General features: G+C 66.9%; 64 protein-coding genes, 4 tRNA genes and 3 pseudogenes (1 of these 71 only partly in view). 10 read left to right on the top strand and 61 right to left on the bottom strand.

All coding sequences use genetic code 11. The annotated features are described in order from the left end of the window. Positions 1–325: pseudogene (gene rplM, locus VFA08_07740) on the bottom strand (50S ribosomal protein L13); it reaches 116 nt to the left of the window's first position. Between the two features lie 154 nt (positions 326–479). Here rplM and VFA08_07735 point away from each other — a divergent pair. Continuing rightward, positions 480–1,736 carry an acyltransferase gene (locus VFA08_07735; GenBank protein ID HYZ13480.1) on the top strand — a complete coding sequence of 419 codons (1,257 nt, stop codon included), beginning with the start codon at positions 480–482 and terminating at the stop codon, positions 1,734–1,736. Positions 1,737–1,794: 58 nt separating this feature from the next. Here the strand turns inward: VFA08_07735 and VFA08_07730 are convergent, their stop codons facing one another. From VFA08_07730 to rpsL, 37 genes and pseudogenes are all read right to left on the bottom strand, one after another. Beyond that, the gene (locus tag VFA08_07730) at positions 1,795–2,787 is read right to left on the bottom strand and encodes an aldo/keto reductase (GenBank protein ID HYZ13479.1); all 993 of its coding nucleotides are present in this window, start codon (positions 2,785–2,787) and stop codon (positions 1,795–1,797) included. Further along, positions 2,787–3,569: a tRNA pseudouridine(38-40) synthase TruA gene (gene truA / locus VFA08_07725; protein ID HYZ13478.1), complete on the bottom strand. Its 783-nt coding sequence runs from the start codon at positions 3,567–3,569 to the stop codon at positions 2,787–2,789. Before truA ends, VFA08_07730 begins: the two co-directional genes overlap by 1 nt. Positions 3,570–3,592: 23 nt before the next feature. Beyond that, a pseudogene (gene rplQ, locus VFA08_07720) lies at positions 3,593–3,943 on the bottom strand (50S ribosomal protein L17). A gap of 2 nt (positions 3,944–3,945) precedes the next feature. After that, positions 3,946–4,875, bottom strand: coding sequence for a DNA-directed RNA polymerase subunit alpha (locus VFA08_07715; GenBank protein ID HYZ13477.1), 930 nt, complete (start codon positions 4,873–4,875; stop codon positions 3,946–3,948). A gap of 114 nt (positions 4,876–4,989) precedes the next feature. Continuing rightward, entirely contained in the window at positions 4,990–5,382 is a 393-nt protein-coding gene (gene rpsK / locus VFA08_07710; protein HYZ13476.1) for a 30S ribosomal protein S11, read from the bottom strand. Positions 5,383–5,396: 14 nt separating this feature from the next. Then, positions 5,397–5,780 (bottom strand): 30S ribosomal protein S13, encoded by a 384-nt coding sequence (gene rpsM, locus VFA08_07705; GenBank protein HYZ13475.1) that lies wholly within the window; start codon positions 5,778–5,780, stop codon positions 5,397–5,399. A 22-nt stretch (positions 5,781–5,802) separates the two neighbouring features. After that, positions 5,803–5,916, bottom strand: coding sequence for a 50S ribosomal protein L36 (rpmJ, locus tag VFA08_07700; GenBank protein ID HYZ13474.1), 114 nt, complete (start codon positions 5,914–5,916; stop codon positions 5,803–5,805). Between the two features lie 13 nt (positions 5,917–5,929). Then, complete coding sequence (gene infA, locus VFA08_07695; protein ID HYZ13473.1) at positions 5,930–6,148, bottom strand: translation initiation factor IF-1; 219 nt, start codon at positions 6,146–6,148, stop codon at positions 5,930–5,932. Positions 6,149–6,309: 161 nt separating this feature from the next. Further along, complete coding sequence (locus VFA08_07690) at positions 6,310–6,933, bottom strand: DivIVA domain-containing protein (GenBank protein ID HYZ13472.1); 624 nt, start codon at positions 6,931–6,933, stop codon at positions 6,310–6,312. Then, the gene (gene map / locus VFA08_07685; GenBank protein HYZ13471.1) at positions 6,930–7,685 is read right to left on the bottom strand and encodes a type I methionyl aminopeptidase; all 756 of its coding nucleotides are present in this window, start codon (positions 7,683–7,685) and stop codon (positions 6,930–6,932) included. The genes VFA08_07690 and map overlap by 4 nt, the downstream gene beginning before the upstream one ends. A gap of 22 nt (positions 7,686–7,707) precedes the next feature. Continuing rightward, positions 7,708–8,370 carry an adenylate kinase gene (locus VFA08_07680; GenBank protein ID HYZ13470.1) on the bottom strand — a complete coding sequence of 221 codons (663 nt, stop codon included), beginning with the start codon at positions 8,368–8,370 and terminating at the stop codon, positions 7,708–7,710. Positions 8,371–8,374: 4 nt separating this feature from the next. After that, on the bottom strand, positions 8,375–9,667 hold the full coding sequence (gene secY / locus VFA08_07675) for a preprotein translocase subunit SecY (GenBank protein HYZ13469.1): 1,293 nt from the start codon (positions 9,665–9,667) through the stop codon (positions 8,375–8,377). A 12-nt stretch (positions 9,668–9,679) separates the two neighbouring features. Beyond that, entirely contained in the window at positions 9,680–10,123 is a 444-nt protein-coding gene (gene rplO, locus VFA08_07670; protein HYZ13468.1) for a 50S ribosomal protein L15, read from the bottom strand. Beyond that, a complete protein-coding gene (gene rpmD / locus VFA08_07665) occupies positions 10,120–10,347 on the bottom strand; it encodes a 50S ribosomal protein L30 (protein HYZ13467.1) in 228 nt (75 codons plus the stop codon). The genes rplO and rpmD overlap by 4 nt, the downstream gene beginning before the upstream one ends. After that, a pseudogene (gene rpsE / locus VFA08_07660) lies at positions 10,344–10,955 on the bottom strand (30S ribosomal protein S5). Before rpsE ends, rpmD begins: the two are co-directional and overlap by 4 nt. Before the next feature lie 26 nt (positions 10,956–10,981). Next, positions 10,982–11,335 (bottom strand): 50S ribosomal protein L18, encoded by a 354-nt coding sequence (gene rplR / locus VFA08_07655; GenBank protein ID HYZ13466.1) that lies wholly within the window; start codon positions 11,333–11,335, stop codon positions 10,982–10,984. A gap of 19 nt (positions 11,336–11,354) precedes the next feature. Next, entirely contained in the window at positions 11,355–11,903 is a 549-nt protein-coding gene (gene rplF / locus VFA08_07650) for a 50S ribosomal protein L6 (GenBank protein HYZ13465.1), read from the bottom strand. A 13-nt stretch (positions 11,904–11,916) separates the two neighbouring features. After that, positions 11,917–12,327, bottom strand: a complete 411-nt coding sequence (gene rpsH / locus VFA08_07645) for a 30S ribosomal protein S8 (GenBank protein ID HYZ13464.1) — start codon at positions 12,325–12,327, stop codon at positions 11,917–11,919. Further along, positions 12,324–12,509 (bottom strand): type Z 30S ribosomal protein S14, encoded by a 186-nt coding sequence (locus VFA08_07640; GenBank protein HYZ13463.1) that lies wholly within the window; start codon positions 12,507–12,509, stop codon positions 12,324–12,326. Before VFA08_07640 ends, rpsH begins: the two co-directional genes overlap by 4 nt. 14 nt (positions 12,510–12,523) lie before the next feature. Continuing rightward, positions 12,524–13,108, bottom strand: coding sequence for a 50S ribosomal protein L5 (rplE, locus tag VFA08_07635; GenBank protein ID HYZ13462.1), 585 nt, complete (start codon positions 13,106–13,108; stop codon positions 12,524–12,526). After that, positions 13,105–13,443, bottom strand: a complete 339-nt coding sequence (gene rplX / locus VFA08_07630; protein HYZ13461.1) for a 50S ribosomal protein L24 — start codon at positions 13,441–13,443, stop codon at positions 13,105–13,107. The genes rplE and rplX overlap by 4 nt, the downstream gene beginning before the upstream one ends. 2 nt (positions 13,444–13,445) lie before the next feature. Beyond that, entirely contained in the window at positions 13,446–13,817 is a 372-nt protein-coding gene (gene rplN / locus VFA08_07625) for a 50S ribosomal protein L14 (protein HYZ13460.1), read from the bottom strand. A 14-nt stretch (positions 13,818–13,831) separates the two neighbouring features. Beyond that, a complete protein-coding gene (gene rpsQ / locus VFA08_07620; GenBank protein ID HYZ13459.1) occupies positions 13,832–14,107 on the bottom strand; it encodes a 30S ribosomal protein S17 in 276 nt (91 codons plus the stop codon). Positions 14,108–14,124: 17 nt separating this feature from the next. Continuing rightward, positions 14,125–14,349 (bottom strand): 50S ribosomal protein L29, encoded by a 225-nt coding sequence (rpmC, locus tag VFA08_07615; protein ID HYZ13458.1) that lies wholly within the window; start codon positions 14,347–14,349, stop codon positions 14,125–14,127. After that, positions 14,349–14,768 carry a 50S ribosomal protein L16 gene (rplP, locus tag VFA08_07610; GenBank protein HYZ13457.1) on the bottom strand — a complete coding sequence of 140 codons (420 nt, stop codon included), beginning with the start codon at positions 14,766–14,768 and terminating at the stop codon, positions 14,349–14,351. Before rplP ends, rpmC begins: the two co-directional genes overlap by 1 nt. After that, positions 14,768–15,688, bottom strand: a complete 921-nt coding sequence (rpsC, locus tag VFA08_07605) for a 30S ribosomal protein S3 (protein ID HYZ13456.1) — start codon at positions 15,686–15,688, stop codon at positions 14,768–14,770. The genes rplP and rpsC overlap by 1 nt, the downstream gene beginning before the upstream one ends. After that, positions 15,689–16,033 carry a 50S ribosomal protein L22 gene (gene rplV, locus VFA08_07600; GenBank protein ID HYZ13455.1) on the bottom strand — a complete coding sequence of 115 codons (345 nt, stop codon included), beginning with the start codon at positions 16,031–16,033 and terminating at the stop codon, positions 15,689–15,691. 14 nt (positions 16,034–16,047) lie between these two features. Continuing rightward, positions 16,048–16,329: a 30S ribosomal protein S19 gene (gene rpsS, locus VFA08_07595; protein ID HYZ13454.1), complete on the bottom strand. Its 282-nt coding sequence runs from the start codon at positions 16,327–16,329 to the stop codon at positions 16,048–16,050. Further along, positions 16,326–17,159, bottom strand: coding sequence for a 50S ribosomal protein L2 (rplB, locus tag VFA08_07590; GenBank protein HYZ13453.1), 834 nt, complete (start codon positions 17,157–17,159; stop codon positions 16,326–16,328). The genes rpsS and rplB overlap by 4 nt, the downstream gene beginning before the upstream one ends. Before the next feature lie 4 nt (positions 17,160–17,163). Next, on the bottom strand, positions 17,164–17,454 hold the full coding sequence (rplW, locus tag VFA08_07585) for a 50S ribosomal protein L23 (GenBank protein ID HYZ13452.1): 291 nt from the start codon (positions 17,452–17,454) through the stop codon (positions 17,164–17,166). Beyond that, positions 17,451–18,125 carry a 50S ribosomal protein L4 gene (gene rplD, locus VFA08_07580; protein ID HYZ13451.1) on the bottom strand — a complete coding sequence of 225 codons (675 nt, stop codon included), beginning with the start codon at positions 18,123–18,125 and terminating at the stop codon, positions 17,451–17,453. The genes rplW and rplD overlap by 4 nt, the downstream gene beginning before the upstream one ends. Then, entirely contained in the window at positions 18,125–18,778 is a 654-nt protein-coding gene (gene rplC, locus VFA08_07575; GenBank protein ID HYZ13450.1) for a 50S ribosomal protein L3, read from the bottom strand. Before rplC ends, rplD begins: the two co-directional genes overlap by 1 nt. Before the next feature lie 16 nt (positions 18,779–18,794). Continuing rightward, positions 18,795–19,103, bottom strand: coding sequence for a 30S ribosomal protein S10 (gene rpsJ / locus VFA08_07570; GenBank protein HYZ13449.1), 309 nt, complete (start codon positions 19,101–19,103; stop codon positions 18,795–18,797). A gap of 28 nt (positions 19,104–19,131) precedes the next feature. Continuing rightward, entirely contained in the window at positions 19,132–20,316 is a 1,185-nt protein-coding gene (gene tuf / locus VFA08_07565) for an elongation factor Tu (protein HYZ13448.1), read from the bottom strand. A 15-nt stretch (positions 20,317–20,331) separates the two neighbouring features. Further along, entirely contained in the window at positions 20,332–22,368 is a 2,037-nt protein-coding gene (fusA, locus tag VFA08_07560) for an elongation factor G (protein ID HYZ13447.1), read from the bottom strand. 161 nt (positions 22,369–22,529) lie between these two features. Beyond that, positions 22,530–23,000, bottom strand: coding sequence for a 30S ribosomal protein S7 (gene rpsG, locus VFA08_07555; GenBank protein HYZ13446.1), 471 nt, complete (start codon positions 22,998–23,000; stop codon positions 22,530–22,532). A 7-nt stretch (positions 23,001–23,007) separates the two neighbouring features. After that, positions 23,008–23,382, bottom strand: coding sequence for a 30S ribosomal protein S12 (gene rpsL / locus VFA08_07550; GenBank protein HYZ13445.1), 375 nt, complete (start codon positions 23,380–23,382; stop codon positions 23,008–23,010). Positions 23,383–23,904: 522 nt separating this feature from the next. Here rpsL and VFA08_07545 point away from each other — a divergent pair. Further along, the gene (locus VFA08_07545; GenBank protein HYZ13444.1) at positions 23,905–24,363 is read left to right on the top strand and encodes a MarR family winged helix-turn-helix transcriptional regulator; all 459 of its coding nucleotides are present in this window, start codon (positions 23,905–23,907) and stop codon (positions 24,361–24,363) included. An 81-nt stretch (positions 24,364–24,444) separates the two neighbouring features. On the opposite strand, the gene VFA08_07540 is transcribed toward VFA08_07545, so the two are convergent. The 11 genes from VFA08_07540 to VFA08_07490 all read right to left on the bottom strand — a co-directional run bounded on the left by VFA08_07540 (position 24,445) and on the right by VFA08_07490 (position 38,999). Next, positions 24,445–28,377 carry a DNA-directed RNA polymerase subunit beta' gene (locus VFA08_07540; GenBank protein HYZ13443.1) on the bottom strand — a complete coding sequence of 1,311 codons (3,933 nt, stop codon included), beginning with the start codon at positions 28,375–28,377 and terminating at the stop codon, positions 24,445–24,447. A 79-nt stretch (positions 28,378–28,456) separates the two neighbouring features. Further along, a complete protein-coding gene (locus VFA08_07535; protein ID HYZ13442.1) occupies positions 28,457–31,909 on the bottom strand; it encodes a DNA-directed RNA polymerase subunit beta in 3,453 nt (1,150 codons plus the stop codon). Positions 31,910–32,118: 209 nt separating this feature from the next. Continuing rightward, on the bottom strand, positions 32,119–32,517 hold the full coding sequence (locus VFA08_07530; protein HYZ13441.1) for a helix-turn-helix transcriptional regulator: 399 nt from the start codon (positions 32,515–32,517) through the stop codon (positions 32,119–32,121). 114 nt (positions 32,518–32,631) lie between these two features. Beyond that, positions 32,632–33,021: a 50S ribosomal protein L7/L12 gene (gene rplL, locus VFA08_07525; GenBank protein HYZ13440.1), complete on the bottom strand. Its 390-nt coding sequence runs from the start codon at positions 33,019–33,021 to the stop codon at positions 32,632–32,634. A gap of 16 nt (positions 33,022–33,037) precedes the next feature. Beyond that, complete coding sequence (rplJ, locus tag VFA08_07520) at positions 33,038–33,799, bottom strand: 50S ribosomal protein L10 (GenBank protein ID HYZ13439.1); 762 nt, start codon at positions 33,797–33,799, stop codon at positions 33,038–33,040. Between the two features lie 191 nt (positions 33,800–33,990). Beyond that, positions 33,991–36,183, bottom strand: coding sequence for a DUF6541 family protein (locus tag VFA08_07515; GenBank protein HYZ13438.1), 2,193 nt, complete (start codon positions 36,181–36,183; stop codon positions 33,991–33,993). A 71-nt stretch (positions 36,184–36,254) separates the two neighbouring features. Next, the gene (gene rplA, locus VFA08_07510) at positions 36,255–36,983 is read right to left on the bottom strand and encodes a 50S ribosomal protein L1 (protein HYZ13437.1); all 729 of its coding nucleotides are present in this window, start codon (positions 36,981–36,983) and stop codon (positions 36,255–36,257) included. After that, complete coding sequence (rplK, locus tag VFA08_07505; GenBank protein ID HYZ13436.1) at positions 36,980–37,408, bottom strand: 50S ribosomal protein L11; 429 nt, start codon at positions 37,406–37,408, stop codon at positions 36,980–36,982. Before rplK ends, rplA begins: the two co-directional genes overlap by 4 nt. Before the next feature lie 115 nt (positions 37,409–37,523). After that, the gene (gene nusG / locus VFA08_07500; GenBank protein HYZ13435.1) at positions 37,524–38,567 is read right to left on the bottom strand and encodes a transcription termination/antitermination protein NusG; all 1,044 of its coding nucleotides are present in this window, start codon (positions 38,565–38,567) and stop codon (positions 37,524–37,526) included. 55 nt (positions 38,568–38,622) lie between these two features. Beyond that, a complete protein-coding gene (gene secE / locus VFA08_07495; GenBank protein HYZ13434.1) occupies positions 38,623–38,913 on the bottom strand; it encodes a preprotein translocase subunit SecE in 291 nt (96 codons plus the stop codon). Between the two features lie 12 nt (positions 38,914–38,925). Next, positions 38,926–38,999, bottom strand: a tRNA-Trp gene (locus tag VFA08_07490). 164 nt (positions 39,000–39,163) lie between these two features. Here VFA08_07490 and VFA08_07485 point away from each other — a divergent pair. Beyond that, positions 39,164–40,714 carry a hypothetical protein gene (locus VFA08_07485; GenBank protein HYZ13433.1) on the top strand — a complete coding sequence of 517 codons (1,551 nt, stop codon included), beginning with the start codon at positions 39,164–39,166 and terminating at the stop codon, positions 40,712–40,714. Between the two features lie 3 nt (positions 40,715–40,717). Here the strand turns inward: VFA08_07485 and VFA08_07480 are convergent, their stop codons facing one another. Both VFA08_07480 and VFA08_07475 read right to left on the bottom strand, forming a co-directional pair. Then, entirely contained in the window at positions 40,718–41,134 is a 417-nt protein-coding gene (locus VFA08_07480; protein ID HYZ13432.1) for a MaoC/PaaZ C-terminal domain-containing protein, read from the bottom strand. Positions 41,135–41,136: 2 nt separating this feature from the next. Continuing rightward, on the bottom strand, positions 41,137–41,535 hold the full coding sequence (locus tag VFA08_07475) for a MaoC family dehydratase N-terminal domain-containing protein (protein HYZ13431.1): 399 nt from the start codon (positions 41,533–41,535) through the stop codon (positions 41,137–41,139). Positions 41,536–41,733: 198 nt separating this feature from the next. On the opposite strand from VFA08_07475, the gene VFA08_07470 reads away from it, so the two are divergent. Next, positions 41,734–42,516: a response regulator transcription factor gene (locus VFA08_07470; GenBank protein ID HYZ13430.1), complete on the top strand. Its 783-nt coding sequence runs from the start codon at positions 41,734–41,736 to the stop codon at positions 42,514–42,516. A gap of 25 nt (positions 42,517–42,541) precedes the next feature. Here the strand turns inward: VFA08_07470 and rpmG are convergent, their stop codons facing one another. The 6 genes from rpmG to VFA08_07440 form a co-directional block, all read right to left on the bottom strand. After that, positions 42,542–42,709: a 50S ribosomal protein L33 gene (gene rpmG, locus VFA08_07465; GenBank protein HYZ13429.1), complete on the bottom strand. Its 168-nt coding sequence runs from the start codon at positions 42,707–42,709 to the stop codon at positions 42,542–42,544. 7 nt (positions 42,710–42,716) lie between these two features. Then, positions 42,717–43,901 carry an elongation factor Tu gene (gene tuf / locus VFA08_07460; GenBank protein ID HYZ13428.1) on the bottom strand — a complete coding sequence of 395 codons (1,185 nt, stop codon included), beginning with the start codon at positions 43,899–43,901 and terminating at the stop codon, positions 42,717–42,719. A gap of 37 nt (positions 43,902–43,938) precedes the next feature. Next, positions 43,939–44,010, bottom strand: a tRNA-Met gene (locus VFA08_07455). A gap of 66 nt (positions 44,011–44,076) precedes the next feature. Then, a complete protein-coding gene (locus VFA08_07450) occupies positions 44,077–44,451 on the bottom strand; it encodes an STAS domain-containing protein (protein ID HYZ13427.1) in 375 nt (124 codons plus the stop codon). 14 nt (positions 44,452–44,465) lie between these two features. Beyond that, entirely contained in the window at positions 44,466–46,970 is a 2,505-nt protein-coding gene (locus VFA08_07445) for a SpoIIE family protein phosphatase (protein ID HYZ13426.1), read from the bottom strand. A 123-nt stretch (positions 46,971–47,093) separates the two neighbouring features. Beyond that, positions 47,094–47,166 (bottom strand) — tRNA-Thr (locus VFA08_07440). A 23-nt stretch (positions 47,167–47,189) separates the two neighbouring features. Between VFA08_07440 and VFA08_07435 the strand changes: the two genes are divergently transcribed. The 3 genes from VFA08_07435 to VFA08_07425 are packed head-to-tail and all read left to right on the top strand — an operon-like array spanning position 47,190 to position 48,727. Beyond that, complete coding sequence (locus tag VFA08_07435) at positions 47,190–47,678, top strand: DUF192 domain-containing protein (protein HYZ13425.1); 489 nt, start codon at positions 47,190–47,192, stop codon at positions 47,676–47,678. Further along, the gene (locus VFA08_07430) at positions 47,675–47,986 is read left to right on the top strand and encodes a hypothetical protein (protein HYZ13424.1); all 312 of its coding nucleotides are present in this window, start codon (positions 47,675–47,677) and stop codon (positions 47,984–47,986) included. Before VFA08_07435 ends, VFA08_07430 begins: the two co-directional genes overlap by 4 nt. Before the next feature lie 15 nt (positions 47,987–48,001). Continuing rightward, entirely contained in the window at positions 48,002–48,727 is a 726-nt protein-coding gene (locus VFA08_07425; GenBank protein HYZ13423.1) for a DUF1698 domain-containing protein, read from the top strand. 49 nt (positions 48,728–48,776) lie between these two features. Here the strand turns inward: VFA08_07425 and VFA08_07420 are convergent. Further along, positions 48,777–48,858 (bottom strand) — tRNA-Tyr (locus VFA08_07420). 100 nt (positions 48,859–48,958) lie between these two features. On the opposite strand from VFA08_07420, the gene VFA08_07415 reads away from it, so the two are divergent. From VFA08_07415 to VFA08_07405, 3 genes are all read left to right on the top strand, one after another. Continuing rightward, complete coding sequence (locus VFA08_07415) at positions 48,959–49,456, top strand: YajQ family cyclic di-GMP-binding protein (protein HYZ13422.1); 498 nt, start codon at positions 48,959–48,961, stop codon at positions 49,454–49,456. 70 nt (positions 49,457–49,526) lie between these two features. Then, complete coding sequence (locus VFA08_07410) at positions 49,527–50,909, top strand: aspartate aminotransferase family protein (GenBank protein ID HYZ13421.1); 1,383 nt, start codon at positions 49,527–49,529, stop codon at positions 50,907–50,909. Between the two features lie 7 nt (positions 50,910–50,916). Next, entirely contained in the window at positions 50,917–51,585 is a 669-nt protein-coding gene (locus tag VFA08_07405; protein ID HYZ13420.1) for an HAD family hydrolase, read from the top strand. A gap of 11 nt (positions 51,586–51,596) precedes the next feature. On the opposite strand, the gene VFA08_07400 is transcribed toward VFA08_07405, so the two are convergent. The 3 genes from VFA08_07400 to VFA08_07390 form a co-directional block, all read right to left on the bottom strand. After that, a complete protein-coding gene (locus tag VFA08_07400) occupies positions 51,597–52,457 on the bottom strand; it encodes a zinc metalloprotease HtpX (protein ID HYZ13419.1) in 861 nt (286 codons plus the stop codon). Positions 52,458–52,599: 142 nt separating this feature from the next. After that, the gene (locus VFA08_07395) at positions 52,600–54,066 is read right to left on the bottom strand and encodes an NADH-quinone oxidoreductase subunit N (GenBank protein HYZ13418.1); all 1,467 of its coding nucleotides are present in this window, start codon (positions 54,064–54,066) and stop codon (positions 52,600–52,602) included. 41 nt (positions 54,067–54,107) lie between these two features. After that, positions 54,108–54,879: proton-conducting transporter membrane subunit (locus tag VFA08_07390; protein HYZ13417.1), on the bottom strand; the 772-nt coding region annotated here is incomplete at its 5' end.

The raw sequence follows: 54,879 nt of genomic DNA, 5'->3' as shown, positions 1-54,879 counted from the left end.
GCATGCCGCGAACGGCCTTCTCGACGGCGAACGCCGGGCGCTGGGCGAGCAGTCGCTCGTACGGCGTCTCCGTGAGACCGCCGGGATGGCCCGAGTGGTGGTAGGCGACCTTCTTGCTCTCCTTGCCGCCCGTCAGCCGGACTCCCTTCGCGTTCACGACGATGACGTGATCGCCGGTGTCGGCGTGCGGGGCGAAGATCGGCTTGTGCTTGCCCCGGAGGACCGCCGCGACCTCCGTGGCGAGGCGGCCGAGCACGGCCCCGCTGGCGTCGATGACGTACCAGCGGCGCTGGATGTCGCGCGGCCGTGGCGAATAGGTCTTCATCAAGGAGACGCCGGCCGGGAGATCCGACCGACGGCCCATGCTACCTGCGGTTTCGTGACGGCGTCAAAGCCGAACGGGATGACTCGGTGGGTCCCCGGTTCTCTGCGCGCGGTCGTTGACCGCAGCCGTGTCCCGGCGTACGACCCTCCACGGCATGGGGAGTGTCAACGAGCTCGCGGCGGCGACACCGAAGTCCCGCGATCGGTACGTGGACTTCCTGCGCGCGGTATCGATCGCCGCCGTCGTGTTCGGCCACTGGTTCATCGGCGTGATCCACCTGGGGAGCGGCCTTGTCTACCTAACGAGCGCCGTCGGCCTGTCGAGCGGGCTCTGGCTCGGCACGTGGCTTTTCCAGGTGATGCCGATCTTCTTCTTCGTCGGTGGGTTCTCGAACCTCACGGCGTATGAGTCGTTCCGCCGGCGCGGCGAGACGACCGGGACGTTCGTTCGGATCCGCCTCGAGCGCTTGCTCCGCCCCTCTTTGCTGTTCCTCGGTGTGTGGACAGTCGTTCAGGTGGGTCTTCATCTTGCCGACGTCGGCACGCCGGCGGGTCCGGTGCTGTGGGCCGATACGACCCTCCTTCGCGGCGTGTTCCCTCCCGCGCAGACATTGCCGTTCGGTCCCCTGTGGTTCCTCGGGGTCTACCTCCTCATCGTGACCGCCGCTCCCGTGCTGATCGCGCTCCATCGGCGGTTCGGCATCTGGGTGCCGATGGTCATGATCGTCCTCGTCGTCTTGGTCGATGTTGTGGGCTTCGGGTTCGGCGTCCGACGGTTCAGGTACGTCAACATCGTCCCGGTCCTGCTGTTCCCGCACCAGCTCGGCTTCTTCTACGCGGGCGGGCGACTCGCCGAACGCACGCGACTGCACGTGGCCATGGTCGTCGCCGGGCTCGGCGGTCTCGTGCTGATGACGAACTCGTGGGCGTTCGAACTGTTTGGGGAGGCGCGGTTCGAATGGTTCCCCGGGATCGGTCACTACCCAAAGAGCCTGCTCGGAACCGACGTCGAGAAGATCTCGAACGCCTACCCGCCGACGGTCTGCTTCTTGCTCGGCGCGATCTGGGTGATCGGCGCGGCGATGCTGCTGCGACGCCCGCTGTCGCTGTGGCTCGAGCGCTCTCGCCCCTGGAAGGCCACGATCTTCACGAACGGCGTGATCATGACGCTCTTCCTCTGGCACATGACGGCGTACCTGATCGTCATCCTCGCGCTGTGGCCGTTGGGCGTTGGCCGACAGCAGGACACGACGGTCGCGTGGTGGCTCGAGCGGCCGATCTGGATCCTCGTGCCCGGAGCGGTTCTCGCCATCATCGTCCTGCTCGTCGGCAGGTTCGAGCGACCTCCCGCCCGCTCGATTGTCGGTCGCCGTGCATCCGTAACCGCGGAGCCAACGAAAAACAAGAACTGATCAGCCGCACCCTCCTCCCCGTCAGAGCCCGGCGCGGGGCACGCGCCGCCGTGCACCGTCACGACCAGGCAAGCCTGGAGCGCCGCTCCCAGTACAGGTCCGGTGCCTCAGTGATCGCGCCGAGCTCAGCGAGATCGGCGTCGGACAGCTCGACGTCATGCGCTTCGAGATTGCTGCTCACCTGCGCCTCGTTCACGGCACCCGAGAGAACGACGTCGGCCCACGGCTGGGCGAGGACGGATCCGAGCGCAACGGCGTCCGGACCGACGCCGTGATGTTCGGCGACGGCGTCGACTACCCGCTTATGTGATCCCGTTCCGCGCGGGCCGAGGCGCCCGTTCGCCATCGCTTCCTTGACCAGGATCCCCCAGCCTGCGTCGTGCGCGTCGGCCAGCGCCGGTCCCGCCGACGTCTCCAGCAGGTTCCAAGTCGCTTGCACCGCAACGAACGGCGCGGCGCCGGATCCGCCGACCTCGAGCGCTCGGCGGATCGTCTCGGCTTGGCGTGGGCCGCTCGTCGTGATGCCGATGACGAGTCCGTGTTCCTCGTGGAGGCTCGTCAGCTCGTCGAGAACCTCTGAGTCGTCGAGGACGGCGCTCTCGAGCGTGGCGGAGTGGATCTGATACAGCGCGAGCCGGTCGCCGAGCCATTCGCGGCTCTCCTCGATCTGGCGCCGGAGCGTCGATACGGTGTGGTCCTTCACCTCGTGGACCTCGGCGTCGATGCGCCAGTCACCGACGTACGTGTAGCCCCACTTCGAGCCAACGGTTACATCGTCACGGTCGAGCCTGCGCACCTCGAGCCACGACCCCAGGAACTCCTCCGCCAGGCCGTACGAGCGCGCCGCGTCGAAGTACCTGACGCCGAGATCGAACGCTGCATCGAGGACGGCGTGCGCTCGCGTTCTCATCGCCTCGATGCTGCGATCGTCGGGTTCACCCAGATCATCCGCGCGACCCAGGTCGATGTATGCGGGGCGTCCGAGCGCCGCGAGTCCCAGCCCGATCGGAGTGACGGACAGCCCGGTTGCGCCGAGGGGGCGCCGTTCCATCACGCGCCTTCGTCCCTCGGACGCGCATGGCCGCGGGCATTTCGACCGTAGAGGACGCGTTCGAGCGTCAGCCCGTGTGGCGGAGCGACCGACGGCACACCGCCTCGATCGCGGGACTCGAGCACGAGTGGCACCTGCGCCGCGTCGCGCGACCCGTCGCCAACCGCCACGAGCATCCCGACCAACGAGCGAACCATCTGGTGCGCGAACGCGTTCGCCCTGGCAACCACGTCGACGCGATCGCCCGTCCGGGAGATGGCCAAGCGCTCGAGCCGGCGAACGTTGCTCGTCCCCTCGCCCGCGCTGCGGGAGAACGCCGAGAAGTCGTGCTCGCCCACGAGGTGACGGGCCGCCGCCCGCATGGCCCCGACGGAAAGCTCGCGTGGCCGCGACCACACGAACCGCGCCTCGAACGGATCCGACCACGGCCCGACGTCGATCCGGTAGCGGTACTCACGCGCCGTTGCGGAGAACCGCGCGTCGAACCCGTTCGACATCCACCGCGCATCGGTCGCCACCACCTCCGGCGAGAGCATCGTGTTCACCGAGCGCTGCAGCCGAGTGAGGTCGACCGTGTCGGCCGACGCCGCGAACGACGCCACCTGCGCTCGCGCGTGCACGCCGGCGTCTGTTCGACCGGCGACCGAGAGCCGAGGTACATCTCCAAGGAAACGCGAGAGGGCGTCCGTGAGGACGCCCTCCACCGTGCGTTGGCCGCGCTGTTTCGCCCAACCGCGGAATCCGGTTCCGTCGTAGGCGAGCGTCAGCCGGACGACGCTCATACGAAACCCGACGGCTAGCCCTGTTCGACGAGCTCGATCCGGGCCATCGGTGCGGCATCACCCTGCCGCGGACCGAGCTTCAGGATCCGCGTGTAGCCGCCGTTGCGGTCGGCGAAGCGCGGGCCGATCTCGCTGAACAGCTTGTGGACCACATCGCGGTCGGGGATGCGTTTCAGCACCTCTCGCCGCGAGGCCACGTCGCCCTTCTTGGCGAACGTGATCAGCTTCTCGGCCACGGGACGGACGGCCTTGGCCTTCGCCTCGGTCGTGTTGACCCGCTCGTGTACGAATAGCTGCGCCGCAAGGCCGTTCAGCAAGAGTCGTTGGTGCGCCGGGCCCGATCCCAGACGCGCACCCTTCCTCGGTCTGGGCATCGTTACTCCTCGCGGAGACTCAGACCGAGCTCCTCGAGCTTGGCCTTGACCTCGTCGATCGACTTCTGGCCGAAGTTGCGGATGTCCATCAGCTCAGCCTCGGACTTCTGAACGAGGTCGCCGACGGTGTTGATCCCCTCGCGCTTCAGGCAGTTGTACGAGCGCACCGACAGGTTGAGCTCCTCGACGGTGATCGCGTAGTCCGACGGCATCGAGTCGTCCTCGGCCGGGCCAACCTGCATCGACTGCGCTTCGGCGAGGTCGCTCACGAGCTGAACGAGCTCGAGCAGCGTCCCGCCTGCCGAGGCGACCGCCTCGCGGGGGGTGATCGAGCCGTCGGTCTCGACGTCGAGGATCAACCGGTCGCGGTCCGTCATCTGCTCGACCCTCGTGTTCTCCACCGAATACGACACGCGCCGCACCGGGGAGAAGATCGAGTCGACGGGGATCACGCCGATCGGATCGCGAGGCTTCTTGTTCTTGTCGGCCATGCGGTACCCCAGGCCGCGCTCGACGGTCAGCTCCATCTCGAGCGAGCCGCCCTTGCCCACGGTCGCCAGGTGCAACTCGGGATTCAGCACCTCGACCCCAGCGGGCGGCGAGATGTCACCGGCGGTCACGTCGCCAGGGCCCTTGGACTTCAGATAGACGGTGACCGGCTCGTCGACGTCGCTCCGGACGACGAGCTCCTTGAGGTTCAGGATGATGTCGGTGACGTCCTCGGTCACTTTGGGGACCATCGAGAACTCATGCAGCACGCCGTCGATGCGGACCGAGCTGATCGCCGCGCCCGGGATCGACGAGAGCAGCGTGCGGCGGAGCGAGTTCCCGATCGTGTAGCCGAACCCCGGCTCGAGGGGCTCGATGACGAATCTGGACCGCGTCGGGGAGACGGGCTCCTCCTGGATCTGCGGTCTTGCGACGATAAACACTGCGCTACCTCCTCCGCGGGGGATCATCCACTCCTCCCCGCCATCTGCGTTCGGGTCGCGGCTGTTGCCCGCGGACCCACCCGCGTTCGACTCCGCGGGCTGTTTCTTCGCCGCCTAGACGCGACGGCGCTTCTTGGGCCGGACGCCGTTGTGCGGCACCGGCGTGACGTCCTGGATGCCTGCCACCTCGAGTCCCGTGGCGGCGAGCGATCGGATCGCGGTCTCGCGACCGGATCCGGGCCCCTTCACGAACACATCGACCTTCTGAAGGCCGTGTTCCTGCGCCTTCCGTGCGGCGGACTCAGCGGCCAGCTGCGCCGCGAACGGCGTCGACTTTCGTGATCCTTTGAAGCCCACGTTGCCGGCGCTCGCCCAGCTGATCGTGTTTCCGTGCAGGTCGGTGATCGTGACGATCGTGTTGTTGAACGTCGACTTGATGTGGGCCTGACCGTGCACGACGTTCTTCTTCTCGCGACGCTTGGTCTTCTTGGCCTTCGGCTTCGCCATGGTGACGTCCGCTCCTACTTCTTGGCCGCGACCTTCTTCTTGCCCGCGACGGTCTTCCGAGGTCCCTTACGTGTACGCGCGTTCGTGTGGGTGCGCTGGCCGCGGACCGGCAGGCTCCGCCGGTGGCGGACGCCCTGGTAGCTGCCGATCTCGATCTTGCGCTTGATTTCCTGAGCGACCTCGCGCCGAAGATCACCCTCGACCTTGAACGTCCTGTCGATGAACTCGCGGATCCGGCTCACCTCGTCCTCGGCCAGGTCGCGAACCTTCGTGCCGCCGTCGACGCCGGTCCCGTCGATGATCTTGTACGCCCGCGTCGGGCCGATCCCGTAGATGTAGCGGAGCGCGATGTCCACGCGCTTGTCGCGTGGAAGGTCGACGCCTGCGATGCGAGCCATGTGCTCTTTTCCCTCCCTTGGCCTAGCCCTGTACCTGCTTGTGCCGCGGGTTCGAGCAGATCACGCGTATCCGGCCGCGCCGGCGGATAACCTTGCAGCGGTCGCACATCTTCTTCACGGACGGACGGACCTTCATCTTCGTTCGTTCCTCACTTGTACCTATAGACGATCCTGCCCCGCGTCAGGTCGTACGGCGAGAGCTCGACCAGCACGCGGTCCCCGGGAAGGATCCGGATGTAGTGCATCCGCATCTTCCCCGAGATGTGCGCCAACACGTTGTGCCCGTTCTCGAGTTGCACCCGGAACATCGCGTTCGGGAGTGGTTCGGTGACCGTTCCCTCGACCTCGATGGCGTCTTTCTTCGGCAAGCTCCGGTTGTTCCTCGGGTTCTGGACACGCCGACCCACCCACGGGCGAGCCGGAACCGCCTCCGGCTGGAGGCGGACCGCCAGTATAGGGGACGGCGCGTCGAACCGTCCATGACCAGGCAAAACGTGGCGCGTTGCGGCCGCAGGAACCCCAGGGCTGGCTACTCGGCCCTCTCGGGTTCGACGACGACGGAGTCCTGCGGGGCCGCCCGCTCGAGGATGGCTCCGAGCCTCCCGGACGTCTCGTCCAGCCACTGATTGATCTGGCTGAGGTCTTCGAGCAGGGCGTCGCGGCGCGACCGGAGGGCGGCCACCGATTCCTCAGCCTCCTGGTGAGCATCGGCGATCAGACGCTGGGACCGCTCCGTCACGTCGGAGATGATCCGGGCGGCGTCCGCCTCGGCTTGCTGCCGGGCGGTCTCCGCATCCTGCTGCGAGCGTTCCACCTCGGCCTGCGCCTCTTGCCTGGTGCGTTCGGCCTGATCTCGCGCCTCCTGCAGGATCCGGTCGACCTCCGTCTCGGCGTCCAACCTCATCCGCGCCACGTCCTCGTCGAACGACCGGACCAGGTCGGCGATCCGTGCCGCAACGATGTCGTACGGATCTCCCGCGTCCGCGCCGCCCGACTGTTGCCGCTCCGCGAGCTGCGCGTCGAGCTCCTTGATGCGCGCCTCGAGGTCGGCCATGTGCTCGGCGACAAGCCGGAGGTGCGCGGTCACCTCATCCGGGGCATATCCCCGCCTGACTTGCTGGAAGTCGGCCCGGTAGACGGAGCCTCCGTTCATCGGACGGTCAGGACCTCGTGCCCGTCCTCGGTCACCGCGATGGTGTGCTCGAAGTGCGCCGAGAGCGACCCGTCCTTAGTCACCACCGTCCAGTCGTCGGCGAGCACCCGCGTCTCCCAGCCGCCCACGTTCACCATCGGCTCGACCGCGACAACCAGCCCCGGCTTGAGAACCGGCCCCCGCCCGGGGTCACCGTAGTTGGCGATCTGGGGGTCCTCGTGGAGGGCCCGGCCGATCCCGTGTCCGACGTACTCGCGGACGACGGAGAATCCCGCCCCCTCGGCGACCTGCTGGACGGCCGCGCCGATGTCGGAGAGCCGTCCGCCCGGACGGATCTGCGAGATCCCCGCCTCGAGCGCCTCCTCTGTAACGCGCACGAGCTTCTCGGCGTCGGGCGACCGCGGATCGCCGACGATGATCGTCACCGCGGAGTCGGCGTGGAAGCCGTCCCAGATCGCCCCGAAGTCCAGCGACAGGACGTCACCCTCGCGAACAACCCGCTTCGTCGACGGGATGCCGTGCACGATCTCGTCGTTCAGCGAGGTGCAGATCGACGCTGGGAACGTCCCCCGGTACCACTTGAACGAGGGCGTCGCGCGCTGCTCGAGGATGTACGCCTCGGCCACCTCGTCGAGCTTTGCGGTGGTGACGCCCGGCCCGACCGCCGCGAGGACGCGGTCGATGGTCCCGGCAACGATGCGGCCAGCCTTCCGCATCTTGTCGATCTCATCGGGGGACTTGTAGATGATCACATCGTCTCCAACGCCCGCGGCCCTACCCGTAATCCTCGGTCAGATCGGCGATGGCCTCAATAGTCCGGTGGGCCACGACCTCGACCGGCGCCTCGGCGTCGATGTCTCGGAGGAGGCCGCGCTCCCAGAAGTATAGGACGAGGGGCTTCGTCTCTTTGTGGTAGACCTCGAGCCTCCGGCGGACCGTCGCCTCGTCGTCGTCCGAGCGACCCCGGAGCTCATGCCCGCACACGTCACAGACGCCTTCGATTCGTGGCGGCTTGAACTCGATGTTGTACGAGCGCCCGCAGTTCGGGCAGACGAGCCTGGCGTGGAGCCGCTTCACCGCGACCTCGTCGGAGATCTTGAAGTTCAGCACGGCCGAGAGCGGTCTCCCCCACGCCCCCAGCGCGCGCTCGAGCGCCTGCGCCTGCGGAACGGTTCGCGGAAACCCGTCGAGGATGAACCCCTCACGCGTATCCGGCTGGTCGAGTCGGTCGAACACCATCTCGGTGGTGATGTCGTCCGGGACGTACTCGCCCGAGTCGACGAACTCCTTGGCCCGCATCCCGAGCGGTGTTTCGCGCGCGATGTGGTCGCGGAAGATGTCACCGGTCGCGATCACTGCGAGCCCGTAGCGCTCGGCCAGCTTCCTTGCCTGCGTCCCCTTCCCCGCGCCCGGTGGGCCGAGCAGGATGATCCGCACGGCCTTACCTCAGGAAGCCCTCGTAGTGACGCATCAGCAGCTGCGACTCGAGCTGCTTCATCGTCTCGAGCGCGACGCCCACCGTGATCAGCAGCGAAGTACCGCCGAACGGGAACTGCGCCACCGGGAGGAAGTACGCGAAGAAGATCGCCGGGAGGAGCGCGATCAAGGCGAGGAAGATCGAGCCGGGCAGCGTGATCCTGGTCAACACGAAGCTCAGGTAGTCGGAGGTCGGTGGTCCCGGGCGGATGCCGGGGACGAAACCGCCGTACTTGCGAAGGTTGTCCGCCGTGTCGACCGGATTGAACGCGATCGCCGTGTAGAAGTAGGCGAAGAAGATGACCAGGAGACCGTAGATCGCCATGTAGACCACGCTTCGCTGATTGGTTACGTAGTCGTTCACGACGTTCTGGAACCACTGCGCGTGGTAGACGCTCGCCAGCAGCGTGGGGAAGTACAGCAGCGAGCTGGCGAAGATGATCGGGATCACGCCGGACTGGTTCACCTTCAGCGGGATGTACGTGCTCCCGCCGCTCGTCATCCGTCGGCCGACGACGCGCTTGGCGTACTGCACCGGGATCCGTCGCTGGCCCTGCTCGACGAAGATGACCGCGACGATGATGGCCAGCCCGATGACGATGATCGTGGCGAACTTCCCGGCTCCTCCGCTCAAGTAGATCGAGCGTCCCTGCGTGGGAAGCCCCGAGATCACGCTGGAAAAGATGAGGATCGACATGCCGTTGCCAATCCCACGCTGGGTGATGAGCTCACCCATCCACATGATCATCGCGGTGCCGGCCGTCAGGATCAGGACGATCAGCGCGACGTTCGGCGCGGTGAACTCCCCCGTCGGGAAGATGTCGACGCCGCCGAGCTGTTGCGAACCGGAATGGAACAGGAACGCCAGTCCCGTCGACTGGAGTAGCGCGAGTGCCACGGTGACGTAGCGCGTCCACTGGTTGACCTTCTTCGCGCCCTGCTCGCCCTCCTTGCGCCACTGCTCGAGCTTGGGGATCACGACGGAGAGGAGCTGCATGATGATGGACGCGGTGATGTAGGGCATGATGCCGAGCCCGAATACCGCCACGTTCGTCAGCGCGCCGCCTGAGAACAGATCGATGAACGTGAGGAACCCGGTCAGACCCTGCTGTTCGAGCTGGCTCTGAAGTAGTGAGATGTCGACGACGGGAACCGGCACGTACGAGCCGAGCCGGTACACCGCGATGATGAACAGGGTGAAGAGGATCTTGTTGCGGAGGTCGGGGACCTTGAACGCATTGACGAAGGCGCGGAGCACGAGGTCCTTATCCTACCCGTCGGTTCCGAGAAGCTCGGCGGTTCCGCCGGCGCGCTCGATCTTCTCCTTCGCCGCTTCCGAGAACGCGTGAGCCTTCACCGTCAACGCCTTGTCGAGCTCGCCACGGGCGAGCACCTTCACCGGGCGACCCTTGCGAACGAGCCCGTGCGCGGACAGCGCCGCGGGGTCGACCTCACGATCGAAGTACCGCCCGAGCGTCTCGACGTTGACGACGGCGTACTCGACGCGGTTCGGATTCTTGAACCCCTTCAGCTTGGGAACTCGGCGTTGGAGCGGCATCTGGCCGCCCTCGAACCCGGGCCTCGGGTTGTGGCGCGCGAGGTAACCCTTCGAGCCGCGCCCCGCCGTCTTCCCGCGGACGCCCGCTCGGCCCCGTCCGACCCGCTTGCGGTCGGTCTTCGACCTCTCGGCCGGCTTGAGGTGGTGGATCTTCACGACGACTCCTCTACTACCTCTACCTCAACCAGGTGACGGACCTTCTCGATCATCCCCCGGATCTCGGGACGGTCGTCCTTCACCACGGTGTCGTTGATCCGGTGCAGGCCGAGACGTCGCACCGTCGACTTCTGGTCCTTCGGCCTGTTGATGACGCTCCGGACCTGCGTGACCTTGAGCCTTCTGCCGTGCGCCACCGCTTCGCTCCTCGAGCGCGAGGTCATCGGCGGCCTCCGCCCGACGGCGATTCCGGCGAGGCTCCGGCTTGGTCGCCATAGACCTCCTCGAGCTTCGCGGCGCGCGCCGCCTGCATCCGATCCTGCGCGGCGCTCACCGCATCCAGCATCGGCTTCGGCGCCACGTCGCGAACATCACGCCCGCGCAGCCGCGCCACCTCTTCGGGACGCTTGAGCGAGCGAAGGCCGCTCATCGCCGCCTTCACGATGTTGATGGCGTTCGATGAGCCGAGCGATTTCGACAGGATGTCCTTGATCCCGGCGACCTCGACGAGAGCGCGAACGGGACCGCCGGCGATGACGCCGGTCCCCGGCGCGGCCGGCTTCAGCAGCACGACGCCGGCCCCGTCCTCACCGAACACCTGGTGCGGGATCGTCGTCCCCATCATCGGAACCTCGAACATCTTGCGCTTGGCCTCCTCGATGCCCTTCGAGATCGCGGCCGGGACTTCTTTGGCCTTGCCATAGCCGAGACCAACGCGACCCGCACCGTCGCCGACGACGACGAGAGCGGCGAACGAGAAGCGACGGCCCCCCTTGACCACCTTGGCCACGCGGTTGATCGCGATGACCCGCTCCTCGTAGATGCTCTTCTCGCCCTGTGAGTCATATCGGCGCATGGTCAGATCCGAAGTCCCTTCTCGCGTGCTCCCTCGGCGAGGGCTGCGACACGTCCGTGGTACAGCCTTCCGCCCCGGTCGAACACAACGGCCTCGATGCCGGCGGCCTTTGCGCGCTCGGCGATCAGTTCGCCCACCGCCTTGGCCGAACTCGTCTTGCCGTCGCCGCGACCCTGCACCTCGCGGTCCGACGCTGCCACGAGCGTTCGAGAAGCCGAGTCGTCGATCAGCTGCGCGTAGATGTGCCGATTGGAACGGAACACCGCGAGACGCGGTCGTTCCGCGGTGCCGCTGACCTTCGTCCGGGTCCGGACGTGGCGGCGAACACGAGCATCGTGCTTGGTCTTGGCATTCACCTGGCCCCACCCGCCCGCATCACGCGGCCCCGGTCTTCGCGGCCTTGCCGGCCTTCTTGCGCACATACTCGTTCTCGTAGCGGATGCCCTTGCCCTTGTACGGCTCCGGCTTGCGTACCTTCCGGATGTTGGCGGCCACCTCGCCGACCAGCTGCTTGTCGTTGCCGCGAACGACGATTGACGTGGGGGTGGGAACCTCGAACTCGATGCCCTCCGGTGCCGGGAACGGAACGGGGTGTGAGTAGCCCACCTGCAGCTCAAGCGCGTTGCCGCGCATCGCGGCGCGATAGCCGACACCGACGATGGCCAGGCGCTTCTCGTACCCCTTCGTCACGCCCTCGACCATGTTCGCGATCAGCGAGCGCGTGAGGCCATGCAGGCTCCGGTGGAATCCCTCGTCACTTGGTCGCTCGACGCGGATCGCGGCGTCCTCGTGGACGACGCGCATCTCGGGATGGAAACGCGTGCTGAGCGTTCCTCGCGGGCCCTTCACGGTCACCGAGGAGTCCTCGATCGTGACGTCGACCCCGCTCGGGATCTCGATGGGTTGTCTGCCGATACGACTCATATCGCTACCCCTGCTACCAAACGTACGCGAGGACCTCGCCGCCGATGCCCTTGCGGGAGGCGTCACGGTCCGTCATCACACCCTGCGACGTCGACACGATGGCGACGCCGAGACCACCGAGCACGCGCGGGAGACCGGTCCGCCCCGCGTACATGCGCCGTCCCGGGCGGCTCACACGCTTCAACCCGGTGATCGTGCGCTCGCGTTTCGAGCCGTACTTCAGCGTCACCCGGAGTGTCCGGTCGAGCCCGTCACCCTCCGGCTCGTATCCGCCGACGAAGCCCTCGGCCGCAAGGATCTTCACGATCGCCTCGTTCATCTTGGACGCCGGCACGATCAGGTCGTCCTTGTAGGCGAGGTTCGCGTTGCGGATCCGCGCCAACAGGTCCCCGATGGGGTCCGAGACGTTGGTGGCAAGCCTCACCATGACGCCTTGGTCACCCCCGGCAGCTCGCCCGCGTGTGCGAGCTCGCGCAGGCAGATCCGGCAGAGCATGAAGCCGCGGTACACGGCGCGTGCGCGACCGCATCGCGAGCATCGCGTGTACTCGCGTACCTTGAACCTCTGCTGCTGCTGCTGCTTGTTGATCAGCGCTTTCTTCGCCATATCCGTTGTCCTCGCTACGACGCCTCCGCTTGCACCACCGGGATCCCCTCGAACGGGAACCCCAGCGCCACCAGCAGCGCGCGTCCTTCCTCGTCGTTCTTCGCGGTCGTCACGACCGTGATGTCCATCCCCCGGACCTTGACCACCCTGTCGTAGTCGATCTCCGGGAAGATCAGCTGCTCGGTCAGCCCGAGCGTGAAGTTCCCACCGCCGTCGAACGCGCTCGGGTTCAGCCCGCGGAAGTCCCGGATCCGGGGGATCGCGATCGCCACGAGCCGATCGATGAACTCCCACATCCGGTCGCCCCGCAGGGTGACCTTCGCGCCGATCGCCATGCCCTCGCGCAGCTTGAACCCGGCGATGGACTTCCGGGCCTTGGTGATCACCGGCTTCTGCCCGGTGATCGTCGTGAGGTCGTCGACCGCGGCCTCCAGCATACGGCCGTCCTTGAGGGCGTCACCAACGCCCATGTTCAGGACGACGCGGTCGAGTCGAGGAACCTGCATCGGGTTGTCCAAACCGAGCTCGCGCTGCAGACGTGGCACGCCCTCCTCGCGGAAGCGCGTCTTCAGCCGGGGAACGTACGTCGTTTGACTCACAGGTCCTCACCACACTTGCGACAGATGCGCACGCGCGTGCCATCGTCCTCGACGCGGTGGCCGACCCGCGTCGGTTTGCCGCAGCTCCGACACACGGGCTGTACGTTCGAGATGTCGATGAGTTGCTCGGTGTCGATGATGCCGCCCTGCTGCAGCTGCGATCCGCTCGAGGAGCGCTTGCCAGTCGTCCGCTGGTGCTTCTTGGCCATCGCGGCGCCTTCGACGAGTACCCGCCGCTCCCGGGGGAGCACGCGGATCACGCGCCCGACGTGACCGCGGCTCTTGCCGTTCATCACGCGGACCGTGTCGTCCCTCTTGATGTCGACGCCTGGCATCGCTACAGCACCTCCGGGGCAAGCGAGATGATCTTCATGAACCGCTTCTCGCGGAGCTCGCGGGCGACCGGGCCGAAGATGCGCGTGCCGCGCGGGTTCTTCGCGTCGGTCGTGAGCAAGACCACCGCATTGTCATCGAACTTGATGTACGAACCGTCCGGCCTTCGACGCTCCTTGGCGGTTCGAACGACCACTGCCTTCACCACTTCACCTTTCTTGACGCCGCCACCCGGCAGCGCGTCCTTCACGGAGCCGACGACGACGTCACCCACGCCGGCATACCGCCGGTGTGAGCCGCCGAGGACGCGGATCACCAGGACCTCCTTGGCCCCCGTGTTGTCTGCGACCTTGCATCGGGTCTCCTGCTGAATCACTGCTCCTCTGTTTCCTATTTCGCCCTTTGGACGACCTCGACGAGGCGCCACCGCTTGGTCTTGCTGAGCGGACGCGTCTCCATCACGCGAACCGTGTCACCGACATGTGCATCGTTGTTCTCGTCGTGCGCGGCGAGCTTGTTCGAACGCGCGACCGTCTTGCGGTACAGCGGGTGTCGAACCTTGCGGTCGATGCGGACGAGGACGGTCTTGTCCATCTTGTCGGACACGACCACGCCCGTTCGGACCTTCCGGCGCCCCCGTTCGGTCACTTGCGATGTCTCGCTCATGTCTCGCTCTCGTTCGCTCATGGCTGGGACTCCACGGCCTCACGCTCCTGGTCGAGCTCACGCTCGCGGAGAACCGTGAGGATCTGTGCGATCTCGTGACGCAGCTGCTTGACCCGCATGGGATTGTCGAGCTGCCCGGTGGCGAGCTGGAAGCGCAGGTTGAACAGCTCCTCCTTGGAAGACTCGAGTCGTTCGAGCAGGTCCTGTTCACCGAGGTCGCGGAGCTCTCGCACTCGTGCCATCACTCACCACCCCCCGCACGGGAGATGAGCTTCGTCTTGATGGGCAGCTTGTGCGCGGCGCGGCTCATGGCCTCGCGGGCAAGCGTGTCGGAGACGCCGGCCAGCTCGAACATCACGCGGCCCGGCTTCACGACGGCGACCCAGCCCTCCGGGTTGCCCTTCCCCGAGCCCATTCGCGTCTCGGCCGGCTTCTTCGTGACGGGCTTGTCGGGGAAGATGTTGATCCACACCTTCCCGCCGCGACGGATGTGGCGCGTGATCGCCACCCGGGCCGCCTCGATCTGCCGGTTGGTGATCCACGCCGGCTCCAGCGCCACAAGGCCGTAGTCGCCGTACTGGATCTCGGTGCCGCCCTTGGCCCGACCTCGACGCCGCCCCCGGTGCACCTTGCGATGCTTGACCTTCTTGGGCGCGAGCATCAACGATCCTCCTCGGGCGGGGCCTCCGCGGCAGCGCGCTTGGGCTCCTCGTCGACGGTAGCGTTCGCGCTCGGCGCGGCTTCGCCCGTCGACGGGTCGCCGGTCGGTTCCTCCGCCTCGGCCTCCTCCGCTTCCACGGTTGGCTCAGCCTCTTCGGGTTCGGCGACCTCGGCGGCCTCGCGGACGTCGGTGATGAGCGCACCGGTCGAGGCGCCGCCGCCGCTGGCCACCTGGGCGAGGGCGCGAGCGCGCAGACGCTCGGTTTCTTGCTCCGCCTGCGGGATCTCGTCACCGTGGTAGACCCACACCTTCACGCCGATCTGGCCAAACGTCGTCTTTGCTTCGGCCTGACCGAAATCGATCTTCGCGCGCAGCGTGTGCAACGGAACGCGACCCTCGCGATACCACTCCCGCCGCGACATCTCGGTCCCACCGAGGCGGCCTCCGCATTGCACGCGAACGCCGAGGGCACCCGAGCGCATGGCGGTCTGTACGGCCCTGCGCATCGCGCGACGGAACGACACGCGACCGGCGAGCTGCTCGGCAACGCCCTGCGAGAGCAGCGTCGCGTCGGTCTCGGGGCGCGCCTCCGACGCGGCGGAGTTCATGTCCTCGACCTTCACGTCGACGCGCTTCTTGGTGACCCGTTCGATGTCCTTGCGGATCCGGTCGACCTCGGCGCCCTTTCTGCCGATCACGATCCCCGGCCGGGCCGTGCGGATGTACACCCAGATCTGGTCGCCCTTGCGCTCGATGTCGATGCTCGAGATTCCCGCGCGCGCCAGGCGAGACCGGATGTGCTTTCGAATCCAGACGTCCTCGTGCAGCTGGGTCGCGTAATCGCGCCGGGCGAACCAGTTGGACTTCCAGGGGTAGATGACCCCCAGACGGAACCCGTACGGGTTGACCTTGTGACCCACTTACTCTTCCTCTCCCAACGACGTCACTACCAGCGTGATGTGCGACGTGCGCTTGAACACCTTGGTCGCGCGGCCGTAGGCCCTGGGACGCCAACGCTTGAGCGTCGGGCCCTCGTCGACCCACGCCCGCTCGACGACGAGGTTCTGCGGCGCGACCCCCGGCTGCTGCTCGGCATTCGCCACGGCAGAGTTCAGTGCCTTCTCCACCGTCTTCGCCGCGCCGAGCGGCGAGAACCGCAGGATGCGACGCGCTTCGTCGATCTGGCGCCCGCGGATCATCTCGATCACTCGGCGCGCCTTGGAGGGCGTGATCCTCGCGTATTTCACCGTCGCTTTGGCTTGCATGTCTTTCGTTCCCTCTACCTCGCGGTCGTCGATCGTTCCGCGCGCGCGTGCGATCGGAACGTTCGCGTGGGCGCGAACTCGCCGAGCTTGTGCCCGACCATCGACTCGGAGATGTACAGCGGGACGTGCTTCCGACCATCGTGCACGGCGATCGTGTGACCCACCATCTCGGGCACGATCGTCGAGCGGCGCGACCAGGTGCGCACAACCGTTTTCTCGTTGCGCCGATTCATCTCGACGATCCTGATCATCAGGTGGTCGTCGACGAACGGGCCCTTTTTGATGCTGCGCGTCACTGACCACGCCCCTTCCCGCGGCGCCGCACGATGAGCTTGTTCGACGCCTTCTTCTTCTTGCGCGTCCGGCCCTCGGGCTTCCCCCACGGGGTGGTCGGGTGACGACCGCCCGAGCTCTTGCCTTCGCCGCCGCCGAGCGGATGGTCGACCGGGTTCATCGCCACGCCGCGGACCGACGGCCGCTTCCGCTTCCACCGTGACCGCCCCGCCTTGCCGAGTTGAATGAGTTCGTGCTCGGCGTTGCCGACCTCGCCGACGGTTGCCCTGCAAGAGGCCAGGACCATCCGGGTTTCACCGGAGGGCAGGCGTATGGTGGCGTAGCCGGCCTCCTTGGCCATCACCTGCACGCTCGCCCCGGCCGATCGCGCCATTCGCGCACCGCCGCCGGGTTTGAGCTCCACGGCGTGCACGGTGGTCCCCACCGGGATGTTCCGGAGCGGGAGGGCGTTCCCCGGCCGAACGTCAGCACCCTCGCCAGATACCACGCGGGCGCCCGGCGACAGACCGTTCGGGGCGAGGATGTACCGCTTCTCGCCGTCGGCGTAGTGCAGCAGCGCGATGCGCGCCGTCCGGTTCGGGTCGTACTCGATATGCGCGACCTTCGCCGGAACGCCGTCCTTGTTCCGCTTGAAGTCGATCACGCGGTAGCGGCGCTTGTTGCCGCCGCCCTGGTGACGCGTGGTGACGCGGCCGTGCGTGTTCCGCCCGGCGCGGTTCCGACCCTTGTCGAGAAGCTTGCGCTCCGGCGAGGAGCGTGTGATCTCGTCGAACGAGGACACGCTGGCGCCCCGCCTCGCGGGCGACGTCGGCTTGTACTTCCGAACGGCCATTGCTCTACTTCCCCGTCTCGAAGATCTCGATGCGGTCGCCCTCCGCCAGCGTGACGACCGCGCGCTTCTCGTCCGCTCGCTTACCCATGGTGAAGCGGCGACGCTTGACCTTGCCCTTGCGGTTCAGCGTTCGAACCGAGGTCACGCTGACACCCCAGATCTGCTGGATCGCCTCTTTGATCTCGGTCTTGCTCGAACGCTTGTCCACGAGGAACGTGTAGGTGTTCTGCTCAAGCCCCGCGTAGGACTTCTCGCTCACGACCGGGCGGAAGATGATGTCTCGTGGTGTCTTCACTCGGCGTCACCGTCCGTCGTCGTTTCCTTCTCGTCCGGGCCTGCGGCGCGCGCGCCCTCGAGAACGTCGAGCGACGCGCTCGTCACGATCAGCTTGTCGGCGGCGATCACCTCGTACACGCCGAGGCTCCCGGCGTATGCGACCCGAACGCCCCCGATGTTCCGAAACGACTTCTCCGCGGCTCCCGTCTCCGTCGGCCCGGCCAGCACGAGCAACACCTTGCCGCCGACCTTCAACGCCTCGAGCATCTCGGCCGCGCGCTTCGTCTTCGGCTCGTCGAACTCGAGGTCGTTCACGACGACGAGCTTGTCGCTCTGCAGCGCATCGGTCAGAGCCGAACGGAGCGCGCCCTTCCGCATCTTCTTGTTGATCCGGATGTCGTGATCGCGCGGGTGCGGCCCGTGCACGACACCGCCACCCGTCCACTGCGGCGCCCGGGTCGAACCCTGCCGGGCACGCCCGGTCCCCTTCTGGCGCCACGGCTTCTTGCCGCCACCCGATACCTCGCCCCGGGTCTTGGTCGCGTGCGTTCCTCGCCGAAGCGACGCCTGCGCGGCCACGACGACCTGATGCATCAGCGGCCCCGACACCTTCGCCTCGAACACGTCGGCCGACAAGTCGCGCGTCGCCACCTTCTTCCCCGTGGGGTCGACGACGGGAACGCTCGCCATCAGGCACCACTCTCCGCCGGCTGCTTGGCAGACGAACGGACCATGACCAGGCCGCCACTCGGACCGGGGATGGCGCCCTTCAGGAGGAGCAAGTTGCGCTCGGGGTCGGCCTGGACGACCTCCAGGTTGAGCACCGTGACGCGTTCGTTCCCCATCTGACCGGCCATGGGCATGCCCTTGAAGACGCGAGAAGGGGTGGCGCAAGCGCCGATCGCACCGGGCGAGCGGTGCTTGCGCTCGGTCCCGTGGCTCCCCGAGAGCCCCGCGAACCCATGGCGCTTCATCACGCCGGCGAACCCCTTGCCCTTCGAGACGCCGACCACGTCGGCGCGCTCACCGGGAGCGAACACGTCGGCCTTGATCAGCTGGCCCGGCGTGTAGCTCTCGGCGTCGTCGGTTCGAAGCTCGACCAGGTACCGAGCCGGCTCGGCATCGACCTTCTCGAAATGCCCCTGCATCGGCTTGTTCACCGAGCGCGACCTGGTGTCCCCGAACGCGAGCTGCACGGCTCGATAGCCGTCACGCGCCTCGGTCTTGACCTGCGCGACGACACACGGCCCGGCCTGGATCACGGTCACCGGCACCGCACGCGTTTCGTCGAAGATCTGGGTCATGCCCAGCTTCGTCCCGAGGATTCCCTTGACCTGTGCCATCGCCCTGAACGAGCCCCTAGAGCTTGATCTCGATGTCGACGCCGGCCGACAGGTTCAGGCGCTGAAGCTCCTGAACCGTCTTCGACGTGGCGTCCACGATGTCGATCAGCCGCTTATGCGTGAGCATCTGGAAGTGCTCGCGGCTGTCCTTGTATTTGTGCGGCGAGCGGATGACCGTGTAGATCGACCGCTCGGTCGGTAGCGGCACCGGCCCGACGACCTTGGCGCCGGTCCGGGTCACGTGCTCGACGATCTCGCGAGCGGCCACGTCGAGCATGCGATGGTCGTACGCCCGAAGCTTGATCCTGATCCTGGGCCCCGCCACCGCTCTGCTCCCCCTCGGCCTGTCGTTCCTACTTGATGATCTTGGTGACGCGGCCGGCACCCACGGTTCGGCCGCCCTCGCGGATCGCGAAGCGCAGGCCCTCTTCCATGGCGATCGGAGCGCCGAGCTCCACGCGCATCTCGACGTTGTCGCCGGGCATGACCATCTCGACGCCATCGGGGAGGTGCGCCGTGCCGGTCACGTCGGTCGTCCGGAAGTAGAACTGCGGGCGGTAGCCGTTGAAGAACGGGGTGTGTCGTCCGCCCTCGTCCTTGGACAGGACGTAGACCTGCGACATGAACTCCGTATGCGGCGTCACCGAGCCCGGCTTCGACAGCACCTGGCCCCGCGCCACCTCTTCCTTGTCGATCCCGCGGAGGAGCACGCCGACGTTGTCGCCGGCTTCTACCTCGTCGAGGAGCTTGCGGAACATCTCGAGGTCGGTGGCGACGGTCTTGCGCGTGTCCTTGATGCCGACGATCTCGACCTCCCCCATCTTCTTAAGACGGCCCTGCTCCACGCGGCCCGTGACGACCGTTCCGCGGCCTGTGATGGAGAAGACGTCCTCGATCGCCATGAGGAACGGCTTGTCGACGTCGCGAGTCGGCTCCGGTACGTACGTGTCGACTGCCGATAGCAGCTCGTCGATCTTGGACATCGCCTGCTCGTCGCCCTCGAGCGCCTTCAGCGCAGAGACCTGGATCACGGGCACCTCGTCGCCGGGGTACTCGTAGCTCGACAGCAGCTCACGCACCTCGAGCTCGACCAGGTCGAGCAGCTCGGCGTCGTCGACCATGTCGACCTTGTTCAGCGCGACGACGATGTACGGGACACCCACCTGACGGGCGAGCAGGACGTGCTCACGGGTCTGAGGCATGGGCCCGTCCGCCGCCGAGACCACCAGGATCGCACCGTCGACCTGCGCGGCGCCGGTGATCATGTTCTTGATGTAGTCGGCGTGCCCCGGCATGTCGACGTGGGCGTAGTGACGGTTCTCCGTCTCGTACTCCACGTGGGCGATGGCGATCGTGATCCCGCGCTCACGCTCCTCCGGCGCCTTGTCGATCTGGTCGAAGGGCGTGAACTCGGCAAGACCCTTCTCGGCCTGACGCTTGGTGATCGCCGCGGTCAGCGTGGTCTTGCCGTGGTCGATGTGTCCCATCGTCCCCACGTTCACGTGGGGCTTGTTGCGCTCGAACTTCTTCTTCGACATCTCTTCTCGTCTCCTCTACTCGCCGCGAACGCGCGCGACGATCTCGCGCGAGATGTTCGCGGGCACCTCGCTATACGCATGCAGCTGCATCGGCGTGTGCGACGCGCGGCCCTGTGTCCGCGAACGCAGGTCGGTCGCGTAGCCGAACAGCTCGGCCAGCGGGACCAGCACGCGGATCGCCTTCTGGCCGCTTCGGTCGTCGATCCGCTCGATGCGACCTCGCCGCGACGTGACGTCGCCCATCACGTCGCCCATGAACTCCTCCGGCGTGATGACCTCGAACTCCATGACCGGCTCGAGCAGCACGGGGTCGGCCTTCTTCGCCGCGTCCTTGAGCGCCATCGAGCCGGCGATCTTGAAGGCGAGCTCACTCGAGTCGACCTCGTGGTACGAGCCGTCCTCGAGCGTGGCTCGAACGTCGACGAGTGGGTAGCCGGCGAGCACGCCGGACTCCATCGCCTCCTGGATGCCCTGATCGACCGCGGGGATGTACTCGCGCGGGATCTTGCCGCCGACGATCTTGTTGACGAACTCGTACCCGCCGCCCTGACCGGTCGGTTCGAGATCGATGACCACGTGAGCGAACTGACCGCGACCACCCGTCTGGCGGACGAACCGCGTCACGACCTTCTGGACCGGCCTGCGGATCGTCTCGCGATAGGCCACCTGCGGCTTGCCGACGTTCGCGTCAACGCTGAACTCACGGCGCAGGCGGTCCACGATGATGTCGAGGTGGAGCTCGCCCATCCCCGAGATCACGGTCTGTCCCGTCTCGTCGTCGTACTTCACGACGAACGTCGGATCCTCGTCGGCGAGCTTGCCAAGACCTGAGGCCAGCTTGTCCTGGTCCGCCTTCGTCTTCGGCTCCACCGCGACCGAGATGACCGGCGTCGGGAAGCTGATCGACTCGAGGATGATCGGGTTCGCCGGGTCGGCCAACGTGTCACCGGTGCTCGAATGCTTGAGGCCGACGATCGCGACGATGTCGCCGGTGAACGCGGCCTCCATGTCCTCGCGGTGGTTCGCGTGCATCTGCAGGATGCGACCGATGCGCTCCTTACGGTCCTTCGTCGTGTTCTCCACGTGCGCGCCGGCGCGAAGGACGCCCGAGTAGACCCGGACGTACGTCAGCCTGCCCACGTAGGGGTCCGACATGATCTTGAACACCAGCCCGCTGAAGGGCTCGGTGTCCTCGGGCTTGCGCTCGGCGTGCTCGCTGGTGAGCGTGTGACCCTCCACGGGCGGAACGTCGGTCGGCGCCGGCAGGTAGTTCACGATCGCGTCGAGGAGCGGCTGGATCGCCTTGTTCTTGAAGGCGGAGCCCAGGAGGATGGGGACGCCCTCCCCGGCGAGCGTTGCGCGCCTGATAGCGCGTTGCATCTCCTCTGGCGTCGGCTCGTCTTCCACGACGAACTTCTCCATGAGCGCCTCGTCGTGGTCGGCGAGCTTCTCGAAGAGCTCGTGGTGCGCCTCGAACGCGCGGTCCTTGTACTCCTCGGGGATCTCGGTGGTCTCCCACTCCTCGCCCATCTCGGACATCCAGTGCAGCGCCTTCATCTCGACGAGGTCGATGACGCCCTGGAAGCTCGACTCGGTCCCCCAAGGCAGCTGGAGCACGAGCGGGTTCGCGTGCAGACGGTCGACGATCATCTCGACGGTCCGCTCGAAGTTCGCGCCGGTTCGGTCCATCTTGTTGACGAACCCGATCCGGGGAACTCGGTACCGGTCCGCCTGACGCCAGACGGTCTCGGTCTGCGGCTCAACGCCCGCGACGGCATCGAAAACGGCGATCGCGCCGTCGAGGACGCGAAGCGAACGCTCGACCTCGACGGTGAAGTCCACGTGACCGGGCGTGTCGATGATGTTGATCCAGTGGTCCTTCCACATCGTGGTGGTCGCGGCCGAGGTGATCGTGATGCCCCGCTCGCGCTCCTGGACCATCCAGTCCATCAGGGCGGTGCCCTCGTGGACCTCGCCGATCTTGTAGGCCTTGCCGGTGTAGTAGAGGATGCGCTCGGTCGTCGTCGTCTTGCCCGCGTCGATGTGGGCCATGATCCCGATATTCCGGGTTCTGCCCAGCGGGTACTCGCGGATGACCAGGCCCTTCCCGGACCTGCCCCGCTGCTCGACCTTCTGCGCTGTATCTGTCACGTTGAGAGTCTCCGCCGGCGTCGCCACTTGTCAGCGACCTCCGGCCACGGTGTTGTCGTCGATCACCATCGGTAGTGCGCGAACGCGCGGTTGGCGTCCGCCATCTTGTGCATGTCCTCGCGCCGCTTGACCGAGACGCCTTGGCCGTTGGAGGCGTCCATGATCTCGCCCACGAGTCGCTCGGCCATCGAATGCTCCTTGCGGGCTCGCGCGTTGTTCACGAGCCAGCGAAGGGCGAGCGTGGTCCCGCGGGCGGGCCGGACCTCGACGGGCACCTGGTAGTTGGCGCCCCCGACGCGGCGGGAGCGCACTTCCAGGAGCGGACGAACGTTCTCGACCGCCTTCTTCAAGGCGATCACCGGGTCGTTCGAAGTGCGCTCGCTGATGACCTCGAGGGACTTGTACACGGTCCGCTCGGCGAGCGACTTCTTGCCGTCCAGCAGAACCTTGTTGATGAGCTGCGTTACGAGAACGTTCTGATAGACGGGGTCGGGGAGGATCTCACGGCGTACGGCAGGGCCCTTGCGCGGCATGGCGCGATCACTCCCCACCCTTCTTGGCGCCGTAGCGCGACCGTGCCTTCTTCCGGTCGCGAACGCCGGCCGTGTCGAGCGTGCCGCGGATGACCTTGTACCGAACGCCGGGGAGATCCCGAACGCGACCCGCGCGAACGAGCACGATCGAGTGTTCCTGCAGGTTGTGCCCGACGCCGGGGATGTACGCGGTGACCTCGACCCCGGTGGTCAGGCGAACGCGGGCGACCTTGCGGAGCGCGGAGTTCGGCTTCTTGGGAGTGATCGTCTGAACGCGCGTGCAGACGCCCCGCCGCTGCGGGGAGCCCTTGAGGGCGGGAGCCTTCGTCTTGTGCGTGGGCCGGGTCCGGCCGTTCCGCACGAGCTGTTGAATGGTGGGCATGGTCCTCTCGTCTGCACTCTTGACTTGTCAACGGGCCGGTGAGGCGGCCCCTCTGCCGGGTGGTCGGGGCTTGTCGCCTCCATCCCCTTTCCCGACGAAAGAGCCGGGCCATCGGCCCGGCTCCCAGAATGGTGACCCACGTGCTGGGCGCAGGTGTCCCTCGGGTTACCCCCTGGAAGCGTGCTGAATGCCGGCTCGCCCGCCGAGCCGGACGCGAATAAGCAGGTTACCGGGCACGAACCAAGGGTGTCAACGAACGGCGGAGGTGGCTATTCCGCTCTAGGAGGCCCGAGACGTCTGAGAGAGGCGACCCGCCCTCTCCGGCGGACGTGTCAACACCTTGACGGATCTGACCTGCGGTTTTGCTGTCAAGGTATTGACCACTCGCCGCGAGAGGGGACTCCGCGAAAGGGGACAGCAGCAGTCGGGCGACCCCGAGGCACCCGGACAAAGGACAGGCACCGTCGTTGGTCCACGGTATGCATCGCATCTCGGGTCGTGCTGCCGTCCAACCAGCCGGCGGTGAGTCGAGCACCCCGCGCAGCCAGCCCGCGCGAACTCGTGGCGGCCGAGCGCCGACTTCACCGCGTCCTTCGGATTCGGCTAAATGCCGCCGTCGAAGGACTCGGTCTCTCATACGCCCAGGTGGAGGTTTTGCTGCTCCTCGATGAGCGCCCGAATATGCACGCGAGCCTGATCGCCCGGGAGCTGGATGCCACGAGACAGGGCATTCACAGACTCGTCAGACAGCTCGAGCTGGGTGGTCTCGTCGACGTCCTGCCGCCCGACGTCGGCGCGAAGCCAATCACGTTGACTCGTCGCGGACGTCGGCGACTCGCCAACGCGTTGGACGCCGTCAACGCCAGAGCTGTCGCAGGACTCGGGCAGATGTCCGCAGAGGACCGTCGGCGCGCGCTCGAGACCTTGGAGCAGTGTGAGCGTGCACTCCGTCCGGCTCGACAGGGCTGGTGGTTCGACTAGCTGCGCCAGGCGGCGAGGGCGGCCCTCAGGCCGCCCGCGCCGTGGTAATCCGAGCAGAAGTCGCGAACGCCGCGGTGGCCGCTACTCCTCCGTCGTGCTGTACGACCCACCGCCGAGCATGCGCTCGGCCTCCTCGCGGGTCATGGTCCCCCCGGTGAGGACCGGCTCGCCGGCCACGCTGACACCCGACTCGGCCTGCTCGGCCAGCTCCCGCTGGCGAGCGAGCCAGTACTCGGGGATCGCTTCCGGCTTCACGCGTGGCGCGATGTTCCGGTATCGGCTCATCCCCGTTCCAGCCGGGATCAGCTTGCCGATGATCACGTTCTCCTTGAGACCGAGGAGCCCGTCGCTCCGGCCGCCGATCGCGGCCTCGGTTAGCACCCTGGTGGTCTCCTGGAACGATGCCGCCGAGAGCCACGAGTCCGTGGCCAGCGACGCCTTCGTGATCCCCAGCAGCTGCGGACGCGCCGTCGCCGGCTGAGCGCCGTTCTCGACGGTCTCGCGGTTCATCGCCTCGAACCGCCGCCTGTCGACCAGGTCACCCGGCAGGAAGTCGGTCTCGCCCGGTTCGATGATCTGCACCTTTCGCAGCATCTGGCGAACGATCAGTTCGATGTGCTTGTCGTGGATCGTCACACCCTGTGACCGGTAGACCTGCTGGACCTCTTCGACGAGGTGATGCTGCAGGGCCTGCACGCCCTCGATCCGGAGCTTCTCGTGCGGGTTGACCGAGCCCTCGGTGAGCTGCTGCCCGACGTCGACGGTGTCGCCGTCGGCCACCAGCAGCCGGGCCCGGAACCCCACCTTGTACTGCACCGAATCGCTCCCGTCCTCGGACGTGACGGTGATGCGCCGCTCCTTCTTCTCCTCGTCGTCCTCGACCGACACTCGGCCGGGGATCTCCGTGATCCACGCCTCGCCCTTCGGCCTGCGGGCTTCGAACAGCTCGACCACTCGAGGCAGACCGTGCGTGATGTCCTCGCCGGCCACACCGCCCGTGTGGAACGTCCGCATGGTCAGCTGCGTGCCGGGCTCGCCGATCGACTGAGCCGCGACGATGCCGACGGACTCGCCGATGTCGACGAGCCGGCCCGTTGCGAGCGACCAGCCGTAGCAGAGGCGGCACACACCGACCTCGGCCTCGCACATCGCCGCCGAACGCACCCGCACGACGCTCACGCCCGCCTCAACGAGCCGGTCGCCGAGCGCGTCGTCGACCTCGTCGCCTCGCGACGCGATCTTCCGACGCTCGACGCGAACGTCCTCGGCGAGCACCCGCCCGAACAGCGATGTCTCGAGGTGGGCGTTCGGCTCACGCGTGCCACGGGGAGTCTCGTACGTGACCGTCACCGGCACGCTCCGGTCGGTGCCGCAGTCCTCCTCGCGAACGATGAGCTCCTGCGCCACGTCGACGAGACGGCGAGTCAGGTATCCCGAGTCAGCCGTACGAAGGGCCGTGTCGGCCAATCCCTTCCGCGCGCCGTGCGTCGAGATGAAGTACTCGAGCACCGACAGACCTTCGCGGAAGTTCGACTTGATCGGTCGCGGGATGATCTCGCCCTTCGGATTGGCCACCAGGCCGCGCATGCCCGCGATCTGACGGATCTGCATGATGTTCCCTCGGGCCCCCGAGTTGGCCATCATGTAGATCGGATTCGTCTTCCCGAACTGCGCCTCCATCGAGTCCTTGACCTTGTCGGTGGCCGCCGTCCAGATCTCGATCAGCTCCTGACGGCGTTCGTCGTCGGTGATGATCCCCTTTCGGTACTGCGACTCGATCCGGGACGCCTGCGTCTCGTAGTAGTCGAGGATCTTCGCCTTGTCCGGTGGCGTCGTGACGTCCTCGACGCCGAGCGTCACGCCGGCCCGAGTCGCGTAGTGGAACCCCAAGTTCTTCAGGTTGTCCAGGATCTGCTCGACCTGGTTACGGTCGTACCGGTGTACGGACAGGTCAACGAGCTTGGCGATATCCCCCTTCAGCAGGGGCCGGTTGACGTACTCCTCCGTGTCCGGGAACGCCTGGTTCAGGATGACCCGGCCCACCGTCGTGGTGATGATGGGCGCGCGACCGTTCTGCTCGACGTCGACGGTCTCGGGCATGAGCTCGGCAGGCATGACCTTGCCGGGGAGCCTGATGCGGATCTGGTCATGCAGCCGGATCCGCCGGTGGTCGAGCGCCATCAGCGCCTCGTCCGCCGATGCGAACGCCGGGATCGTCTTCTCGTCTTCGACCGGCTCTGGCTCGATCGTCAGGTAGTAGAGCCCTAGGACGATGTCCTGGTTGGGAACCGCGATCGGCCGCCCGTGCGCCGGCGACAGGATGTTGTTGGTCGAGAGCATCAACACGCGCGCCTCGGCCTGCGCCTCGGCCGAGAGCGGAACGTGCACGGCCATCTGGTCGCCGTCGAAGTCGGCGTTGAACGCCGTGCAGACGAGCGGGTGGATCTGGATGGCCTTGCCCTCGACGAGCACCGGCTCGAACGCCTGGATACCCAGACGGTGAAGCGTCGGAGCGCGGTTCAGGAGCACCGGGTGTTCCTTGATGACCTCCTCGAGCACATCCCATACGGTTGGACGGGCCCGCTCGACCATCCGCTTCGCGCTCTTGATGTTCTGCGCGAGACCCTGGTCGACGAGCCGCTTCATGACGAACGGCTTGAACAGCTCGAGGGCCATCTGCTTGGGCAGCCCGCACTGGTGCAGCCGGAGCTCCGGGCCGACAACGATGACCGAACGGCCCGAGTAGTCCACCCGCTTTCCGAGCAGGTTCTGGCGGAACCGCCCCTGCTTTCCCTTGAGCATGTCGCTCAGGGACTTCAACGGGCGGTTGCCGGGACCGGTGACCGGACGACCGCGGCGGCCGTTGTCGAACAGCGCGTCGACGGCCTCCTGCAGCATCCGCTTCTCGTTGTTGACGATGATCTCCGGCGCCTGCAGGTCGAGCAGCCGCTTCAGCCGGTTGTTCCTGTTGATGACGCGGCGGTACAGGTCGTTCAGGTCCGACGTCGCGAACCGCCCACCGTCGAGCTGCACCATCGGGCGCAGGTCGGGCGGGATGACCGGAACGGCGTCGAGCACCATCCCCATGGGTGAGTTGCGGCCCTCGGTGAAGTTGGAGACCACCTTCAACCGCTTGATCGCCTTCAGCCGGCGCGTCCCCTTACCCGTCGCGATCTGATCGCGGAGGTTGTCGGCCTCCTCCTCGAGCTTGAGGTCCTGGAGCAGGCGCTTGATGGACTCGGCGCCCATGCCCCCGTCGAAGTAGTCCCCGAACCGCTCACGAAGCGAGCGGTACACGGCGTCGTCGGCGACGAGCTGCTTGACCGTCAGGCCCTTGAAGGCCGAGAGCACCTCATCCAGGTGATCGGTTTCGCGCTTGGCCTGCTCGGTGATCCGGTCGACGTCGCGCTGCGCCTCGCGCCGCGCAGCGGAGAGCTGGGCACCCTTGGCACCCTCGCCCTCGAGCTCGCGGAGACGGTCCTCGAGCTCGCCGAGGCGGCGCTTGATTTCGTCGTCGCGCTCGGCGTCGACCTCGCGCTTCTCCTCGTCGATCTCGTTCTCGATCTCCGGGAGGTCCTTGTGCCGGCGATCCGAATCGACCCGCGTGATGACGTACGCGGCGAAGTAGATGATCCGCTCGAGATCTTTCGGGGCGATGTCGAGCAGGTACCCCAGGCGCGATGGAACACCCTTGAAGTACCAGATGTGGGTGACCGGGGCCGCGAGCTCGATGTGGCCCATGCGGTCGCGGCGGACCTTCGACCTGGTGATCTCCACACCGCAGCGTTCGCAGATGATTCCCTTGAAGCGGACGCGCTTGTACTTGCCGCAGTGGCACTCCCAGTCCCGCGTCGGACCGAAGATCCGCTCGCAGAACAGGCCGTCCTTCTCCGGCTTCAGCGTCCGGTAGTTGATCGTCTCCGGCTTCTTGACCTCGCCGTTGGACCAGGCCCGGATCTGGTCTGCGGTAGCAAGCCCGATCCGGATCTCGTCGAAGTAGTTCACGTCAAGCACTCAGCAGGCCTCCCCGTGCGTCGACCCCTGCATCTCGTATAACGATTTCGTGTTCCCGAAACCCCTGTGAGCAGCCAACTCAGTCGAAGTCCGCGCCGGCCGGCTCACGCCTCGACAGGTCGATGCCCAGCTCCTCGGCCGCGCGGAACACGTCCTCGTCGGTCTCGCGAAGCTCGATCTCCTCGCCCTCGGCCGAGCGGACCTCGACGTTCAGGCAGAGCGACTGCATCTCCTTGATGAGGACCTTGAATGACTCGGGGATCCCCGGCTCGGGGATGTTCTCGCCCTTCACGATCGCCTCATACACCTTTACCCGGCCCAGGACGTCGTCCGACTTGATGGTGAGCAGCTCCTGCAGCGCGTACGCCGCGCCGTAGGCCTCCAACGCCCACACCTCCATCTCGCCGAACCGCTGGCCGCCGAACTGCGCCTTCCCGCCGAGCGGCTGCTGCGTGATCATCGAGTAGGGCCCGGTCGATCGAGCGTGGATCTTGTCGTCGACCAGGTGGAGCAGCTTCAGGATGTAGGCCACACCCACCGTGACCGGCTCCTCGTAGGGCTCGCCCGTTCGCCCGTCGAACAGGACGGCCTTGCCGACCTCGTCGACCAGCCGCACGCCGTCCGCATTCGGATGAGCCGACCGGATCGCCTCGAGGATCTCGTTCTCACGGGCGCCGTCGAACACGGGCGTCTCGACATAGACGGGCCCGGTGAAGTCCTGGCCGTCCTTTCGGAACCCCACCAGCCCTGCCCACCCGAGGTGCGCCTCGAGGACCTGCCCGAGGTTCATCCGCGACGGCACGCCGAGCGGGTTCAGGATGATGTCGACCGGCGTCCCGTCCGCGAGGAACGGCATGTCCTCCTCGGGCAGGATCGTCGAGATGACGCCCTTGTTTCCGTGGCGGCCGGCGAGCTTGTCGCCGTCGGAGATCTTCCGCTTCTGCGCCACATATACCCGTACCAGCTGATTCACGCCGGGCGGGAGCTCGTCGCCCTCCTCCCGAGTGAACACCCGAACGCCGATGACCTTGCCGCTCTCACCGTGCGGAACCTTCAGTGACGTGTCGCGAACCTCTCGCGCCTTCTCTCCGAAGATCGCGCGGAGCAGGCGCTCCTCGGGCGTCAGCTCGGTCTCACCCTTGGGTGTGACCTTGCCGACCAGGTAGTCGCCGGGGTTCACCTCGGCGCCGATGCGGACGATGCCGCGCTCGTCGAGGTCCTTCAGGATCTCCTCGGAGACGTTGGGGATGTCCCGCGTGATCTCCTCGGCTCCGAGCTTGGTGTCGCGCGCGTCGACCTCGTGCTCCTCGATGTGGACCGACGTCAGCACGTCGTCCTTCACGAGACGCTCCGAGATGATGATGGCGTCCTCGTAGTTGTGGCCCTCCCAGGGCATGTACGCGACGATCAGGTTGCGGCCGAGCGCCATCTCGCCGGACTCCGTGGATGGGCCGTCCGCGATGACCTGGTTCTTCACGACCTTGTCGCCGGTCGCGACGATCGGCTTCTGGTTCATCGAGGTGCCCTGGTTGGACCGGCGGAACTTCTCGAGTCGGTAGGTGCGCAGGTTCCCGGTCCGCTCGCGGACCACGACGTCTTCCGCCGAGACGTCCTCGACAACTCCCGCCTCCTCGGCCAGGACGACGTCGCCGGCGTCCACCGCGGCACGGAACTCCACGCCGGTGCCCACCAGCGGGGCCTCGGAGCGGAGCAGGGGCACCGCCTGGCGCTGCATGTTCGCGCCCATGAGGGCCCGGTTGGCGTCGTCGTGCTCCAGGAAGGGGATCAGGGCCGCCCCCACCGAGATGATCTGCTTCGGCGAGACGTCCATGTAGTCCACCTCGTCCGGGGCAACCTGGTCGACCTCGCCGCCCTTGCGCCGAACCAGCACCGCAGCGTTCGCGAACCGCCCATCACTTTTCAGCGGCTCGTTGGCCTGGGCGATGACGTGCCGGTCCTCCTCGTCGGCCGACAGGTAGTCGATCTTGTCTGTGGCCTTACCGGCGGTGACGCGGCGATACGGCGTCTCGACGAACCCGAACTGATTGATCCGTCCGTAGGTCGACAGCGAGCCGATCAGGCCGATGTTCGGACCCTCCGGAGTCTCGATCGGGCACATCCGGCCGTAGTGGCTGGCGTGGACATCGCGGACCTCGAAGCCGGCGCGCTCGCGCGAGAGCCCTCCCGGTCCGAGCGCCGACAGGCGCCGCTTGTGGGTCAGGCTCGCCAGCGGGTTGGTCTGGTCCAGGAACTGCGACAGCTGCGAGGTCCCGAAGAACTCCTTGATCGACGCGACGACGGGCCGGATGTTGATCAGCGTCTGTGGGGTGATCGCCTCGACGTCCTGAGTGGTCATCCGCTCGCGGACGACGCGCTCCATCCGGGACAGGCCGATCCGGATCTGGTTCTGGATCAGCTCGCCGACCGAGCGGAGCCGCCGGTTGCCGAAGTGGTCGATGTCGTCGGGCTCGTACCCCTCTTCGCCCGCGTGGAGCTTCACCAGGTAGCGGACGGTTCGCAGCATGTCCTCGTAGGTGAGGATGCTCTTGTACTTGGGACCGCCCTCACCCTGCTCGTCCTTCTGGAGCTCGCCCCACACACGGTAGCGCGGCTGATCCCAGCCCTTCTTGTCGGGATTGGCCAGCTCGTCCAGTTGCTTGGCACGGGCTCGAAGCTGAGTCGCGAGGACGCCTTGGGCCGCCTCGAGCTTCTTGTTGACCTTGTACCGGCCCACTCGCGCCAGGTCGTACCGCTTGGGATTGAAGAAGAGGTTCTCCAGAAGCGTGCGCGCCGACTCCGCCGTGGGCGGCTCGCCCGGGCGGAGCTTCCGGTAGATATCCTCGAGCGCCTCCTCGGGCGTCTCGAAGTGGTCCTTCTCCAGGGTGTTCTGGATGGACGGGGCGTGCTCGAACAGCTGGAGGATCTCCTCGGTGGACCAGCCGAGCGCCTTCAGCAAGATGGTGACGCTCTGGCGGCGCTTTCGGTCGATGCGGACGCCGACGGTGTCCTTCTTGTCGACGTCGAACTCGAGCCAGGCGCCGCGCGACGGGATGATCTTCGCCACGAAGACGTCCTTGTCGGTTGTCTTGTCGATGTCATGGCTGAAGTACACGCCCGGCGAGCGGACGAGCTGAGACACCACGACACGCTCGGTGCCGTTGATGATGAAGGTCCCCCGCTCGGTCATCATGGGGAAGTCACCCATAAAGACCTCCTGCTCCTTGATCTCGCCGGTGGCCTTGTTGACGAACATGGCCTCGACGAACAAGGGGCGGGAGAACGTTTGATCCTTGTCCTTGGCCTCCTCCTCGGAGAACTTCTGCTCCTTGAAGGTGTGCTTCCCGAAGTGGAGCTGGAACTGCTCCGTGAAGTCCTCGATCGGAGAGACTTCCTCGAGGACCTCCTTCAGGCCCTCGGCAAGGAGCTGATCGAAGGACTCTCTCTGAACGCCGACGAGGTCGGGAAGCGGAAGGACCTCGTCGAGCTTGGCGAAACTGACACGATCGCGAACAGGGACCAGCTGGTCAGGCAAGAACTATCCCCCCCAGGGTGAATGCGGCGGCGCCTGGAATCCGGGCAGGCGGGAGACGGCACGGCAACAGAGCAGTCTACGAGAAGCCCCAGGCAGCGTCAATCCCCGGGCGGGGCACCCGGTCCAAATCGGGACGCAGGTTACTCCCCTGGCCCATCGGGGTCAACCCCTGATCGTCGTTCAGTGCCTGGAGCCGACGGCCGGTTGGGTCAGTCGCCCGTGGGCGTGAGAGCCGCGATGCGATGCTCGCCGCCGCTTGTGACGACTGCGGACTCGTCGACCATGCCGAGCGCGCGGGCGATATCCGCGACCGCGTTGCCCAGCGCAGTGGCTTGCTCGCTCGTCTGGATCCGGACGCCGCGCTCGGTCAGCACGCCGAAGAACTCCTCCATCCGCGCCCGGTCATCACCCAGGAGCGAGGCCTCCGATACCTGCAGCGCGCGAGCGAGTCGCTCGAGGGTCTGGATCGACGGCGCCACGTGGCCGTTCTCGTAGCGCGAGAGCCGAGCCTTCGGGATCCCCGAGATCTCCTCGAGATCCGACTGGGAGAACCCGGACTTGATCCTGTTCTCGCGCAAGCGCTGGCCGAACGTCCGCTCGTCACTCATATCCTGCCCCCCTGGGTACCGGTTGCGTCCGGAACCTACTGCGCCACTCCCAGTGCACGCAAACCGGGTTTCAGCATCGTCGGTCCTCAACCGCTCGACGCTTGAAGGCCGGGCCTACTTGACCTCGACCGTTGCGCCGGCGCCCTCGAGCTGCTCCTTGGCCTTGTCGGCGGCTTCCTTGTTGACCCGTTCGAGCACCGGCTTGGGGGCCCCGTCCACCAGATCCTTGGCCTCCTTCAACCCGAGGCTGGTGAGCGCGCGGACCTCCTTGATGACCTGGATCTTCTTGTCGCCGGCTCCGGTGAGGATGACGTCGAACTCCGTCTGCTCCTCGACCTCCTCGGCGGCCTGCGCACCCCCTGCGGCACCGGCCATCATCATGGGCGCGGCCGCAGCGGCCTTGACGTCGAACGTCTCTTCGAACTTCTTGATGAACTCGGACAGCTCGAGGAGCGTCATGTCCTTGAACTGGTCGAGCAGGTCGTCCGAGCTGATCTTCGCCATTCGGGTTCTCCTTCCTTTATTCGTCTGGAGCGTGATCCGGTTCGTCGCCGGTCGTCGCGCCTTCGTCTGGTTCGGTGGCTTCCGTTTCGTGTGATCCGTTGGCCGCCTCTGGTTCCTCCGCCGGCTCCTCCGGTGAGGCCGGTTCGGCCGTGTCCGCTTCGGCGGCGGTCTCGGCGGTGGGCGCCTCCTCTGTCTCACCCGGGCTCGTTTCGGCGTGAGGTGGCTCGGCCTTCTCGGCTGCACCCGCCGCCTCCGTCTCGACGGCCTCCCCGGGAAGCTTGTCGCGGTAGGCCTCGAGGAGTCCGACGAACCGGCTCTGCAGCTGTTGGAGCATCGACGCGGCGCGCGACATGTCGGCCTTCATGAGCCCCGCGATCCTCGAGAGCATCGCCTCGCGTGACTCCAGTGTTGCCAGAGCCTGCGCCTCGGCCGCGTCGAGGACACGGCCCTCCATGTATGCGCCCTTGATGACGAGCGCTGGGAAGCGCTTTGCCGCGTCGACGATCTGCTTCGCGGCCGCGACGACATCGCCCCGCACGAACGCGACCGCGGTCGGCCCGCTCAGCAACGCTTCGAGCTGGATGCCTGCCTCGCCCGCCGCACGCTGCATGAGCGTGTTCTTCACTATGGAGAACCTCGCCTCGTCCTGCAGGGACCGGCGGAGCTCGGTCGCGTCGTGGACGGTCAGGCCGCGGTACTCGGCGAGCAGAAGCGCCTCCGAGGATTCGATCCGGCCTTTGAGCGCCTCGACCTTCGCGATCTTCTCTGCACTTGGCATGTGCTTGTGGCTCCCTCGGTACATGAAAAAACGCCCCCGCAGGCGAGAGCGGAGGCGTGCTCCGTTCGGCACGTCCGATGGCCTCGGCAGGTACCGGCGTGGCCGGATGATGCGGCGCCCCTGCTGTCTGCGGCGCGTCCAAAAATACTCGGCGCGGCCGGCCTCGCCAACCGTCACCATGTTGAAGGGCATTATGTCGCGGGATCCGTACCCATGAGTCGTCCGTCGGGAGCAGTTCTGCTCCCCAGCCGGCGCGAGACGAACACCAATGCGAGGAACGTCGCCACGCCGATCCCGAGCAACGCGTCGTAGCGCGGGAACGGGACGTACTCGAACGAGATGTCGTGCACACCCGCCGGGACGAAGCGACCGACGAGGCTCGGCGCGAACATCTGCGGTTCGACCTCGTCGCCGTCCACGGTCACTCGCCAACGGTTGTCGAACGACGCCTTGAGGATCACGGCCGCGGGTCGTGTCACATCGACGGTTGCGCTCGCGCGTCCCTCGTCGAGCTGCAGCGACGCACCGACCACGACGCCGGGCGCCGCCTGCGGCGCCTCATCTCCTGTGACCGTTGGTGCGGCCGGCTCGAACCCGGCGAACGCAATGCCCGGGTAGACGTCCGCGCCCGGTAGGTCCGAGCCGAGCCACGGCGCGATCTTCTCGCCGAGGTTCGTTCGATCCGCTTCGATCGTCCGTCCGACATCGACGACCTCTACAGCTCCGTCGACGGCGATCTCCCACAAGGCGTGCCGGCCCCGCTCCGCAATCAGCTCGGCGTCCGCAGGTGGCGGACGCGTCGCCGGCTGGATCATGTACCGAACGTCGAACACGTCGAAGTGCGCCGGGTCGGAGTCGCGGAATCGGAACTCCGCGGGTGAGGACAAGGACCACGTCGGCCGGGTGAAGCCGACCTCTGGCACGTCGAGATTGAGCAGTTCCGCGTACAGCGGCACCTGGCCGACCCGATACGCCGCGCCCCAGTTCGAACGAAGACCGCCGTAGATCCGGCCCGGGGCACGCCGATCAGCGATCGCGACCAGCGCGGCGACGTCGGCACCCTCGGTCCGATCCGCGACCTGTTGCTCGTTGATCCATCGGGCACCGACGGCTGCCCAGCTCCAGCGCTCACCCCACGCCGGTGAGAGCACCAGCACGCCGAGCGAAACGAGGGCCACGGGGCGAAGGAAGCGCCAACTGGACGTCCACTCCCGGCGGCGCAACCAAGACGTCACGACCCTGCCGAGCCATGCGAGACCGATCCCCGCAAGGTACAGCCCCCCGAGGTGGACCCCGAAGACGTAGCGACGCAGGAACAGGTCGCCCGACCCCGGTAGCAGCCGCAGCGCCGATCCCCACGTCGTCCGCCCGAAGAAGAGCAAGAGCGACAGCAGCGTGAGCCCGACGACCACGCGAACGCGCTCGTCTCGGCGCCATCGCCACACACTGACTCCGAGCCCGACCGCCACCGCCAGGGAGATGACCGGGATGCGGTCACGATCGAACAGCTGGCCGGTGCCCATCCACGACAGGATCTGCCGCGCGCCGAACGAGTCGTAGAACACCTTCCCCCGCGAGAACTCGTCCTGGATCGTCGTCGCCCGATCGAGGAGTAACGGCACGATGACCCACGCCGCGATGAGGAACGCCCCGATCCCGACGAGGGCGGCGCGAGCGATCCGCTTCACGAATCGCGTCGGCCGAACCAGTACGAGCACCCCGAGCGACAGCAGCGCGAGGTACCCCGTGAGCAGGTGGACCGCGACGGTCATCGCGATCATGAGCGCCGCAACTGCGTACGAACGCCCCCGAGCCACCGCGCGGTAGCCGAACCCCCACGCGATCGGCAGCAGCCACATCCCCCACAGTTGCGTCCACGTGCCGTAGCCGCGCCAGGCGTAGCTCCCCCACTCGTAGCCCAGCGTCGGTGCGCTCGCGATGAGCGGTGACACGAGCGCTGCGGCGGCCGAACGCCATCGCCCGAGACCGAGAAGTCGTCCACCGGCGAACACCGCGATCGGCCACAGCGCGAGACCGAGATACAGCGTGATGGTGTACGCGCGGTGCGAGTCGACGGCGATCGCGAGGAGCCCCGTCAACACGTGTGGCAGGCTCTGGTAGCGGTGGAACCGGGACGACCCGAGCGCGAGCTGCGGATACCACCCGTCGAGCGGGAGATGGCCCTCGGACCACCGGTCCTCGGCCCACGCGATCATCGAACGGTGGACCGCGCCGTCGTTCAGGTTCTGCGCCGGTGAGAGCTCGGCGCGGAGCGCGACGAGGCCGAACAGCACCGCGAGCGAGACAAGAACCCACGGACCCCATCGGTGCATCGCGTTCGAACGACCGAAACGGGACGCGCGCGCGTGTGGACGGGACTCCACCGCTCGCGAGCGTAGCCCAGCGTTCCCGTGAACCTGGGGAATCTAAGCTCTCGTGCTGCGGGCTAGCCGACCTACGCCGGCGCCTCCGCCCGCGGGGCGTCCGTGTCCTTCAGCCGATTCGTGTCGATGGCGATGCCGGGACCCATCGTCGTCGTGAGCGTCAGGCTCTTCACGTACTTGCCCTTCGCCGCCGACGGCCTGCCCCGGAGGATCTCGTCCACGACGGCGACGTAATTCTCGAGCAACTGTCGATCGGAGAACGACTTCTTCCCGATGATCATGTGGACGTTGCCGGTCCGATCGGTTCGGTACTCGACCTTGCCGCCCTTGATGTCCTGAACGGCTTTCGCGATGTCGTTCGTGACGGTGCCGGTCTTCGGGTTGGGCATCAGACCGCGAGGGCCGAGCACGCGTCCGGCCTTTCCGACCGTGGCCATCATGTCGGGAGAGGCGACCGCCGCGTCGAAATCGATCTGTCCCCCCATCACCTGCTCGACGAGGTCCTCGGCTCCGACCACGTCGGCGCCGGCCTCGCGAGCCTCGGTCGCCTTCGGCCCCTGGGCGAAAACCGCCACGCGAACCGACTTGCCCGAGCCGTTCGGCAGGTTGACCGTTCCGCGGACGAGCTGATCCGCCTTCCGCGGGTCGACCCCGAGGCGGAAGGCGACCTCGACCGTCTCGTCGAACTTCGCGTCCGGGAACTGCTTCAGCACCGCGATCGCCTCGCCAGGTGTGTACTCGCGATCGCGATCGACGAGCTCCGCGGTCTTGGCGTATCGCTTCCCGTTGCCGCGTGTCACGACGCCACCTCCACGCCCATGCTGCGAGCGGTTCCGGCGAGGATCTGCATCGCGGCGTCGACGTCGTTGGCGTTCAGGTCGGCCATCTTGCGCTGGGCGATCGTGCGCAGCTGATCCTGGGTGATCTTTCCGACCTTGTTACGGTTCGGCTCGCCGGAGCCCTTCTCCAGTCCGACGGCCTGCTTGATCAGCTCCGCCGCCGGCGGTTGCTTGATGATGAACGTGAACGAACGGTCCTCGTAGATCGTGAGCTCGGCTGGGATCACCTGGCCGGCGAACTGCTGCGTCTGCTCGTTGTACTGCCGGCAGAACTCCATGATGTTGACGCCGTGCTGGCCGAGCGCCGTCCCCACGGGAGGCGCGGGGGTGGCCTGACCGGCGCGGATCTGAAGCTTGACGACGGCGAGAACCTTCTTCTTCGCCATGTGTGGCGTTCACCTCCTGCGGTGCAAGCGGCCGTGGTTGGCCTCCCGCGATCGAATCGGATGTTCCGTTGGGACTTCGATACAGAGAGTAACGGGGTGCCGCGCGCGGCGGCGGCTAGACCTTCGCGACCTGGTCGAACGACAGCTCCACCGGAGTCTCGCGGTCGAAGATGTTGACCAGCACCTTGAGCTTGCTCTGGTCGAGGTTGATCTCGCTGATCGTCCCGTTGAAGTCGGCGAACGGCCCCGAGATGATCCGCACGACGTCGTTCTCCTCGAAGCCCAGGCGGAACTGCGGCTTCACTTCTTCCTTCTTGACGGCCAGGATCTTCTCCACCTCGCGCTTCGACAGCGGCGTGGGCTTGCTGCCCGTCCCGGCGGCGACGAAACCCGTCACGCCCGGCGTGTTCCGCACCACGTACCAGGAGTCGTTGTCGTACACCATCTTCACGAGCAGGTATCCGGGGAAGACCTTCCGCTGAACGACCTGCTTCTTGCCACCCTTGATCTCCATGACGTCCTCCATGGGGATGTGGACGTCGAAGATCTTGTCTTCCATCTGCATCGTATGGATTCGGGATTCGAGATTCGTCTTCACCTTGTTCTCGTAACCGGCGTACGTGTGCACGACGTACCAGTCGCCGGGGCCCCGGAACGGATCGCGGACCTTCGTCTCCATCTCATCGGCGGCCTCCGCCGTGCCGTCGGTGGAGACCTCGGCAGGCGCCGTGGCGAGCGCGGCGTCTTCCTCGACGCCCGACAGGCCCGCGGAGGGCTCCTCTTCCTCGACGGGAACCTCGACGAGATCCGTCGGCCCGGCGCCGATGGCCTCGTTCGTCGACGGAAGTGGTTCCTCGCCGGTGGCGTCCTGGAGGATCGCAACGCCGGTCTCGGGCGGAACCTGCGATTCGGTCACGTCGACGCCGACCTGGAACGTCTCGCTCCCCCCGGTGTACGGCTCGCCGAGGTCGGCCGATGACCCGACGATGGGTGCGGCCTCCTCGATGGGTTCGGCCTCTCCGGCTCCGGCTTCATCGCCGGACTCCGCGTCCATGACGGGTTCGGCCTCCGCGACCTGCTCCGCCTCGGCAGTCACGGACGTCTCGTCCTCGGTCGGTGACTGCACGTTCTCGTTGGCTTCGTTCGCGTTCGTGTTCATGGTTGCCTCACGGTCACTTCGTTCGGGATGGGATGCGTCTGGATCCGCGACCGGATCAGTTGACGAAGACATCGAGCACGTACCGCGAGAACAGGACGTCGAGCCCGAACACGTACGACGTCATCACGACGACCGTAACGAGTACGACGGCGGTGTACGTGACGAGCTCCTGTCGCGTCGGCCAGATGACCTTCTTCAGCTCCTGACGAACCTCCTTCAGGAACTGTCGGGCGCCCGTGCGCTCACGCTTCTGCTGCTGCTGCGCACGTCGAGCCGTCACCGCGGCCTGAGCGCGTTCGACGCTCGTGCCTTGGCGACGCTGCGCCCGCTTCATCTGCCTGTTCATCGCTGCTCCTTGCAGGGGCGGAGGGACTTGAACCCCCAACCGCCGGTTTTGGAGACCGGTGCTCTACCAGGTTGAGCTACGCCCCTCCGAGGCCCGGAACGTCAGTATAGGGGTGCCCCAAACGCCCGGCAAAGCACGCTTCCTCGTCTGATGCCTTCCTCGAGACTCGCCCGATGGTGCGTGATGTTGGACACGCCCTCTCCTACACTTGCGCGGACGCTTCGCGACGGCCCCGGATCGCGAGCCTCGGATGCATCAGCCCGATGACCCGTACTCGCCCGCCGAACGGGCGACGCGGCGGCGTGTCTTCTCCTCTCCCCCAACGGGCGAGCCCGGTCCCGAGCCCACCGCTCAAGAAGGGATCGAGCACATCGAACAGTTGATGGAGTCCTACAAGGCCGCCATCCAGGAGCAACTGGAGGAAGGTCTATCGGGGATCCGCCACACCGCCGGCAAGCTCATGCAGGAGGTCGCCAACGAGGACTGGAGCACGACCGAGGGCAGCAGCAGCCAAGCCCGCTCGCGCCTCGTCCACGACCGTGAGCGCAACCAAGCGATCCGAAGCCTGATCCCCGAGAGCCGCCAGCACGGCGCGCCCCTTGCCGTCAAGGACGTGGCGGCGTTGCGAGCACAGCTCGCCGACATCACGCGGCAGATCGCCGGAGCCCTGCATGAACTCGCCGAACGCGATCAGGAGGTCATCGAGGCGGTTCGGTCCAGGATCCTCGAGCACGGCCAGCTGATGACCTCGGAGACGACGCGGATCTCCCGCGCGATGGAGACGTACGTGCAGCACGGCGTCGAAGCCATGGGGAAGCTTGCCGGCAGCATGGAAGCCCAGGTCCACCTGCTCACGACGCGAGGCGACGCGATCGCGGAGCGGGTCCGCGAGATCGTCGAGCCACAGACGGCGCTCCTCGGCGAGCAGCTGCAGCTGATGTACGACCGGATGGCGATCGACACGGCCGCGATCAGCGAGGCGACCAGCAGCCAAACGGAGCGCGACGAGCAACGGGGCCACGAGCTCGCCGAACAAGTTCAGCTGGTGTACGAGCGGATGGCGATCGACACCCGTTCGATCACGGACGCCGTGTCGGAGCTCAACACGGCGATGTCCCGCAGCATCATGGGGATCGCGCGCATGGTGCGTTCGGACGCCGAGGCGCTCCGGAGCGAGATCGTGCGAACCGCGCGGACGGATGACGGGCAGGTCGCGTCGATCCTCGAAGACCGGCTCGCGCGCGTCACCGACGAGATCGAGGCGGGTACGACCCGCCTGGTCGAACAACTCAATCGAGGCATCGCGGAAGCGCACGCGGGCTTGACGGCAAATCTCACGCGCGCGCTCGAGCAGCAGACGCCGGTCTCGGAGGAGCGTATTCGATCGATCGAGGAACGCCTCGACGAAGCCGCGGGCGAGCTCGACGCGAAGCTCGCCGGGAGGATCGAGGGACTCGGTCGGCTCGTTCGGTCCGACAACGTCACGCTCGCCGAGCAGGTGTCCGCCGGACAGGCGGCGACGAAGCAAACGCTCCGCGCGTTGAAGGAGCTCCAGGCGAACCTGCCGGGCGATGTGATCGAGCTGGTCGAGCAGCGCCTCGCGTCGCTCGCGGAGACGATCGAGCGTTCGAACGAGACGCTCGGCAAGCGCATCGACATGGTGGCGGACTCGATCGGGCGGCGGCAGGACAGCGAGATCCAGGTCGTCATCGACCGCATGGGCGACGCGATGCACGCGCTGGCGGGCCTGGGAAGGGTCGAGGAGGAGGAGCGGCCGCCCGAGCGCATCGAGCTCGAGTAACGCTCAGGCCAGGCGGATCTCCGCGATTCCCCGACGGATCGGGTACTCCGTCTTGCCGTCGCGTTCGACGGTCACCCATACGTCGAGCGTGGCCGTCCGGCGATCGGTCTGCACGTCGATGACCTTGCCCCCCGCGACGATCGTCTCGCCGACGAACACGGGTGCGCGGAACTGCACGCGGAGCCTCGTGAGTACCGAGACGTCGCCTGCCCATCGAACGATCGACGTCGCCAGGTGAGACATCGTGTACATCCCGTGCGCAATCACGCCCGGGAAACCAGCGGCCTTCGCGGCGTCGTCGTTGAGGTGCAGAGGATTCTGGTCGCCGGACGCGTCGGCGTAGTTCTTCATATCCTCCCGCGAGACGACGCGCTCGAGCGTGGGTAGCTCGTCACCCACGTGGACGTGTTCCGTCGCCATCGTCACCCGTCGCCCCGAACGAGCAGCGTGCTCGTTGCGACGACGACCGTTCGGCGCGCCTCGTCGCGCAGGTCGGTGTGCAGCGTGACGAAGCTCATGGCGCCTTTCGTCCGGATGTCGGCGATCGTCGTCTGTGCGGTGAGCGTCTCGCCGATGGTGAGCGGACGTCTCCACTCGTACTCCTGTTCAGCGTGCAGCACACGGGATAGATCGAGTCCGAGCTCGTCGTCCGCGAGCACGTTCCGGAGTCCCGCGGCGAGCTCGGGCGCCGTGGCGAACGTCGGCGGCACGTCGTCGCCTTCGTGCCCGATGACCGCGGCGAACTGCGCCACACGCTCCGCTTCGAGCGGGAACGCGATTGGTGGATAGGTCTTGCCGACGAGCTGGGCGTTCAGTGCCACGACGCGTCGTCGGTCGGAGCGCTCATGCGTGGAACGTCGTTGGGGAGAACGACCGACACCCTGGTCCCACCCGCGGCTGTCTCCCGCACGGCCTATTCACACCTCCCGATCATGCTGCGAACGTAGCCCCAGCCATGCGCCTCGACAACCGAGCGACGTTGCGTGACTCGCGGCATGATGCCACCTACGATCGGGCGAATGGAATCCATGACCGCTGAAGGCAATCCCGCCCGGCAGGGAAATCACGTGCCGGAGAGTGTGGAGGGCAAGACGGGTCCGCGCTCGAAGGCGATCACGGTCCTCATCGTCGACGACGAGCGGACGTTCGGCGAGGCGCTCGAGCTCGCGCTCGCGCGCGAGAAGGACTTCCGCATCGTCCACGTCGCCACCGATGCCACCCAGGCGATCCGCGCCGCGTCCGAGCACCAGCCCGACGTGGTGCTGATGGACGTGGCGATGCCGGGCATGAACGGCATAGAGGCGACGCGCCGTATCAAGGAGGCCGACCCGAACGCCGCCGTGTTGATCCTGTCCGGCCACGAGGACGAGCACCTGCTCGCACGCGCCGTCGCGGCCGGTGCCGTCGGCATGCTGCAGAAGACAGAGGCGATCGTGAACGTCGCCACATCGGTTCGGCGAGCCCACCGAGGGGAGCCGCTGCACGACGAGACCGAGGTCGAGGGGGCGATGCGTCGCCTCCGCCGTCGTCGACAGACCGATGACGACGCGGCTCGACGACTGGACCGACTCACGCCGCGCGAGACGGAGATCCTCTCGCTCATGGCCGAGGGCAAGTCGCAAGACGAGATCTCGACGCTGCTCCGCGTCACGCCGAACACGTTGCGGACGCACGTGCAAAACGTGCTGACGAAGCTCGCCGTGCACTCGAAGGTTGAAGCGCTCGCGCTCGCGATTCGCTACGGCAAGGTCGACACCGTCAACGTGACCGATCCGCCCGAACCCGCCGAGCGAACGAGCTGACAGCGGCGTACTTCCGGTAAGCGATTCAGCGTGTCTCGCGGTGAACCGTGTGACGGCGGTCCCACCGGCAGTACTTCCGTAGCTCGATCCGGTCACGGTCGTTCACCCTGTTCTTGACCGTCACGTAGTTGCGCCGCTTGCACTCGGTGCAGGCGAGCGTGATCGTCGGCCGGTTGCCTTCTTTCTTCGCCATGTGATCCCTACGCGGTGATCTTGGTCACTCGGCCGGCCCCCACGGTTCGGCCGCCCTCGCGGATCGCGAAGCGCAGGCCCTCCTCCATGGCGATCGGCGCGATGAGGTTCACGGTCATCTCGACGTTGTCACCGGGCATGACCATCTCGACACCCTCGGGGAGGTTCGCCGTGCCGGTCACGTCGGTCGTCCGGAAGTAGAACTGCGGACGGTAGCCGTTGAAGAACGGCGTGTGCCGTCCGCCCTCGTCCTTGGACAGGACATAGACCTGCGCGGCGAAGTCGGTGTGCGGCGTGATCGTTCCGGGCTTGGAGAGCACCTGACCTCGCTCGACCTCTTCTTTGTCGATGCCCCTGAGCAGCACGCCGACGTTGTCGCCGGCCTGTACCTCGTCGAGGAGCTTGCGGAACATCTCGAGGTCGGTGGCGGTGGTCTTTCGCGTGTCCTTGATACCGACGATCTCCACCTCTTCCATCTTCTTGAGGATCCCGCGCTCGACGCGACCCGTGACGACGGTGCCGCGCCCGGTGATGGAGAAGACGTCCTCGATCGACATCAGGAACGGCTTGTCGACGTCGCGCGTCGGTTCGGGGATATAGGTGTCGCACGCCGCGAGGAGCTCGTCGATCTTGCCGATCCAGGTGTCGTCGCCCTCGAGCGCCTTGAGTGCGCTCACGTGGATCACGGGCACCTCGTCACCAGGGAACTCGTAGGACGACAGGAGCTCGCGGACCTCCAGCTCGACCAGGTCGAGAAGCTCCGGGTCGTCGACCATGTCGCACTTGTTGAGCGCGACGACGATGTATGGAACACCGACCTGACGGGCGAGCAGGACGTGCTCGCGCGTCTGGGGCATCGGCCCATCGGCAGCGGAGACGACCAGGATCGCCCCGTCCATCTGAGCGGCGCCGGTGATCATGTTCTTGATGTAGTCGGCGTGACCAGGGCAATCGACGTGCGCGTAGTGGCGCGAGTCCGTCTGATACTCGACGTGAGCGATGGCGATGGTGATCCCGCGCTCGCGCTCCTCCGGCGCCTTGTCGATCTGGTCGAACGGCGTGAAATCGGCGAGGCCCTTCGACGCCTGAACCTTCGTGATCGCGGCGGTGAGGGTCGTCTTGCCGTGGTCGATGTGACCGATCGTCCCGATGTTCACGTGCGGCTTGTTCCGCTCGAACTTCTTCTTCGCCATGTGCTCGTGCTCCCCTGGACCCGCGCTCAGTTGCTCGTAGCGGGGGCGGGATTCGAACCCGCGACACAGCGATTATGAGCCGCTTGCTCTGCCACTGAGCTACCCCGCCCGGCCGCCGAAGTCTACCCGTGCACGCAGCGAGATGACCTGGTGGAGGGGACGTTTGGGCAGACTCTCATGCGCCCGGTTCCTCGCGATTCGCCGCCTCGTCGGCCGCGGCGACGATCCACTCGCGAGCGTCGGTCACCGTCGCGTCGACGGGGATGACGCCGTCCGCGCCGGCCATCGACAGGACACCCCGGACGCGGGAGCCGTCGGGGGCCGCCGCCCGCATGACCTGCTGCCGCCACCGGAAGCGCTCCACGAGGTGCACGAGCATTCGAACGCCGGCGCTGTCGAGATACTCCACGCCTGACAGATCGACGACCATCCCGAGCGCCGTGTTCTGCACCGCGTCGACGATGGTCTCCTCGAGCTCGGACGCGTTGGACAGGTCGATCTCGCCGGTGATCCGCGCGGTCAGGACCTCGCCGTCGCCCTCCAAGGTCATTCGGGCGGGCCCGGTCACTGGCTGCCCGCAGTCGACACCGGGCGCCTCATGCGAACGGTCGTCCCCGATCCGCCCCGCTCGATCGTCACCTCGGGCATGCACGCATGGATCATCCCCAGCCCCCGCCCCCCGTCACCGCCGCGAAGCGGGCGCCATTTTCCGCCGTCGCGAACCTCGACATCGACGTGGCCGTCGTCGAGCCGCGCCTGGATGTCCACCCAGCCGTCCCCGGGGCCATACGCATGCCGGATCGAGTTGGTCACGGCCTCGGTCGAGGCAAGGACGATCTCCTCGGAGTCCGGCCGCGGGACCCCGTTGACCGAGAGCCATCGGTGGAGCGAGCGCCGGACGCGCGAGAGCGTCCTGGGTTCGGCATCGATGCGGAGATGAACGCCCTCGGCCGGAACGGGTAGCTGCCGGATGGCGAGCAGCGCGATGTCGTCGGTCACGTCGCCCGGAACCATCTCGGCAAGCAGCCGGTCACAGAGCTCTTCGACGTTGAGCAAGGCGTGCGCCTCAGCGATGCGGAGCAACCGCGCGAGGCCGTCGTCGAGCGCGAGATCGCGCCGGTCGACCAGGCCGTCCGTGTACAGGATGAGCGTTGTCCCCGGCTCTATGCGGACGCTGGTCTCTCCGAACCGCGCGTGCTCGCCGATCCCCATCGGGGGCCCCGGCGGGGCATCGAGGAACTGGGCGGCGGTCCCGTTTACGACGAGCGGCGGCGGATGGCCAGCGTTCACCAGCCGGCCCTCGAGCGTGTCGAGGTCAACGACGAGGTAGAGCATCGTCACCATCTGGTCCGAGGCAATCTGGCGGAGCAACGCCTCCGCGCGGACCGCGACGACATGCGGCGGATGCCCCTCGAGCGCGTACGCGCGCACGGCCATCCGGAGCTGTCCCATGAGGCTCGCCGCCTCGAGTCCGTGTCCCGCGACGTCGCCGATCACGAGGGCGACGGTCGACGGCGTGATGGGGACAACGTCGTACCAGTCGCCACCGGCGTTGAACCCCGCTTCGGCCGGCTCGTACCGTGCGGCGACCTCGACGCCCTCGATGTCGTCGAACGAACGCGGCAGCAGCGCCGTTTGCAGCGTGTCGGCGATGCGGTGCTCCCGCTCGAACTGGTGACGCTCGGTCACGTCTTGGACGATGCCGAGCATCCGAACCGGTGCCCCGGCTGCGTCGCGCGTCAGACGCGCCCGGCCGAACAGGTGTCGCGTCTCGCCGTCGGGAAGGACGACCCGGTACTCGATGTCGGCGACGCGCGTGCGGCCGCTCTCGAGCGCAGACTGCACGTTCTCGCGGATCCGGGACTGATCTTCCGGTGGGGCGAGCTCGATCGCCCTGTCGAACGTCACCGGGAACGACTGTGGTTCGGCGCCGTGGATCCGGTACATCTCGTCGGACCAGTGCACTTCGCCCGTGATGACGTCCCACTCCCAGGTCCCGATCCGAGCGACCTCGTGCGCCTCGGCCAGCGCGCGTTCACTTCGCCGGAGGCGGGACTCGGCCTCGCGTCGTTCGGCGACCTCGCGTTCGAGGAGCTCGTTCGCGGCCGACAGCTCGGACGTACGTTGCTGGACGCGGGTCTCGAGATCCGCCGCGGCGCGTTCGAGGGCTTGTCGTGCGCGCGCTCGCTCCTCGACGAGGGACGCCAGGAGGAACGCGGTGAAGGCGACCGTTGCGTTGAACGCCTGAAGCGTCAGCATCGTGTCGAACAGCCGCGCGTTGGCGAACGGACCACGACCTTCGACGGCGGCCCACGTCGCCGCGACGCACGCGATGATCACCGCCGGCGCCGCACCGGCGTGCCGGAACCGCCACGCCGCCCACCCGACGACGGGCAGGACGAGGAACAGCAGCTGAATATCGGAGGTGACGGCGTATGCGGCCACCAGGACGAGAACCACGCCGAGCGCCGCGGCCTCGAACGCGGTCGCCCACCGGAACGCGACGCGTCGCTCGCGGATCGTCGAGAGGAACAGTAGGAGCGGAGCGAAGACGAGCACGCCGACGGCGTCGCCGGCCCACCACACGGACCATGCGGCGAGGAACCGCTCGGTGGGGATGGCGCCCGAAAGCACGAGCGTGCCCGAACCGATCGTCGCACTGACGAGCATGCTGAGAAGTGCCGCCAGGCCGACGAGCGCGACGACGTCGCGCGGGCGGTCCATCCGGCTGTGGAACCCCGTCGCGAGCAGGAGCATGGCGGCGATGAGTGGGGCGACGGTGTTTCCTACTGCAGTTGCAGCGGCGGCGAGCGCCGTTTCACTGATCGGGAGGTTGACGGCGAACGCAGCGATCGCGATCGCCGGCCACAGCCTCCGGCCGAAGAGGAGGAGCCCGACGACGGCGATGCCCGATGGGGGCCACAGAGGCGTGATGTTGCGCTCGATCAGCGCGAGCTTCAGGCTCAGCTCGGCTGCGAACCAATAGGCCGCGCCGACCAGGACGGCTACGACGAGGTCGTTGGAGAGCGCGGGCGAGAACCGCCGAGACGCGGGCGGCGAACCGGCCATGTTGGGTGTACCTTCGCGCACATCTGCCCGGGCGTCACGCAACCCGTGGCGGGCGCCCCTCCGCAACTCGCTCAGAGCTCGCCGATGGACAGACCAACTTCCAGGGAGAACGTTCGCGCGTCGAGCCGGAGAGGGGATTCGAACCCCTGACCCCCTCCTTACCATGGAGGTGCTCTGCCGACTGAGCTACTCCGGCGGAGCGGCCATGATAGCGAGGAGGTGGGCAGGATCGACCGCACCAGCGTGTCGCGGCTGATGGCGCTCGTGCTCGCGTTCGCCGCGGTGGCGTGCGCGGACGCACCAGCGCCCAGCGAGAGCGCGGCCGAGCGCCCGCGGCTCGTGATCGAGGCGGCCGACGGACCCGTCTCCGTCGACGTGGAGGTCGCCGACGAGGGGTTCGAGCGACGCGTCGGTCTCATGGGCCGAACGAAGCTCCCCGCCGGCGCCGGGATGGCCTTCCTGTTTCCCGAACCGACCCCCGGCTCGTTCTGGATGAAGGACACGCTCATCCCGCTCTCGATCGCGTTCTGGAACGAGAGCGGTGCGATCGTTGCGATCCTCGACATGGAACCGTGTCCCGACGACGAGTGTCCGTCGTACGACCCCGGAGTCGACTTCGTCGGTGCGCTCGAGGTGAACCAGGGATTCTTCGACGAGCACCGCATCGACGTCGGCGATCGCGTTCGGCTGGTTGGCGTCCCGGTATGAGCGACGGCTGTTTGCTCTGCCGCGCCGACCACGTCACCGCGTGGCACTTCGAGGACGATGAGTGCTGGGTGGCCGACTGCCTGGTGTGCGCGACGCCGATGATCGTGTGGCGGACGCACGGGCTCCCCGACGACGACGATGAGCGGCGACTCCGAACGCGCCTGGAGCAGATCGCGGCCGAGCGCTACCCGGAAGGGTTCTGGATCGACGACGAGCGACGACGCATCCCGGACCACTGGCACGCGCACGCCCGTCCAGCCGGTGGGTTCTTCGACCCCGCGAGCGAGTTGTACGACCGGTTCGGTTGACACGACGTGAACGCGATGAATCTTCGCTCCGAGGTCTCGAAGGTCAACTGGTACCACTCGATTCCGCTCGGCGACGGCGTCGTGACCCCTGGGGCCGACGACACGCCGTCACGACTCCCGAAGATCCACATACCGGACGACCTGTCGGGCAAGACCGTCCTCGACGTCGGCGCGTGGGACGGGTTCTTCTCGTTCGAGGCCGAACGGCGGGGCGCTTCGCGCGTGCTCGCCACCGATTCGTTTTCATGGACTGGCCAGGGGTGGGGCACGAAAGACGGGTTCGAGCTGGCACGCCGCGCGCTCGGATCGCGGGTCGAGGACCGTGAGCTCGACGTGCTCGATCTCTCTCCAGAAACAGTCGGCGTGTTCGACGTCGTGTTCTTCCTCGGCGTGCTGTACCACATGAAGCATCCGCTGCTCGCGCTGGAGCGCGTCTTCTCGGTGACGCGCGAGTTGTTGATCATGAGCACGTTCGTGGACGCAACGTGGACGCGCCGTCCCGCCGCTGCGTTCTACCCCCGCGCGGAGGCGAACAGCGACCCGACCAACTGGTGGGGACCGAACCCAGGAGCTGTCGTGGCGATGCTCGAGACGGCCGGGTTCACGCGAGTGGAGGTCGTCGACGGGCCGACGCCGTTGCGGAGCCGGCTCAAGGTGGGCATCCGTCGCCGCCTGGGCGGGGGCGCGCCGATCCTTCCGACGTTGTGGCAGGGAGCAATCGTGTGTCACGCACGCCCGTAGTCGACCGGCGATTGCTGTCGCTACGCGTTCGTTCGGTGCAAGAAGGGCGTGGGAGGGGGAGGATTCGAACCTCCGTAGGCTACGCCGGCGATTTTACAGACCGCTCCCTTTGGCCGCTCGGGCACCCTCCCGGGGAACGATGACGAGGATAGCAAGCGTTCCAGGCCCGGGCGCCATTGCGCGCCGCCACGCAGGAATGGCGAGCGCGCGCCGCTTCGTAAGATGTCCCGCGTGGCAAAGACCGATTTCTCATTCGACATCGTGTCCCAGGTCTCGATGCCCGAAGTCACGAACGCGGTCGATCAGGCCCGCCGAGAGCTCGCGCAGCGGTTCGACTTCAAGGACACCGGCACGGCGATCTCCCAGGACGAGAAGGTGATCGAGGTGCGCTCGTCCACAGAGGACCGGCTGAAGGCGGCGGTCGAGGTCCTGAAGGAGAAGGCCGTGCGACGCGAGATCAGCCTGAAGGCGCTCCACTTCGGCCCGGTACAACCTGCGGCGAAGGGCACCCAGAAACAGTCGATCGACGTGAACGTAGGGATCTCCGACGACAAGGCGCGCGAGCTGGTGAAGTTCGTGAAGGGCCTCAAGGTCAAGGTTCAGGCGCAGGTCCAGGGGGACCAGGTCCGCATCACCGGAAAGGCCAAGGACGACCTGCAGACGGTGATCCGGGCCGTCAAGGAGAAGGACTTCGGCCTCGCGCTCCAGTTCGTCAACTTCCGCCCGTAGCCGCCTCCGACGTGCCGCTTTGTCTCGCCGTTCAAACGACGAGTACAGTGCGCCGATCGGAGGTGGTCGAGTGGACGTCGAACGACTGAAGGCCCGCGCGGACGAGATCGCCGAACGAGAGAGCGCCCGACTCCTCGAACGGACGGCGGCGTCGAAGAGCCTGTTCGAGCGCGCCATGCGGAGCATGCCGAACGGTGTGGCCTCCAACTTCCAGGCCGGCCACCCCTATCCCGTTTACCTGAGCAAGGGGCAGGGGTCGAAGGTGTGGGACGTCGACGGGACCGAGTACATCGACTTCCACGGCGGCTTCGGCGTGAACGTCGTCGGGCACGCGCACCCGAAGATCGTCGAGGCGATCCGCAAGGTCGCCGACCAGGGCATCCACTTCGCCGTCACCACGGAGACCACCGTCGCGCTGGCCGAGGCGATATGCGAGCGGTTCCAGCTCGAGCAGATGCGCTTCGTGAACTCGGGGACCGAGGCGACGATGGACGCGATCCGGGTCGCACGTGCCGCGACCGGCCGCGACCTCATCGTGAAGATGGAGGGCTCCTATCACGGGCACCACGACTCGGTCCTGTTCTCCGTCGTGCCGGAGGCCGACGTCCTCGGGCTTCGTCACAACGTCGACCAGCAAGGCCGCACGTGGTACACGACCGAGCCGACCTCGAAGGGTGTGCCCCGCGCGCTATGGGACACCGTGATCGTCGTCCCGTTCAACGACGCCAACGCGGTCGAGCAGGCGTTCGCCGACAACCCGGACCGGATCGCGGCGGTGATCCTCGAGCCGGTGATGATGAACATCGGTCTCGTTCCGCCGAAGCCCGGCTACCTCCAAGCGCTCCGCGACGCGTGCGAGCGGAATGGCGCCGCGTTGATCTACGACGAGGTGAAGTGCGGTGGGACGATCGCCTACGGTGGAACGACCGAGCGGTTCGGAGTCAGGCCTCATCTCGCCGCGTACGCCAAGGCCGTGGGGGGCGGCGCGACGATCGGCGCGTTCGGCGGCGAAGCTCGGTTCATGGACCTCGTCTCGCGCGGCGCCGCGCAGCAGGGAACGTTCAACGGGAACCCGCTGTCGGCCGCGGCAGGTCTGGCCGCGCTCACCGAGGTGCTGACCAAGGACGCGTACGACCACCTCGGGAAGCTCGGCACGATGTTGGCCGAGGGTTGCGAGCGGGCCATCGGCGACAGCGACCTTCCGGCTCACGCCGTCGACCTCGGAGCGAAGGGCTGCGTCTCGTACCGGAAGGAACCGCTCGAGAACTACCGCGACTTCCTGGAGACGATCCCGGAGCTCTTCTACGCCTCGTTCTCGTGGATGATCAATCGCGGGATCTTCATGACCCCGGGCGACGAGGAGCAATGGACGATCTCGGTGCAACACACCGAGGAGGATGTCCAGCGGTACGTCGACGCGTTCTCGGAGTTCTGCGCCGAGCTCGGGTCCTGACGAGACCGTGACGGCCGTCCGGGCCGTCCTGCTCGACCTCTACGATACGCTCGCGTGGACCGAGTGGCCCAGGCTCCGCGCGCTGTTCTCCGAACGAACCGGCGTCGAGCCGCGAAGGTTGATGAACGCGTTCGCGACCACACGCAGGCGCCGGTCCCTAGGTGAGTTCGAGAGCGTGGAGGGCGACCTTCGAGCGGTGCTCGAGGCGGCAGACGTCGAGGCATCCGAGGCTCTGGTAGGCGAACTCGCACGACTGGAGGGGGACGTGCTCGAGCGGGGCGTCCATCTCTGGGACGACGCACTGCCGGTGATCGCCGAGCTTCGGGCGCTCGACGTACCCGTGGGCGTGGTCAGCAACTGCGATCACTCGACGCGGCCGATCGTCGATCGCCTCGGCATCGCCGAGGCGGTCGACGCGGTCCTCCTCTCCTTCGAGGTCGGCGCGGCGAAACCCGACCCCGAGATCTACCTCGCCGCGCTCGACGCGATCGGAAACCCGGAACCCTCGGCCACCGTGTTCGTCGATGACCAGGCGGGATACTGCGACGCAGCGGCGGCCCTCGGCATGCGAACGCTGCTCATGCTGCGCGACGAGGCGTCTCCCGTTGAGGGAGTGAGCGAGCCCCGAGACCACCGGGTGATCCGGGACCTCCGGGCTGTCGTCGATCTTCTCTGAACGAACGGGCGTCAGACGGCCAGCTCGCGCTTGATCTCCTCGAGACGCGCGACGCGCGCTTCCGTCGGCGGGTGCGTCGAGAACAGGTTCGCCAGGCTCCTCGAAGCCTGACGTCCGCGGAACGGATTCACGATGAACAGGTGCGCCTCCGCGGGGCTCACCGTCGCCGGGACCGGCACCTGCTTGGCCGACGCCTCGAGCTTCCGCAGAGCGCTGGCAAGCGCGTCGGGGTCGCCCGACAAGATCGCCCCGGACTCGTCGGCCTGGTACTCGCGCGAACGGCTCACGGCCATCTGGATGATCGCAGCGGCGATCGGCGCCAGGATCCACGCGAACAACAGCCCGAACGCGCCGAGCGGGTTCTCGTCGTCCCCGCCGAACCACAGCGCGAATCGCGCAAGGAACGTGATGCTCAGCCCGATGGCCGCGGCGATGCTGGAGATCAGGATGTCGCGGTTGGCGACGTGTGAGAGCTCGTGGGCCAGAACGCCGCGGAGCTCGCGTTCGTCGAGGATCTGCAGGATGCCCTTCGTCACGGAGACGGCGGCGTGGTCGGGGTTCCGCCCCGTGGCGAACGCGTTCGGCTGCATCATGTCCGAGACGTAGATGCGAGGCATCGGCATCCGATTCGTCTCCGTGAGCTCTCGGACGATCCGGTAGAGCTCCGGCGCCTCCTGCTCCGTGACGGGCTTGGACCGCGTCGTAGCAATGGCGATCTTGTCGCTGAACCAGTACATCGAGAAGTTGAAGACAAGCGCGATCGCGAGCGCGATGATGGCTCCCTGCGATCCGCCGAGCACGCTCCCGATGACGATGAACAGGCCACCCAGGGCCGCGATCAGGATCCAGGTCTTGACTCTGTTCAGGCCGATCAACTCGACCTCATCCTCCTTCGAACGTTGCCGACATACACGACGACCTCCGCCCGGCGGCCAAGGTCGGTCGGTACCTGCATGTTCTCACAGGTCGTTCGTCACACCGCCTCACCAGGTTCGTCGCGAAGGCGACAGTGAGTCAGCGCTCGACGAGGGTTGAGAGCGGCGGGAACCTCGCGATGAGCTCCGGCCAGACGCCGATTGCGACCACCGCCACCGTCGTGATGAAGGTCACTGCGGTGACGAGCGCCGGCGACATCAGTGGTCGGTCCTGCTCGGGCTCGACGAACAGCATCTGCCGCGGCACCGCCAGGTAGTAGTACAGGCTGATCACCGAGTTCACGATCATGATCACGGCGAGGACGGTTCCGATCCCGCCGCGCTCGATCGCCGCCCCGAACACGACGAACTTCGCCCAGAATCCGGCCGTGGGTGGGATCCCGGCAAGCGAGACCATGAACACGGTCATGGCGAACGCGAGCAAACCCGCGCGCCGGCCGAGACCCGCGAAGTCCGAGATCAGCAGCCCGCGCGACTCGCGCGACATGGCGATCACCACTGCGAACGCGCCCAGCGTCATGATCGCGTAGATCAAGATGTAGGTCACGGCCGCGGCGAACGCGTCCTGGTTCACGCCTGTGTCGGATGAGACCAGCGCGAACGGCAGCAACATGTAGCCGGCCTGGGCGATGCTCGAGTACGCGAGCAGGCGAACCACCTGCTGTTGCTGGAGTGCCACGAGGTTCCCGATCGTCATCGTGGCGATCGACAGCGCGGCGAAGATGGGCGTCCAGAACGCGTGCTGGTTCACGAACGCGACGAACATCAGCTGCAGCAGCCCGGCGAAGCCCGCCGCTTTGGACGCGGTCGCCAGGAAGGCGGCGACGGGAACGGGAGCTCCCTCGTACGTGTCCGGCGCCCAGAACTGGAACGGCACCGCGCTCACCTTGAATGCGAACCCGGCGACGACGAACAGGATCGCGGCGAGCACCAACGTCTCCTGTCCTCTCGGAAGCGGTCCGGATAGCGCGGTCGCGATCTCTCCCAGGTTCAACGAGCCCGCAACGCCGTAGATCAGGCTCATCCCGTAGAGCATCACGGCGGTCGAGAGCACGCCGATCAGGAAGAACTTCAGCCCCGCCTCGTTCGAACGCGGATCCGACTTGCGGAACGCCGCGATGAGGAATCCCGGCGCGCTGACGAGCTCGAGCGAGATGAACAGCATCAACAGGTCCCGCGAGGACGGCATCAAGAGGCAGCCCAGGAACGACGTGAGCAACAGGAAGTAGTACTCGCCCTGGTAGAAGCGCCCATCGCGGAAGTACCGGAGCGAGATGAGCAAGACGAGCAGCGCAACCACGAGGAAGAACGTCTTGAACAGCACGGCGAACCCGTCGACGATGAACATGCCATCGAACGTCGTCCGGTCCTCCCCGATCAGCGTCAGCGTCGCGACGAGGGCGGCGACGGTGCCGACGAAACCGATCGGCATCGTGAACCACTTTCGCCGCGCCGAGAGGAACGCATCGGCGATCAGCACGAGCAGGATCGTCGCCGACAGGATCGTCTCGGGCAGGATGGCGTGGTAGTCGATCGACTGGTTCATCGCTCGCTACGACCCGTCCGAGGGGTGCACGATCTGATCTCTCAACCCCCGCCCAGCACCCGCGCGAGCGCCTCGACCGGCTCCTGCGTGACGCCGAAGACCAGGCTCGGGAACAATCCGAGCGCCACCGTCGCGATGAGAAGGGGCGTCCACGAGACCCACTCGACGGCGACGACGTCGCCGAACCCCGCCTCGCGCCACTTGTCGGGAAGCGTGCCCATGTTCACGCGCTGGAGCATCCACAGGAAATAGCCGGCCGTGAGAATCGTACCGATGCCCCCGGCGACCATGAACACCCGGAACAACAACGTGTGCCCAGCCTGATCGAGGATCGACGAAGGATTGAACGCCGACAGCAGCGCCATCACCTCGCCCCAGAAGCCGGCCAGACCGGGCAGTCCGAGCGAGGCGATCGCAACGAACGCGAACACGCCCCCGAGGTACGGAAGTTTCTGCAGCACCCCGCCGCCGATCTCGGCGATCTCACGGGTGTGGTAGCGGTCGTACAGCGAACCGACGCAGAAGAAAAGCATGCCGGTGATGACCCCGTGCGCGACCATGCCGAAGATCGCCGCGTTGATCCCGATCGGTGTGAGCGTGGCGATGCCGAGCATCACGAACCCCATGTGTCCCACTGAGCTGAACGCGATCAGCCGCTTCAGGTCGCGCTGGGCGAGGCACGCAAGCGCGGCGTAGACGATGGCGATCGCGGCCAGGGCGCCGATCCACGGCGCGTACTTCTCCGCGCCGTACGGCAGGATCGGCAGGGCGATGCGAATGAAGCCGTATGTGCCCATCTTCAGCATGATCGCC

The organism is Actinomycetota bacterium (assembly GCA_035640355.1).
In the GTDB taxonomy this organism is placed as follows: Bacteria; Actinomycetota; UBA4738; order UBA4738; family HRBIN12; genus CALGFI01.
This window is presented reverse-complemented; position numbering and strand designations above follow the sequence as displayed.

Excerpts from the sequence above, each read along its gene's own strand:
- rplB (HYZ13453.1), bottom strand. The coding sequence starts at position 17,159 with ATGGCCGTTCGGAAGTACAAGCCGACGTCGCCCGCGAGGCGGGGCGCC.
- rpmC (HYZ13458.1), bottom strand. The coding sequence starts at position 14,349 with ATGGCACGAGTGCGAGAGCTCCGCGACCTCGGTGAACAGGACCTGCTC.
- VFA08_07480 (HYZ13432.1), bottom strand. The coding sequence starts at position 41,134 with ATGGCGACGGAACACGTCCACGTGGGTGACGAGCTACCCACGCTCGAG.
- rplK (HYZ13436.1), bottom strand. The coding sequence starts at position 37,408 with ATGGCGAAGAAGAAGGTTCTCGCCGTCGTCAAGCTTCAGATCCGCGCC.
- tuf (HYZ13448.1), bottom strand. The coding sequence starts at position 20,316 with ATGTCGAAGAAGAAGTTCGAGCGCAACAAGCCCCACGTGAACGTGGGG.
- VFA08_07530 (HYZ13441.1), bottom strand. The coding sequence starts at position 32,517 with ATGAGTGACGAGCGGACGTTCGGCCAGCGCTTGCGCGAGAACAGGATC.
- fusA (HYZ13447.1), bottom strand. The coding sequence starts at position 22,368 with ATGGCCCACATCGACGCGGGCAAGACGACGACGACCGAGCGCATCCTC.
- nusG (HYZ13435.1), bottom strand. The coding sequence starts at position 38,567 with ATGAACACGAACGCGAACGAAGCCAACGAGAACGTGCAGTCACCGACC.
- rpmG (HYZ13429.1), bottom strand. The coding sequence starts at position 42,709 with ATGGCGAAGAAAGAAGGCAACCGGCCGACGATCACGCTCGCCTGCACC.
- secE (HYZ13434.1), bottom strand. The coding sequence starts at position 38,913 with ATGAACAGGCAGATGAAGCGGGCGCAGCGTCGCCAAGGCACGAGCGTC.
- VFA08_07690 (HYZ13472.1), bottom strand. The coding sequence starts at position 6,933 with ATGAACGGAGGCTCCGTCTACCGGGCCGACTTCCAGCAAGTCAGGCGG.
- VFA08_07450 (HYZ13427.1), bottom strand. The coding sequence starts at position 44,451 with ATGACCTTGGAGGGCGACGGCGAGGTCCTGACCGCGCGGATCACCGGC.
- rplF (HYZ13465.1), bottom strand. The coding sequence starts at position 11,903 with ATGAGTCGTATCGGCAGACAACCCATCGAGATCCCGAGCGGGGTCGAC.
- rpsQ (HYZ13459.1), bottom strand. The coding sequence starts at position 14,107 with ATGAGCGAGACATCGCAAGTGACCGAACGGGGGCGCCGGAAGGTCCGA.
- rpsL (HYZ13445.1), bottom strand. The coding sequence starts at position 23,382 with ATGCCCACCATTCAACAGCTCGTGCGGAACGGCCGGACCCGGCCCACG.
- VFA08_07640 (HYZ13463.1), bottom strand. The coding sequence starts at position 12,509 with ATGGCGAAGAAAGCGCTGATCAACAAGCAGCAGCAGCAGCAGAGGTTC.
- rpsG (HYZ13446.1), bottom strand. The coding sequence starts at position 23,000 with ATGCCGCGCAAGGGCCCTGCCGTACGCCGTGAGATCCTCCCCGACCCC.
- rpmJ (HYZ13474.1), bottom strand. The coding sequence starts at position 5,916 with ATGAAGGTCCGTCCGTCCGTGAAGAAGATGTGCGACCGCTGCAAGGTT.
- VFA08_07445 (HYZ13426.1), bottom strand. The coding sequence starts at position 46,970 with ATGGCCGGTTCGCCGCCCGCGTCTCGGCGGTTCTCGCCCGCGCTCTCC.
- rplV (HYZ13455.1), bottom strand. The coding sequence starts at position 16,033 with ATGCAAGCCAAAGCGACGGTGAAATACGCGAGGATCACGCCCTCCAAG.
- rplC (HYZ13450.1), bottom strand. The coding sequence starts at position 18,778 with ATGGCACAGGTCAAGGGAATCCTCGGGACGAAGCTGGGCATGACCCAG.
- rplJ (HYZ13439.1), bottom strand. The coding sequence starts at position 33,799 with ATGCCAAGTGCAGAGAAGATCGCGAAGGTCGAGGCGCTCAAAGGCCGG.
- VFA08_07395 (HYZ13418.1), bottom strand. The coding sequence starts at position 54,066 with ATGAACCAGTCGATCGACTACCACGCCATCCTGCCCGAGACGATCCTG.
- VFA08_07430 (HYZ13424.1), top strand. The coding sequence starts at position 47,675 with ATGAGCGACGGCTGTTTGCTCTGCCGCGCCGACCACGTCACCGCGTGG.
- VFA08_07730 (HYZ13479.1), bottom strand. The coding sequence starts at position 2,787 with ATGGAACGGCGCCCCCTCGGCGCAACCGGGCTGTCCGTCACTCCGATC.
- rpsK (HYZ13476.1), bottom strand. The coding sequence starts at position 5,382 with ATGGCGAAGCCGAAGGCCAAGAAGACCAAGCGTCGCGAGAAGAAGAAC.
- VFA08_07485 (HYZ13433.1), top strand. The coding sequence starts at position 39,164 with ATGCATCAGCCCGATGACCCGTACTCGCCCGCCGAACGGGCGACGCGG.
- VFA08_07735 (HYZ13480.1), top strand. The coding sequence starts at position 480 with ATGGGGAGTGTCAACGAGCTCGCGGCGGCGACACCGAAGTCCCGCGAT.
- rplD (HYZ13451.1), bottom strand. The coding sequence starts at position 18,125 with ATGGCGAGCGTTCCCGTCGTCGACCCCACGGGGAAGAAGGTGGCGACG.
- VFA08_07425 (HYZ13423.1), top strand. The coding sequence starts at position 48,002 with ATGAATCTTCGCTCCGAGGTCTCGAAGGTCAACTGGTACCACTCGATT.
- rpsM (HYZ13475.1), bottom strand. The coding sequence starts at position 5,780 with ATGGCTCGCATCGCAGGCGTCGACCTTCCACGCGACAAGCGCGTGGAC.
- rpmD (HYZ13467.1), bottom strand. The coding sequence starts at position 10,347 with ATGACCTCGCGCTCGAGGAGCGAAGCGGTGGCGCACGGCAGAAGGCTC.
- VFA08_07470 (HYZ13430.1), top strand. The coding sequence starts at position 41,734 with ATGGAATCCATGACCGCTGAAGGCAATCCCGCCCGGCAGGGAAATCAC.
- truA (HYZ13478.1), bottom strand. The coding sequence starts at position 3,569 with ATGAGCGTCGTCCGGCTGACGCTCGCCTACGACGGAACCGGATTCCGC.
- rplP (HYZ13457.1), bottom strand. The coding sequence starts at position 14,768 with ATGCTCGCGCCCAAGAAGGTCAAGCATCGCAAGGTGCACCGGGGGCGG.
- rplX (HYZ13461.1), bottom strand. The coding sequence starts at position 13,443 with ATGCCAGGCGTCGACATCAAGAGGGACGACACGGTCCGCGTGATGAAC.
- tuf (HYZ13428.1), bottom strand. The coding sequence starts at position 43,901 with ATGGCGAAGAAGAAGTTCGAGCGGAACAAGCCGCACGTGAACATCGGG.
- rplL (HYZ13440.1), bottom strand. The coding sequence starts at position 33,021 with ATGGCGAAGATCAGCTCGGACGACCTGCTCGACCAGTTCAAGGACATG.